A 57,671-nucleotide genomic window follows, 5' to 3' on the forward strand; every position below is an offset into this window, starting at 1 on the left:
GCGGGACGCGTCGCGTCACCGAACGGGTCGTTGCCACGCCAGCCCACGGTCCACAGACCGAAGGTGAACCTGTCCGCGGGGGTGGGAGTGAAGCGTTCCGTCATGGTGTCTCCGCCTTCGCCTGCCTCGGGTCCGGAGCCGTCGTCAGTACCCCGGGCCTATTTGTTCACTGACATGATTAATTATGCACACGACATCGTGCGGACGTAACCCCCCGGGGACGAAAGGAGGGCCGCCTCTGTTCCGGACGCCGCCGATCACGTAATTTGTTTGTCGCACTCCCAAACCCCGCAACAGCAAGAACCGCACGAGAAGAGGTAGCCCATGCCGCCGCGTACCGTCGTCATCGGCGTGGACAGCTCCACCCAGTCCACCAAGGCTGCGATCACCGACACCGAGACCGGTGAGCTGCTCGCCGTCGGCCGCGCCCCCCATTCCGTCACGGGCGAGGGCGGGGCCCGCGAGACCGACCCGGAGGTCTGGTGGCGAGCCCTGTGCACCGCCGTCACCGCCGGGCTCAAGGAGTCCGGTCTCTCCGCGTCCTGCGTCACGGGCATCGCCGTCGCGGGACAGCAGCACGGCCTCGTGACCCTCGACCGGTCAGGCCGTCCGCTGCGCCCCGCACTCCTGTGGAACGACACGCGCTCCGCGCCGCAGGCCGCGGCCCTGGTCGCCGAGCTGGACGGACCGGAGGCCTGGACCGCGCGCACCGGCACGGTGCCCGTCGCCTCCATGACCGCGACGAAGTGGCGGTGGCTGCGGGAGAACGACCCGGTGAACGCCGAGGCGACGGCCTCCGTGCGACTGCCCCACGACTTCCTCACGGAGCGGCTCGCGGGCGTCGCGGCGACCGACCCCGGCGACGCGTCGGGGACCTGCTGGTACTCCACCGCGACGGGCGCGTACGACCCGGAGCTGCTGGACCGCCTCGGCCTGGACCTCTCCATGCTGCCGGAGGTCGCCGCCACGGGCGGCACCCGGATCGGTTCCCTGACCGAGGCCGCGGCCGAGGCGCTCGGCCTGCCGGCCGGGATCGCCGTCGCGGCCGGTACGGGGGACAACATGAGCGCCGCCGTGGGCCTCGGCCTGGGCGGCGCGGGACTGCTGGACCACCCCGTCCTCAGCCTCGGCACCTCGGGCACGGTCTTCGCCGCCTCCCGGGCCCGGCCCGCCTCCACGGCCCTCTCGGGGTTCGCCGCCGCCGACGGTACGTACCTCCCGCTGGCCTGCACCCTCAACTGCACGCTGGCCGTCGACAAGGTGGCCGACCTGCTCGGCCTGCACCGCGACGACGCGACGCCCGGCGGTGAAGCCGTCCTCCTTCCCTACCTCGACGGCGAACGCACCCCGGACCTGCCCACCTCGTCCGGCCTTCTCACCGGCCTGCGGCACGACACCACACCGCAGCAGCTGCTGGGCGCCGCGTACGAGGGGGCGGCCTTCACCGTGCTGCGGGCGCTCGACGAGCTGCTGCGGGCGTGCGGCCTCGACCCGGCCGACCCCGAGGTCGCCGGCCGGCCACTGCGGCTGATCGGCGGCGGCGCCCAGGGCCGCACCTGGGTGGAGACCGTGCGTCGGCTGTCCGGACGGCCTCTGCTCGTGCCGGGCAGCGGTGAACTGGTCGCGCTCGGCGCGGCCGCGCTGGCCGCCTCCGCGGCGGGCGGTGGCGACCCTGTCGCCATCGCTGCCCACTGGAACGCGAAGTCGCAGGACTCCGACACCGAACTCCCGCCGGTGGAGCGGGACACCGAGACCTGGGAGCGCGTCGGTTCGGTGCTGGGCCGGGCGGCGGAGCCTCTGCTCGGCGGATGAGGCGAGCCCCGGAACAGCACCGTGGCGCGTGTTTTGGGGATGACTGTGGATCTTCAATAGGATCCGGCGATGATCACAAGAAAACGGCTGACGGCCGGGGTGGGCGTCCTGCTCGCCACCCTGGCCGCCGGGCTGGGCACCGCCCTCCCGGCCGCTGCCGACGAACCCCCCACCGCCGCGTCACCCAAGGTCGAACTGGTCCTTGACGTCAGTGGCTCCATGCGCACCCGCGACATCGACGGCGAGTCCCGCATATCCGCCGCCAAGCAGGCGTTCAACGACGTCCTGGACGCGGTGCCCGAGGAGGTCGAGCTCGGCATCCGTACGCTCGGCGCCGACTATCCGGGCGACGACCGGAAGGTGGGCTGCAAGGACACCAAGCAGCTCTACCCGGTCGGCCCGCTCGACCGCACCGAGGCCAAGACCGCCGTCGCCACGCTGGCGCCGACCGGCTGGACCCCGATCGGACCCGCCCTTCTCGGCGCGGCCGACGACCTCGAGGGTGGGGACGCCACCCGGCGGATCGTCCTGATCACCGACGGCGAGGACACCTGCGGCCCGCTCGACCCCTGCGAGGTCGCGCGTGACATCGCCGCCCGTGGGATCCACCTCGTCATCGACACGCTCGGCCTGGTGCCGAACGCCAAGATCCGGCAGCAACTGACGTGTATCGCCGAAGCCACCGGCGGCACCTACACGGCCGTCCAGCACACCGATGAACTCTCCGGCCGCGTCAAGCAGTTGGTGGACCGGGCCGCCGAGCCCGTCATCACCCCGGTGGCGGCCGAGGGCGCGGGCAGCTGCTCCGCGGCCCCCGAGCTGAACGCCGGTCTCTACACGGACCGGCAGGAGATCGGCAAGCACCGCTGGTACCGGGTGGATGTCCTGCCCGGCCAGGAGCTGCGCGCCTCGGTGAGTGTGTCGGCGGACCGGGCCGTGGACAACGACTACGGGGTCCTGCTGCGCGCCGTGACCACGCACGGCCGTGAGATCGTCCGGGGCGCGGAGTCAGGCACGGGGCGTACGGACGCCATATCCACCGGGCTGCGCTACCCGAAGCCCGAGCAGGAGGGCACCGACTCCGACGCGAAGCCCGCCGCCGAGGCGGTCTGCCTCCAGCTCGGCAACTCCTTCTCGGCGCCCGGCTCCGTGAAGACCACTCCCGGTATGCCCGTCGAGCTCACCATCGACCTGGTGGACGCTCCCGACGAGGCCGCCGACGCCGCCGCGTTCGGCCTGGGCCGTGGCTGGTGGCTGCTGGGCGTCATGGTGCTGACCGGACTGGTCGCGGGTCTGCTGTTCGGCTGGATCTCGCGCTGGCGCGTCGCCGTATGGAGGACCAACTGATGCGTACCAACCGCAGGAACACCCTGAGGCGCGGATGTGTGGGCGCGCTGCTGGCCGCTGTCACCCTGCTCACCTCGGCGGGCGCCGCCGTCGCCGACGATCCGTCCGCGAGCGCGAGCCCGGCGGACGACGGGACGACAGGGCCGACGGAAGCGGGCACCACCTTCCGTACCGCCACGGCGATCCAGCAGGAGCAGACGGCCACCGCGGACGCGTCCACGGGTGACTACCTGTACTGGACCTTCCCGGCCGACGCCGGTCAGCGTCCCACCGTCCGCGCGAAGGTGAGCCTGCCGGAGAGCGCCACCCGGCACGGCGCGTCGACCTGGCAGGTCGACGTGTACGACGGGCTCCGCCGTCGCCAGGCCTGCGTGTACGGCCACCAGACCAGGAAGGCGGCTCCGGACGCGGGCGCCGTCGAGCTGTCCTGCGTGCTGCGCACGGTGCGCGCCTGGTCCGAGCCGTGGGCGTACGACCCACTGCCCGGCAGCTACTACGTACGCCTGACGGTGGTCGGCCTGGCCGAGGAGGACCTGGGCCTGCCCGTCCACGTCGAGACCGAGGTCACCGCGGCCGACCAGGGCGGCGCCCATGACGTGGACGGCGCTCTGGCCGAACCGCTGGTGCCGGGCGCCTCCGTCGTCTCGGCGCAGGGCGACGCCCCGGCCGCAGGCGAGCCGGAGGACGGCTGGTCCTCCGGCTGGTGGACCGACCGCTGGGCGTGGACCGTCGGCGGAGGCGTACTCGCGGCGCTGGCGGCGGTGTTCGGCTACGGCCTCACCCGCGGCAGCGGCCGACCGTCGCGGGTGCCGCCGGGGCTCTGAGCGCGCGACACCCCCGGTCCGAGGGCCGCAGGCCACCGCCTGCGGCCCTCGGGTATGCCCGGACCCGGCTCGCTCCCGGTTCCGACCGGAGACGGGCCCGGACACCGCGGCCCCGTACCGACGCCGACGTCGCGGCCGGACCGGGAGTCACGGCCACCGTACGGGCGCGCTGGACGCGCCGATGGGTGAAGCGGACCGGGAACAGTTGACCTCAGGTTTACTTGAGGTCCTAGCGTGCTGTGCACACCGACCGACCCGGAGGCACTCGCATGGACATGGAAGTCACCGCATGGCATTCGCTGCACAGCACGATGAACGCGGAGCAGGACCGCAGACCCTTCTCCCGGGCCACGCTGCGCCGCATCGCGGCGTTCGCCCGGCCCCATCGGAGCAGAATCCTCCGCTTCCTGCTCCTCAGCGTGGTCACCGCCCTGCTGGCGGTGGCCACCCCGGTACTGGCGGGGCGGGTCGTCGACGCGATCGTGCAGGGCAGGGAGGCCGGCACGATCACCGGGCTGGCCCTGCTCATCGCTCTGATCGCCGTGTCCGAGGCGGGACTCGGGCTTCTCACCCGGTGGCTGTCCGCCACCCTCGGTGAAGGGCTGATCCTTGATCTGCGCACCGCCGTGTTCGATCACGTCCAGCGGATGCCCATCGCCTTCTTCACCCGCACCAGGACCGGCGCGCTGGTCAGCCGTCTCAACAACGATGTGATCGGCGCGCAACGCGCGTTCAGCAACACCCTGTCGGGTGTCGTCTCCAATGTCGTCACCCTGCTGCTGACCCTGGCCGTGATGCTCACCATCTCCTGGCAGATCACGCTGCTCGCCCTGGTGCTGCTGCCGGTGTTCGTCGCCCCCGCGCGCCGGATGGGCTCCCGGATGGCGGGACTCCAGCGGGAGGCCGCCGCTCACAACGCCACCATGGGCACCCAGATGACCGAGCGCTTCTCGGCGCCGGGCGCCACCCTCGTCAAGCTCTTCGGGCGCCCCGCCGACGAGTCCGCCGAATTCGCCGCCCGCGCGGGCCGGGTGCGGGACATCGGAGTCCGTACGGCGATGCTCCAGTCCACCTTCATCACGGCGCTCACGCTGGTGTCGGCGCTGGCCCTCGCCCTGGTGTACGGACTCGGTGGCTACTACGCGCTGCGCGGCAGCCTGGAGCCCGGGGCCGTCGTCGCCCTGGCCCTGCTCCTCACCCGGCTCTACGCCCCCCTGACGGCACTGGCCGGTGCCCGGGTCGAGGTGATGAGCGCCCTGGTCAGCTTCGAGCGGGTCTTCGAGATCCTCGACCTCGAGCCGCTGATCGCCGAGAAGCCCGACGCCCGCCGGGTGCCGGACGGACCGGTCTCCGTGGAGTTCGACGGCGTCTCCTTCGGCTACCCCTCCGCCGACAAGGTCTCCCTCGCCTCACTCGAAGAGGTCGCCTCACTCGACTCGGGAGGCGGCACGCAGGTGCTGCACGACGTGTCCTTCACCGCGGAGCCCGGCCGGATGGTCGCACTCGTGGGATCGTCCGGAGCCGGGAAGTCGACGATCGCCCAGCTGCTCCCCCGGCTGTACGACACCGATGCCGGCGCCGTGCGTCTGAACGGCGTCGACGTACGGGACCTGACGGCCGATTCGATCCGGGAGACGCTCGGCATGGTCACCCAGGACGGGCACCTCTTCCACGAGTCGGTGCGGGCCAATCTGCTGCTCGCCCGGCCGGAGGCCACCGAGGAGGAGGTCTGGGACGCGCTGCGCCGCTCCCGCCTGGACGGTCTGGTGGCGTCGCTGCCGGACGGACTGGACACGGTGGTCGGCGAGCGCGGCTACCGCCTCTCCGGCGGCGAACGCCAGCGGCTCACCATCGCCCGGCTGCTGCTGGCCCGTCAGCGGGTGGTGATCCTGGACGAGGCCACCGCACACCTCGACTCCACCTCGGAGGCCGCCGTCCAGGAGGCACTGGCCGAGGCTCTGGAGGGCCGTACGGCGGTGGTGATCGCCCACCGGCTGTCGACGGTGCGGGCCGCGGACCTGATCCTGGTCGTCGAGGACGGCCGGGTGGTCGAACGCGGCACGCACGACGAGCTGATGGGCCTCCGAGGACGGTACGAGGAGCTGCACCGGACCCAGTTCGGGCGGCCGGGAGCGCAGGAGACCGTCCGGCCCGCCCTCTGATCGGCGGGCACACGGGCTTCCGTGGGGTGACGTACCGGCCGGCCGTGCACGGTCCGGGGAATGCCCCGGGCCCGAGGTGAATCCTTTTCGGTCCTCCCCGCCTCCTATCCACGGACCGGCCGAACGGGCCGGCGGAACAAGGAGGAAACACCGATGATGGTCACCGGCCTCGTAGTGATCGGCGTCCTGCTCGTGGGCGCGTGCAGCTGGCATCTGATGCGGCGCTACAGGAGCCGAGGCTGACCGGCGTCTGCGCGCGGGTCGCCCTCCGGGGGATGAGGAGCAGATGAGACAACGGCTCCCGTGGCCGGACGAGCGGCTGATCAAGGCCGCTCAGGACGGCGACGCCACGTCGCTCACCACCGTCGTCATGGAATCGCAGCCCCATGTACGCAAGTTCGCCCTCTCGCTGTGCGCCTCACCGCAGGACGCGGAGGACGCGGCACAGGAGGCGCTGATCATCCTCTACCGGAAGATCGGCACCTTGCGGGCCACCGGCGCGCTTGCCTCATGGATGTTCAGGATCGTGCGCAACGAATGCCTCCGGCAGGTACGGCTGCTCGGCTCGCGCAGGGACGGGACGACGGCCGAACCGGAGGAGTCCGCGGAACAGTCCGCCGAGGACGCGGTGCTCCGCAGGCTGGAGGCGGAACGGATCGCGGCTGCGGTCGGTGCCCTTCCCCGTGATCAGCGGCAGGTCCTGATCCTGCGCGACATGCAGGGCCTGCCCGGCAGGACCGTCGCCCGTTCGCTCGGTCTCAGCGACGCCGCGATGAAGTCGCGGCTGCACAGAGCACGTGCGGCGCTCCGTCATTCACTGGCAGCCACCGGACGAGTACCCGGTCAAGCCATCGACCCACCAGTGGGAGGAGACCCACGACCGTGAAGACCGTGAAACCCGCGCAGGTCCACGAGGTTCCTGCGATCACACACTCCGGGACGTCCGGGACCGACTTCGCCGGCACGACCGTTCCACGCCACCTGGCGCGCGGCGCCATCGGCTTCGGGCTGGTCATCGGCTCGATCGCCCTGGTCCCCGTCGTCGGCCCGGCCACTCTGCTGGCGGCCCCGTTGGCCCTGATCGCGTTCCGCGGCTGCCCCATCTGCTGGATGGTCGGCCTCGCGCAGACCGTCTCCCGCGGTCGTCTGGAGCGCCGGTGTGCGGACGGCGTGTGCACCCTCGCCGGAGGGCACCCGGCGGCGTAGGCCGCATACGGGTCGACAGCCGCATCCCGGTCGGCCGCCGGCCGGCACGGACGCCGAGGCCCGGGCACGCACGAGGGGTGCCTCGCACAGGCGGTGCCCGGCGGGGGGCGGTCTGCGTTGCGTGCCGGCGCGGCCCGCTCGTAACGTGACCGGTGTCCGTCGAGCCGACCGACCCGGCCGCGGCCTGTGCGGCCGGTCTCGGCAGGCTCGCGCCGCCTTCGGGACCGGCCGGGCCTGAACTGCCCTTCCTCCGCTGAAAACTGGTACGCATGAGTCAGTCCCCATCCGCCTTCGGTGCGTGGATCCGCCCGATGGCCGCCCGCCACACCGGTGAGGAACACCGCACGGCGACCATGCTCGAGCTCTTCTTCGACCTGTGCTTCGTCGCCGCTGTCGCCCAGGCGGCGGTCGCCTTCGAGCACGAACTCGCCGAGGGCCACATCGGGCACGGGATCCTCGGCTACGCGATGGTCTTCTTCGCGATCTGGTGGGCGTGGATGAACTTCACCTGGTTCGCCTCCGCGTACGACACCGACGACGTCCCCTACCGGCTGCTCACCCTGGTCCAGATCGCCGGTGCGCTCGTCGTGGCCGCCGGGGCGGCCGACGCCCTCCAGCACGAGGACTTCACCGTCATCACCTGGGGATACGTCGTCATGCGGCTGGCCATGGTCACCCAGTGGCTCCGCGCCGCCCGCTCCGACCCCGAACGCCGACGCTCCTGTCTGCGCTACGCGGTCGGCATCCTCGTCGTGCAGATCGGCTGGGTCGTCCGGCTGGCCCTGCCCGAGGACTGGGGGCTGCCGCTGTTCGCCGTCCTGGTCCTGGCCGAGATCGCCGTCCCCGCGTGGGCCGAGAACGCGGCCATGACCACCTGGCATCCCCACCACATCGCCGAGCGGTACGGCCTGTTCACCCTGATCGTGCTCGGCGAGACCATCACCGCGGCGACCGTGGCCGTCCGTAGCGCTCTGGACGACGAGGCGGCGCTCGGCGACATCGCGACCCTGGTCGTCGGCGGCATACTGACCGTGTTCGCCCTGTGGTGGCTCTACTTCGCCCAGAACGCCCCGCAACTGCTCACCGGCCTCAGGGCGGCGCTCCTGTGGGGCTACGGCCATTACCTCGTCTTCTCCTCGGCCGCCGCGGTCGGCGCCGGACTTGCGGTCAACGTCGCCCACAGCACCGGTCACGGCCACCTCTCCGACCACGCGGCCGCGGCGACGTTCACCGTTCCTGTGGCAGTCTTCATCACCCTGGTGTGGCTCCTGCACCACCGGGCGGACGAACTCCGCGGCCGGAACGACCTCATCCATCCCGTGGCCGTCCTCGCCGTGCTGGCCGCGACGTTCGCCCCGGCCCCGGTCCTCACCACCGGCATCCTCGCCGCCGCCCTCGTCGCCGCGACGCTCGTGGTGGCGACGCGAGCGCGCGGCGGGGCGGACCTCGCGAAGGACGCTACGTGAACCGCAGTTCGGCCGGGTGCGCCACGCGCCGCAGGAGCGGCAGCGAGGTCGCCGCTGCCAGCAGGCAGGCCGTGTAGACGGCGACGGGGACGAGCAGCGGCAGCAGGGGGACGGGTCCGCCCACGACGGTGGCGTACGCCGCGTACACCACCGTTCCTCCGGCCCCCGCGAGCAGGAGAGCGGGGGCCAGGGGGAGCGCCGTCTCCAGAAGCGTGGCGCGGGCCAGGACGCCGTGGGGCACTCCTGCGGCGGCCTGTGCCGCCAGGCCCCTGCGGCGGGTGGCCAGCGACTCGGCGGTGCCCACGGCGATGCCGCACAGGCTGATCGCCACGGCGACCAGTACGGCGGCCCCGGCGAGGTCGATGCCGGTGGTGTAGAAGGCGAGGTCCACCGGTCGGTAGCCGTCCTCCCCCAGTGCCGCGAGCAGTACCCCGCGGACTGCCACGAAGCCCACGCCCACGACCGTGACCAGCAGCAGCGCGGCGTGGGTCCGTGCGGCCGCCCACGGGTCGTGCGCGAGCCTGCTCGCGGCGACGAGCACCGCCGGGCTCTTCGCACGGAGGGTGAGCCTGCGGCCCATGAACGCCGCGAACGCCCCTGCCACCCAGACCGCGCCCGCCCCGGTGAGAAGCACCAGGCCCAGGATCAGCAGCGCGAACGGTGTGATGCCTTTGCCGGCCGGCAACAGGAAGAGCAGTCCCGCCGTGGCGATCAGCACGGCCGCGAGCAAGGAGCCGAGCGCCGCCCGGCGTCCCCGGTCCGAATCCGTCCTGCGCACATGGTCGAGGGGCGAGGCGACCACGTGGCGCAGTGCGAAGACGCTCACCAGCGCGGCGATCAGCGGAACGGCGAGCACGACCGCCACGAAGCCCGCCCACGCCACCGGTGGCGGGGTGTGCCCCGCCACCGCGAGGACCACGGCGAACGCGGCGAAGCCGAGCGACGAGCCGGCCAGGCAGGCGAACGCGGACTCGACCGCGGCGATTCTCCGCACCTGTGCGGGTGAGGCCCCGGCGAGCCGCATCCCGGCCGTCCGACGGTGACGGTGTACGGCGCCGATGCGCGCACACTGGCCGAGGAAGCCGAGGACCGGGATCAGCAGGAGCACGAGCGTCAGCACCACCCCCGCACGCTCGCCCGGCTGGTTCAGCAGGCCGTGTGCGTACGGGATCGACACCTGCCCCGACACGGCGGCGACCGTCGCCGCCGCGAGGGCGAATCCCGTGGCGAGGAGGGCCCCCAGGAGGGTGAGCGCGAATCTCCACCACTCGCGGCGTTCCGATCCGCGCGCGAGGGTCCATGCGATGCGGATGTCAGCCCTCATGGCGCGCCGCCTCCTGTTTCACGGTGACGGACGAGCCAGTCGTGTGGACGACCCCGTCCCGCAGCCCCACCTCACGGTCCGCGTACGCCGCGATCTGCGCGTCGTGGGTGATCAGCAGCACCGCCGTGCCCGCGTCCCTGGCGGTGTGCACCAGAGCGGTCATCACCTGTTCCCCGGCGAGCGTGTCGAGCGCGCCGGTCGGCTCGTCGGCGAAGACCGCTTTGGGTTCGGTGACCAGGGCCCGTGCCAGTGCGACCCGTTGGCTCTGGCCGCCGCTCATCTCGCCCGGGCGCAGGTCGGCCTGCCCACGGACGCCGAAGCGCTCCAGCCACTCCCCCGCCCTCTGGTTCGCCGGGCCGCGGCGGGTCCCGGCGAGCAGCAGGGGCAGCGCCACGTTGTCGAGCGCGGTGAGCTCGGGGATCAGCTGTCCGAACTGGAACACCACTCCGAAGTCGTGGCGTCGTAATGCGCTGAGCCGTTGCTCGGACAGTTGGCCGAGCTGCTCGCCTCCGTAGGTGACGGCCCCCTCGTCGGGGCGGACGATTCCCGCGAGGCAGTGCAGCAGGGTGGATTTTCCACTGCCGCTCGTGCCGGTGACGGCGAGGATCTCGCCCTCGTGGAGGTCGAGGGAAGCTCCCCGCAGCGCCTCGGTCCTTCCGTACGACTTCCGCAGACCGTGCGCCGAGATCAGCACACCCGCTCCGGGTGAGGACTGCTCGTCCTGTGTGTTCATGCTGCGTTGACCTCCGCGGTCAGGGTGTCGATGCGGGCCGCGGTGGTGGTCATCCACCGCACGTCGGCGTCGAGGTGGACAAGGGCGTAGTCGGCCGAGAGCACCGTGCTGAGATCGGCGTCCGGCGCGGTCTTGACTGCGGTGAGCTCGCGCATCCGCTCCATGTGGGCGGCGCGCTGGGCCCTCAGATGCGCTGCGGCGTCGGGCTTCCGACCGTCCTGACCCGGCTGCGTGGGAGCCGCCGCGACGAGGATCGAGACCACGACCTTCGCGAAGATCTCGTTCGTCACGAAGGGGGCGGGCGCGGTGATCTCCACTGCCCAGCGGTCCAGTTCGCGTGCTCCCTCGCCGGTCGACCGGTAGAGGGTGCGCTCCGGGCCGCCGTCGGAGTCCGTGCCGTCGACCGCGGCCAGGCCGTCGCGCACCAGGCGTTGCAGGGTCGTGTAGACCTGCCCGTACGCGAGCGGGCGGGCCTGCGGGAAGCGGGCGTCGTACTGCCGCTTCAGGTCGTAGCCGTGACAGGGCCCGGCCGCGAGCAGCCCCAGAAGGGCATGACGGGTACTCATGCGCAGCACTATAACCTCAGTACATGTACTGAGTGAATAGTGCAGGCGGGGCGGCCCGGACACACGTCGGCCGCCGCGGCTGGTGCCACGGCGGCCGACGTCGATACGGAAGAAGCGGCTCAGGTCACCGGTCCAGCCACTTCTTCCAGGTGGCGGGGTGTCTCTCGATCCAGCGGGCGGCCGCTTCGTCGGGCGTCAGCCGTTCGGAGGCGATCAGCTCGGAGACCTCGTTCTGGTCCTTCTCCGACCACGTGAAATTCTTCAGGAAGGCGGCGGCATCCCCGCCCCGCTTCGAGAAATCCGCGTTGAGGTACTTCTGGAGCGGGGTCGTCGGGTACGCGCAGTCGATGTCCGCGGGGTCCTTGGCCGCACAGGTGTCGGAGTACTCCGGGAGCTTCACCTCGACCATCGGTACCTCGTTGAACAGCCACTGCGGCTGGTACCAGTAGCTGAGGAAGGGCTTCTTCTCCTTGGCGAACTGCTGCATCTGAGTGATCTGCGCGGCCTCGGAACCGGCGAAGACGACCTTGTAGTCCAGACCGAGATTCTTCACCAGCGCCTTGTCGTTGGTGACGTAGGACGGCGAACCGTCCATCAGCTGGCCCTTGTCACCGCTCTCCGGGGTGCGCAGTTCGTCGGCGTACCTGTCGAGGTTCTTCCAGTCGGTGACGTCCGGGTGCTCGTCCGCCCAGTACTTGGGGACGTACCAGCCGATGTGGCCCGTGACCCCGAGGTCGCCGCCGGGGACGATGGTCTTCTTGTCCTCGACGTACAGCTTCTCCTGGTCGGGGTGGCCCCAGTCCTCCAGGATGGCGTCCACCCGGCCCTGGCTGAGGGCGTCCCAGGCGGGCACCTCGTCCGTCTGGACGAGGTCGACGCGGTAGCCCAGCTCGTCCTCGAGGATCTTCTGCGCGACCGCGACGTTGGCCTGTGCGCCGACCCAGGACTGGACGGAGAGGGTGACGGTCTTGATGTCCGCGGGGGCCGCGAACGGGGAGGCCTGCTTGGTCATGTCCGCCGCGCCGCAGCCGGTGACGGCCAGCAGCGCGCCGGCCGAGGCGACGATCGCGGACGTACGGAGACGGGCGCGGGCACGGGTGCGAGCCATGTCAGCTCTCCTTCCGCTGGCGGCGGGCGGTGGGCTGGGTGACCCGGTCCAGCATCAGCCCCAGGCAGACGATGGCGGCGCCCGCGACGAGGCCGGTGGCCAGGTCGCCCTGGGCGAGGCCGAACACGACCTCGTAGCCGAGCGCGCCGGAGCCGACGAGGCCGCCGATGATGACGACCGCGAGGACCAGGACGACACCCTGGTTGACGGCCAGCAGCAGTGCGGGCCTCGCCAACGGGATCTGGACCTGGCGCAGTTGCTGACCGCTGGTCGCGCCGAGCGAGCGGGCGCACTCCATCGCGGCGGGGTCGACGCCGCGCAGGCCCTGCGTGGTGATGCGGACGACGGCGGGCAGCGCGTAGACGACCGCTGCCGCGGCGGCGGGGGCGCGCCCCACGCCGAAGAGGGCGACGACCGGGATGAGGTAGACGAACTGCGGCATCGTCTGGAAGACGTCCAGGACCGGTCGCAGGAGCCGTTCGAAGCGCCCGCTGCGGGAGGCGCCCACGGCGACGGCGAATCCCAGGACCAGCGTGACGGCGACGGCGGCGAGGACCTGGCTGAGGGTGTCCATCGACAGGTCCCATACGCCGAGGACCCCGATGGCGGCCATGGCCAGCACGGCGGTGAGCGCGGTGCGCCAGGTGCCGATGGTCCAGGCGAGGGCCGCGACGATCAGCAGGACGGACCACCAGGGCAGGCCCTGCAGCCCGCTGCGGAGCGGGTTGAGGATCCAGTTGGTGAAGTGGGCGGCCCAGTCGGCGGTTCCGCCGATGACGGGGATGCCGGTGTAGAGGTGGTCGACCATCCAGTCCTTGGCCGTGTTGACCGGCTCCGCGATGGCGACGACGCCGCCCTCGGGCCAGACGCGGCCGCCGGTGTGGCGGCCCACGGCGGCGACGACCGCGGCGATGAGTGCGGCGATCCCCCAACCGCGGGCGCCGCGCAGGGCGGTGGGGCCGGTGGGTTCGGTGCCGATCTTCCGCCCGGCCGCCTCGGTCGTGCGGTCCAGCACGACGGCCAGCAGCACGATGGGGATGCCCGCGGCGAGCGCGGCGCCGACGTCGACGGAGGAGAGCGCCTGGTAGACGCGGTCGCCGAGACCGCCGGCGCCGATGACGGAGGCGATGACGGCCATGGACAGCGCCATCATGATGGTCTGGTTGAGACCGAGGAGCAGTTCCTTGCGGGCCAGCGGCAGCCGGGCGCTGAGCAGGCGCTGGCGGCCGGTCGCGCCGAGCGAGGCGACGGCTTCCATGACGCCGGCGTCGGCGCCGCGCAGTCCGAGTGCGGTGAGCCGGGCCATCGGCGGGGCCGCGTAGACGACGGTCGCGAGGACCGCGCCGGGGACGCCGATGCCGAAGACCAGCACGACGGGCAGCAGATAGGCGAAGGCGGGCAGCACCTGCATGGTGTCCAGGACGGGGCGCAGGACACGGAACGTACGGTCGGAGAGGCCCGCGGCGAGTCCGAGGAGCAGGCCCAGGACCACGGAGGCGAGGACCGCGACGGTCATCAGGGCGAGGGTCTGCATCGTCGGCACCCACATGCCGAGCAGCCCGCAGACGAGGAAGGACGCCCCGGCGGTCAGCGCGAGGCGCCATCCGGCCGTCCGCCAGGCGACGAGCGCGGCGACGGCGGTGACACCGGCCCAGCCGAGTGCGAGGAGCGCGAGGTAGACACCGCGCACCGACAGGACGACGGCGTTGCTGATGTGTCCGAAGAAGTAGAGGAACAGCGGGTGGCTGTCACGGTTGCCGATGATCCAGTCGTTGACCTCACCGAGCGGTCCGCCCAGGTCCACGGTCAGTGCGCCGGGCCAGGCCCCGCCGCCCCAGCGGGCGTGCGCGAAGGGTACGGCGGCGAAGGCGATCACCAGAAGCAGCAGAATCTTGCCGAGTGCGGGCCGGTCACGCAGGGCGGCGAGCGGGCCGCTCCCCAGGGGTCCGGAGGCGGTACGTGTGGTGGCTTGGGCGGTGGCCATCAGACAGTCACCTCACGGGCTCCCTGACCCGCGACCACGTCGAGCAGGCACGCGTGGTCGACGACGCCGAGCAGCCTGCCGTCCTTGATCACACGGGCGACCGGGTCGCCGGAGCGGGAGACGGCCTCGATGGCTTCGGAGACGGTGGCCCCGGGGCGGAGGGCAGGGCCGTGCTCGCTCTCGCCCGCGGTCGGCGGGCGCATGGCGCCGGCGACGGTGAGGACCTGTTCGCGCGGGACGTCCCGGACGAATGCGCGTACGTAGTCGTCGGCGGGCGAGCCGACGATCTCCTCGGGGGTGCCGAGCTGGACGATGCTGCCGTCGCGCATCAGCGCGATGCGGGTGCCCAGGCGGAGCGCCTCGCTGAGGTCGTGGGTGATGAAGACCATGGTGCGGCCCTCCTCACGGTGCAGCCGGACGACCTCGTCCTGCATCTCACGCCGGATCAGCGGGTCGAGCGCGCTGAACGGTTCGTCGAAGAGGAGGACGGACGGGTCGACGGCGAGTGCGCGGGCCAGCCCGACGCGCTGCTGCTGTCCACCGGAGAGCTGGGCGGGGCGGCGGTCCTCGAGGCCCGCGAGGCCGACCTTCTCGACCAGTTCGGCGGCTTTTGCGCGCCGTTCGGTCTTGCCGAGGCCCTGGATCTCCAGGCCGTAGGCGACGTTGTCGAGGACCGTGCGGTGCGGCAGCAGCCCGAAGTGCTGGAAGACCATCGCGGCGCGGTGCCGGCGCAGTTCGCGCAGCCGGGTGGTGTCCATGCCCAGGACGTCCTCGCCGTCGATGGCGAGGGTGCCGCTGGTGGGCTCGATGAGCCGGGTCAGACAGCGTACGAGGGTGGACTTGCCGGAGCCCGACAGGCCCATGACGACGAAGACCTCACCCTTCTCGACGTCGAAGGAGACGTCACGCACGGCGGCGGTGCAGCCGGTGCGCCGGCGCAGTTCGGCGGGCGGCAGCGCGGCGTGCTCGCTGCCGGGGATGCGGTCGGCCTTGGGCCCGAACACCTTCCAGAGGTTCCGGACGCCGAACACGGGGGTACTGGCTTCGCTCATCGGACATCGTCTCCGGTGGTCGGGGTCGCTCGGAGCAGTTCGGCGCACTTCTCGCCCACCATCAGCACGCCGATCATCGGGTTCACGGCGGGCATGGTCGGGAAGACGGACGCGTCCGCGATCCGGATGCCCTCCAGGCCCTGGACGCGCAGCTGCGGGTCGACGACGGCGGCGGGGTCGCCCACGGATCCGATGCGACAGGTGCCGGCCGGGTGGTAGACGGTGTGCGCGACCTTGCGGGCGTACTCGCTGATGTCCTCGTCGGACGTGACCTCGGGCCCGGGGCAGACCTCGCGCTTGAGCCAGTGGGCCAGGGGTTCGCTCTTCGCTATCTCGCGGGCGAGCTTGATGCCGTCGACCAGGGTGCGTCCGTCGTAGTCGTCCTCGTCGGTGAAGTAGCGGAAGTCCAGGGCCGGTTTGACCTCGGGGTCGGCGCTCGTGAGGTAGAGGCGGCCGCGGCTGCGCGGCTTGGGGATGTTCGGGGTCATCGACACGCCGTGCTCGGGCCTCTCGTAGCCGAGGCGCTCCGGGTTGTCGGTGAAGGGGATCTGGTAGAAGTGGAACATCAGGTCGGGGCCCCGGGATCCGGGGTCGCGCCGTACGAACAGGCCCGCGTCGGAGTCCATCGCGGAGTTCTCCGGGATGGGCCCGTCCGTCTCCCAGACGATGACCGACTCGGGGTGGTCGAGCAGGTTCTCGCCGACGCCCGGTGCGTCGTGGAGGACGGGGATGCCGAGCGCGGTGAGGTCCTTCGCCGGGCCGATTCCGGAGTGCATCAGCAGCCGGGGCGTGTCCACCGCGCCCGCGCAGACGATGACTTCGCGGGTGGCGCGCAGCAGCATCTCCTCGCCGTCCTTGGTGCGTACGTGCACCCCGGTGGCCCGGTTGCCGTCGAACTCCAGGCGGTAGGCCCATGTCTCCAGCAGGATCGTGAGGTTGGGGCGGTCACCGGCCTCGATGTGCGGGTGGAGGTAGGCGACGGACGCGGAGGAGCGCTTGTTGTTCTCCGGGTGGTAGGCCAGGTCGAAGAAGCCGGCGCCCTCGTGGAAGGGCTTCTTGTTGAAGCTGTCCACGCGCGGGACTCCGGCCGCCGCCTGTGCGGCGTCGACGAAGTCGCGGGCGATGGCGTTCCGGTCCTTCTCGTCGACGGGCACGATGTTGTTGCGCAGCCGGGCGAAGTAGGGGTCCATCGCGGCGGCGTCCCAGCCGTCGGCTCCGGCCTCGGCCCATTCGTCCCAGTCGCCGGGCAGCGGCTTGAAGCTGATCAGCGTGTTGTGCGAGGAGCAGCCGCCGAGGACGCGGGCGCGGCTGTGCCGGATGTGGGAGTTGCCGCGCGGCTGTTCGGTGGTGGGGTAGTCGTAGTCGAGGTCGCCACCGAGGAGGCCGAGCCAGCGGCGGAGGGTGAGGACGTCCTCGCGGTCGATGTCGGTCGGACCGCCCTCGACGACGGTCACGGTGACGTCGGGATCCTCGGTGAGGCGGGAGGCGATGACCGAGCCGGCGGTGCCGCCTCCGACGATCACGTAGTCCACGGGTTCGGGGCGTGCGGTGCTGGGGGACGGGGGCATCGGTTGCTCCTTCTGCAAGGTGCTGGCGTGTGCGTGGTGCGGCGAACAGCCGGGCGGGGAGAGACAGATCGCTCTGTTCAGCCGGCGAACCAGCGCTGCGGGCGCGGGTTGAGGTTCTGGTAGATGTGCTTGGACTCGCGGTACTCGGCGAGCCCGGTGGGGCCGAGCTCGCGGCCCGTACCGGACTTGCCGAAGCCGCCCCACTCGGCCTGCGGGAGGTAGGGGTGGTAGTCGTTGATCCAGACGGTGCCGTGCCGCAGCCGGCCCGCGACGCGCCGGGCGCGGCCCGCGTCGGTGGTCCAGACGGCACCGGCGAGACCGTAGTCCGTGTCGTTGGCCAGCCTGACGGCCTCTTCCTCGGTACGGAAGGTCTCGACGGTGAGGATCGGGCCGAAGGTCTCCTCGCGGACCACCTTCATCTCCCGGTGGCAGCCGTCCAGGACGGTCGGCCGGTAGAAGTAGCCGCTCGCGGGCCGTACGTCGGAGGGTTCGGGGCGGGCTCCGCCGGAGCGGACGACCGCGCCCTCCTCGCGGGCGGACGCGACGTACGCCTCGACCTTGGCGAGCTGCTGCGCGGAGACGAGCGGGCCGCACTCGACTCCGTCGACGGTGCCCCGGCCGAGCCGGATCGCGTCGGCGCGTCGGGCGAGCTCGGTGACGAAGCGCTCGGAGACGGACTCCTCGATGATGAGACGGGCCCCGGCGGAGCAGACCTGGCCGCTGTGGAAGAACGCGGCGTTCAGCGCCTGGTCGACGGCGGTGTCGAAGCCGGCGTCGGTGGCGCAGGCGTCGGCGAACACGACGTTGGGGTTCTTGCCGCCGAGTTCCAGGGCGACCTTCTTGACCGTGGGTGCGGCTGCCTGGGCGACCTTCGTGCCGCTGGCGAGCCCGCCGGTGAAGGAGACCATGTCGACGTCCGGGTGTTCGGAGAGCCGGGCGCCGACGGGGTCGCCCGCGCCGGTGACGAGGTTGGCGGCGCCGTCGGGCAGGCCGGCCTCGGCGAGCAGCCGGATCAGGTGGACGGTGGAGAGCGGGGTGACCTCGCTGGGCTTGAGCACGAAGGTGTTGCCGGCGGCGAGGGCCGGGGCGATCTTCCAGCTGGCCTGGAGCAGCGGGTAGTTCCACGGGGCGATCAGGGCGCAGACACCGACCGGCTCGTGCACGACGACGCTGTGCACGTCGGGGTCGCCGGCGTCGACGACGCGGCCGCCGCTCTCGTTCATGACGAGATCGGCGAAGTAGCGGAAGGCGTTGGTGACGTCGTCGACGTCGACGCGGCCCTCCTCCAGGGTCTTGCCGGTGTCGCGGCTCTCCGTGATCGCGATCTCCTCGCGGTCCCGCTGGAGGAACCCGGCGACCCGGCGCAGCAGCTCGGCGCGCTCGGCGACCGGCCGGTGGGGCCAGGGGCCGTCGTCGAAGGCGCGGCGTGCGGCGGCCACGGCCGCGTCGGTGTCCTCGGTGCCGGCCTCGGAGACGAGAGCGAGGACGGTGGCGTCGGCGGGGTCGAGGATCTCGCGTGTCGCACCTGATCCAGCCGCGCTCCAGGTGCCGTCGATGTGGAGGGTTTCCAGGGCGGCGGGGGGATGAGCCGACGAGCGGGGAGCCGACATGTAGTGATCTGCCTTCCGTGCCTGATTGCTCCGCACCGGTCCGGCCGAGCACATGAGCCGGCGCACAGGGTTCGGCACCGGCGATCTGGGTGCCTCCCCGGTTCGGCGAGATGTATGCCGAGATATTCACTCTGGGTGACGTGACTCACGTGAGGCGTCCGGCGGCACTGATGGCGAAGACACGGAGGGTGGCCGTTCCGGCCGGTCTGGGGCCGGGAGGGACCCCGACGGCTACGCGTTGTACGCGTCGGCACGGAGTTCGCCGCGCAGAGCCGACCACGCACGACGACGGATGTCCCGCCACCGAGGTACACCGGTGGCGGGACATCCGTCTTGTGCGCGCGTACGGGCGCTGACAGTCGTGCGCGCCTGGAAACGACCGCCCACGCCGCAGCAGCTGCACACGGACCACCACGTCCGATCCGGTACGTCCCGCCACGGCCTGTCCGCCCCCGCGGCACGGCTACACCGGGTCCGACCGCGTCCCCGTCCCGTCGGCGGCCGCGGCCGCCTCCGTCAGGTCCGCGGTGGCCGGGGTCAGCAGGCGTGCGAGGAAGGACCTGGTACGGGCATGACGGGGCGCGCCGATCACCCGCTCCGGGGTCCCCTCCTCCACGATGACTCCGCCGTCCATGAAGACGACGCGGTCCGCGACCTCCCTGGCGAAGCTCATCTCATGGGTGACGACGAGCATCGTCATCCCCTCGTCGGCCAGTGAGCGCATCACGGCCAGGACGTCTCCCACCAGTTCCGGGTCGAGCGCGGAGGTGGGCTCGTCGAAGAGCATCAGTTCCGGATCCATGGCCAGCGCTCGCGCGATGGCCACCCGCTGCTGCTGGCCGCCGGACAACTGCGCCGGGTAGGCGGATTCCTTGTCGGTCAGACCCACCCGGGCCAGCCGTTCGCGAGCGATCCGCCCCGCCTCCGCCTTGTCGCGGCCGAGCACTCGCCGCTGGGGGAGCGTCAGGTTCTCCAGAACCGTGAGGTGCGGGAACAGGTTGAACGACTGGAAGACCATGCCGATCCGCCGGCGCACCTTGTCGATGTCCACGTCCGGGTCGGTGACCTCGGCGCCGGCCACCGTGACCGTCCCCGATGTGGGCTCCTCCAACAGGTTCACGCAACGCAGCAGCGTGGACTTGCCCGAACCGGACGGGCCGATGACACACACCACCTCGCCCCGTGCGACCGAGAAGTCGATGCCCGCGAGCACCTCCAGCGCGCCGAACGACTTGCGCAGGCCCCGCACGTCGATCGCGGACCCGCTCACCGCCGCCGCGCCGTCCGCCGTCGATACCGCCTTCACCGCGGTCACCTCGCCTTCGCCGTACGCGCTTCGAGCCGCCGGACCAGGTGGCCGAGCGGCAGAGTGATGATCAGATAACACAGGCCGGCGATGAGGATCGGAGTCAGGCTGCGATTCTGGTTCAGGGCGTCCCGGCCGAACTTGGCCAGCTCGTACTGGGAGAGCGACAGGCCCAGCAGGTACACCAGGGACGAGTCCTTGGTCAGCAGGATCAGTTCGTTGGTGAGCGGCGGCAGAACGATGCGCAGGGCCTGCGGGATGATGATGGACACCATGGCCCGGTTCTGCGACATCCCCAGTGAACGTGCGGCCTCCATCTGCCCCTTCGGGACCGCCTGTATCCCCGCCCGTATCGTCTCCGCCATATAGGCTGCGCCGACGAGGCCGAGCGCCAGCATCACGGTCACATACTGGTTGAGCGCGACCTGGAAGGCGAGCGGTACGCCGAAGCCGAGGGCGATGAAGACCAGCAGTGCGGGGACTCCGCGGAAGAACTCGATGTACGCAATGGCCAGCCAGCGGTACGGCGGGACGCGCGACAGCCTCATCAGCGCGAGCAGCAGCCCCGCGACCAGCCCGAATCCGAAGCCGAGGAGGGTGTAGACCACGGTGTTGAGCAGGGCGGTGGTGATGATGTCGGGGAACTGCGCCTTGGCGACACCGACATCGAAGAACGCCCGTCGGATCTCACCCCAGTCGGCGGCCAGGGCGACTACGAGCAGTACAGCAGCGAGGACAGCGTACTGACCGCCTCGGATGGCGCGGGTCCGTTGTCTGCGGGATATGGACATCGGTAGCGGTTTCCTCACTTCTTGGGAGCGGCGGGGAACCACTTCTTGTAGATCCGGTCATAACTGCCATCGGCTTTGGCGTCGGTGATCACCGTGTCGATCTCCTTGCGCAGGGCATCGTTTCCGGTGCGCACCCCGATGCCGTACTCCTCCCCCGTGTCGAACTCGGCGGTGACCTGGGTGTCCGGGTTCTTGCGCACGTATTCGAAGAGCACGCCGTTGTCGTTCACCGCGGCATCGACCTGTCCGGTCTTCACGGCCGTCAGCAGCAGAGCCAGGTCCTCGAACTGCACGGTCGTCACGCCTTGGGCGTTCTTCTGCGCGTACGTCTCTCCCGTGGTGCCCTGCTGGACCCCGAGCTTCTTTCCCTTGAGGCTTGCCAGCGACGTGAAGGAGGAACCCTTCTTGGCGATCAGGGCCTGCGTGGCGTCGAAGTAGCCGATGGAGAAGTCCAGGTTCTTCGCGCGCACCGGCGTGATCGTCATACCCGCAGCGGCCAGATCGCACTTGCGGGTGTTGAGGTCCTCGCCGCTCTGGATGCCCTCGAAGGGCGTGTCCACGATCTCCTGGGTGACCTCGAGCTTCTTGGCGACCAGATCCACGAGGTCCACGTCGAAGCCGACGACGGCATCGTCCTTACGGACCTGGAAGGGTTCATACGGCAGGTGCGTGCAGGTGGTGAGCTTGCCGGACCGCACCAACTCCAGTTCGCCGCCGGACGCGGACGGTTTGGTGCTGGTGCAGCCCGTGAGCACGGCGACTGCGGTGAGGGTGGCGGTGGCTACGACAGACAGTACGGAACGAGCGGACACGACGTCTCCAGGGTTCGGCTGGCCAACAGCCGCACTTCGGCGGTGAGTTGGTTTGATCTTGCCATCGGATGGGCCGGATGTCGCCTGTCGGGCCCCGTCCTGGGCCGGGCCGCGCCGGTGCTGCCCGAGCCGGCCTGCGGGTGGGCGGCGAGGACACGCTCGGGCGTGCGGTCGGACAGCCCGCGGCCCAGGCGCAGCGGGCAGGGGCGGCACAGCGTCCGGCGGTGCCGTGGATGCGCGGTCCGCGGGCCGGCGCGGCCTACGCGATGTCCCGGGCGGCGTCGGCGTCGGCGGTTCAGGTCTGACGCAGTGCTCGCGGCCGCAGGGGCCCGGTGCGTGCACCGGGCCCCTGCGGTTCCTCCTCGTCGCGGTCGGACGGTCAGGCGACGGAGACCGTTCCCGTCCCCTCCCCCGCGACCCCGGACTCCTCGACGACCACACGGTAGGGGCGCTCCGGCTTCTGCGCCGTGACCCGCGTGCCCGCGTCGTCCCGCTCGACGTGGAAGGACGCCGCCGGGCTGCCGGTCAGGTCCGGCACCGTGATCGTGCGCTCGTCCGGGCCGGAGCCGAAGACGCGCAGGGTGAGGCCGTCCAGCCAGTCGCCGTCCGGGCGCTGGTCGTCGGCGCCCCACGGCAGTACGGCGCCGTCCCGGACCAGCAGGGGCAGGCTGTCGAAGCCGTGCGTCTCGCGCCGCCAGGCGGGCCCGGTGACGCGCTCGCCGGTGAGCAGCGAGGTCCAGCCGCCTTCGGGGACGTAGTACTCGACCTCGCCGTCCTCCGTGAAGACCGGGGCGACCAGCAGGTCCGGGCCGAGCATGTACTGCCGGTCCAGGGTGCGCGAGGCGGGGTCTTCGGGGAACTCCGCCAGCATGGGCCGCATCATCGGGATGCCCGTGCGGTGCGCCTCGGCGGCCACTCCGTAGAGGTAGGGCATGAGGCGGTGCTTGAGGAGGGTGAACTTCCGTGCCACCTCGACGGCTTCCTCGCCGAACTCCCACGGCACGCGGTAGGAGACGTTGCCGTGGAGCCGGCTGTGCGAGGAGAGCAGGCCGAAGGCGAGCCAGCGCTTGAAGACCGCCGGGTCGGGGGTGCCCTCGAAGCCGCCGATGTCGTGGCTCCAGAAGCCGAAGCCGGACAGGGACAGCGAGAGACCGCCGCGCAGGGACTCGGCCATGGCGGTGAAGGAGGCGAAGCAGTCGCCGCCCCAGTGCACCGGGAACTGCTGCCCGCCCGCCGTGGCGGACCGGGCGAAGAGCACCGCCTCCCCGGCCCCGCGCTCGTCCTCCAGGAGTGCGAAGACGGCCTCGTTGTAGAGGTGTGTGTAGTAGTTGTGCATGCGCTCCGGGTCGGAGCCGTCGTGCCAGACGACGTCCGTGGGGATGCGCTCGCCGAAGTCCGTCTTGAAGCAGTCGACGCCCTGGTCGAGCAGGAGACGCAGCTTGTCGTTGTACCAGGCGCGGGCGGCCGGGTTGGTGAAGTCGACCAGCGCCATGCCCGGCTGCCACAGGTCCCACTGCCAGATGTCACCGTTGGGCCGCCGCACCAGGTAGCCGTGTTCGGCGCCCTCCGCGAACAGGGTGGACTTCTGGGCGATGTACGGGTTGATCCACATGCTGATACGCAGTCCGCGCTCCTTGAGGCGGGCCAGCATCCCCTCCGGGTCGGGGAAGACCTCGGGGTCCCAGAGGAAGTCCGACCACTGGTATTCGCGCATCCAGAAGCAGTCGAAGTGGAAGACGCTCAGCGGGATACCGCGATCGGCCATCCCGTCGACGAAGGAGGTGACGGTCTCCTCGTCGTAGGACGTGCAGAAGGACGTGGTCAGCCAGAGACCGAACGACCAGGCCGGCGGCAGCGCGGGCCGGCCGGTCAGCGCGGTGTAGCGGGACAGGACGTCCTTCGGCGTCGGGCCGGCGACGACGTAGTACTCCAGCGACTGGTCCTCGACGCTGAACTGCACCTGCCCCACGGATTCCGAACCGACCTCGAAGGAGACCTTTCCGGGGTGGTTGACGAAGACGCCGTAGCCACGGGAGGAGAGGTAGAACGGGATGTTCTTGTAGGCCAGTTCGCTGCTGGTCCCGCCGTCCGCCTGCCAGATGTCGACGCTCTGGCCGTTCTTCACGTACGGCGTGAAGCGCTCGCCGAGCCCGTAGACGTTCTCGCCGACGTCCAGGGCGAGCTGGGCGATCATGTGGTGGACGCCGTCAGGTGTGGTCGCGAAGGCGGTCCCCTTGGAATCCACTCCGGTGAGACGCCGTCCGTCGCCGTCGAGGAAGGTGATCCCCCAGGGCCCGTCGCCGTCCATGCGCAACGTCAGCGGACCGCTGGTGAGTTCGGTGACGGCGCCGTCCCGGCGGGTGCGGGCGGCGGGCGCCGTGGTGTCGTCCGCCAGCAGCGTGAAGTCCGGCCCACGCCGGGCCTTGCCCGCGTGGTGGGTGGTGCGTACCCCGATGACCCCTTCGGCCGGGGAGAAGCATTCGACGGTGATCAACGGAGTGTTGAGCGTGTCACCGCGTGCCGCGACACGCTTGACCGCGGCGTACGCGGTGAACCGGTCGGCGTCGACCCGCAGATCACGGATCTCGGTCGCGTACGAGGCGCGGACACCCTCACGCATCAGCCAGAAGCCGTCGGTGAACCTCATGCGGTCTCCTCAGCGTGGATGACGTCGATGCGGGCGAGACGCACGGTCCCTGTGAGGTCGATGCACAACTCGCCGACCACCCCGCGGATCTCGTGTTCGACCTCGATGGTCCGGTAGTCGTACGGGCCGCCGGTGTCCGGGAACTGGACCGTCATGCCGAGTCCGCCACCGCCCACGGAGATGCGCCCCTCCCCCGAGACCAGGAACGTCAGTCCGGCCACCCCCTCACCGAAGTCGCACGCCCGGTAGACGAGTCGTCCCGCCTCGTCGGCGGAGGTGGAGGCGGGGGCGACGGCGTCACCCTCCGTCTTCGCGCGGTCGACGATCACCGTGCCCCGCTGCCAGTCGTAGTCGGCCGCCTCGAGGCCGCGCGTCGCCACCGGGCGGGGCCCCTGCGCTTCCCCGTCGACGGCCACCGTGGCGGTGAGCCGGATGTCGGCGCTCGACGCGCCCGCGAGGATCTCGTACGTACCGGGCTCGACGGTCCACCGGCCGTGGGCCACGCTCCAGTGCCCCAACTCCTCGACGGCCACGTCGAATTCGATGTGCTGCGCCGCACCCGGCGCGAGGTGAACCCGGCGGTGGGCTGCCAGCTTGAGCCGTGGCAGCTCCGAGGGTGCGGACAGGCCGGGCAGCAGGCGACCGAGGCGTGCGCCCCCGGAGGTGCCCGGCTCCATGGGCGAGTCCGGCTGTACGGGCGCGGCCTCGCGCACGTAGAGCTGTGCCACCTCGTCGGCGGCGACGGAGCCGTCGTTGGTGACGGTCAGTGACACACGCATCCGCTCGCCGTCCAGCTCCGCCCGGAGCTCGGAGTAGGTGAAGTCGGCGTACCCGAGACCGTGTCCGAAGGGGAAGAGCGGGGTGCCGTCGAAGTAGAGGTAGGTCTGCCGGGAGCCGATGATGTCGTAGTCGAACAGACCGGGCAGATCGTCGTCGCTCGCGTGCCAGGTCTGCGGGAGCCGGCCGGCCGGGGACACGTCACCGGCGAGGACGCGGGCGAGCGCGGTGCCGGCCGCCTGGCCGCCGTGGGCCGTCCAGAGCAGGGCCGGCAGCCCGTCCGCCGCGTCATTGACCGCGTACGGGTAGGCGGAGGACAGGACGAGGACCGTACGCGGGTTGGCGGCGTGCGCGGCGCGCCACAGGCGGTCCTGCTGGGCGGGGAGGGCGAGGGTCGTGCGGTCCTCGGTCTCCCGGCCGTTGATGTGCGGGTCGTTGCCGGCGACGACGATGACGGAGTCGGCTGCCGCGGCGACCCGGGCCACTGCGTCGGCGCCGTGCTCGACGGTCTCCTGCTCGAAGACCGTGGCGGCGTCGCGGGCAATGTTCTGACCGGACTCGGCAACCTTCGCGCCGTCGGCGGCGACCGACACGTATCCACCGGTCCCGATGTGCAGAAGGCGGTGCCCGCCGTCGTGCCCCTCCACCGCCTCCATGCGGAACGTCTCCTGGACGACCCAGCCGCCCGGCTCGTCCGCCGACGCCCTGACGTATCCGTCGTCGGCGACGGAGAGGTACAGCCCGTCGTCCGTGCGCAGGGTGAGGACACCGTCGCCCCAGTCGACGAGGGCGAGTTCGGTGGCCTCGTCGCCGCAGGTCAGCGGCGGCAGATCGGTGCGGCCGGCGAGGAGTGCCGGGTCGAGGGCACCTTCCGCGCCCCGCGCCTCCCCCTCCGTCGCCCCGTCGGCGACGGGCACCCGGAGCCAGCCGTCGGAGCACTTCAGCCGGATGCGGTCCACGCCCTCCGCGAAGAGGACGTTCTCGGCGCCGTACCGCTCGCGGATGCCGTCGAGCGGCGTGGAGCGGTGCATGAGCGTGCCGCTGTACCAGTCCAGCTTGCAGGTGTCGGCGAGGAGCCCGACCACTGCGACGGTCCGGCCGTGCTCCGGTTTCAGGGGCAGCAGATCGTCGTTCTTGAGCAGGACGACGGCCTGTTCCGCGGCTTCGAGGGCGAGCGCCCGGTGCTCGTCGGTGTCCAGGTCGTCCACGCGCGCGTACGGATCGAGCTCGGGGTCGAACTCGCCGAGCGCGAAGCGCATCGCGAGCAGCCGGCGGACCGCCGTGTCGATGTCGCTCTCGTCGATGAGCCCCTTGGCGAGCGCGTCGCGGATGCGGCCGGTCATGACCGAAGAGTCCGTGCCGTGGTCGGTGAAGCTGTCGACGCCCGCCTTCAGGGAGGCGGCGGTGGCCTCCTCGTGGGTGTCGAAGTAGTGCTCGGAGTCGACCAGGTTGGAGGGCGCTCCCGCGTCCGAGCAGACGACGAGCGGCTGGTCGGTCCAGCGCCGCAGATGCTGCCCCAGGAGCGGGGACACATGGTTCGGCCGTCCGTTGACCAGGTTGTAGGCCGGCATGACCCCGGCCACCGCCCCGGCCCGTACGGCGTCACGGAAGGCACGCAGGTCGTACTCGTGCAGGACACGCGGGCGCACCGAGGACGAGGCGGTGTCGCGGTCGGTCTCGTTGTTGTGCGCGAGCCAGTGCTTGAGCACGGGGGCGGTGCGCCAGTAGTGGGGGTCGTCGCCGCGCAGTCCCCGGGTGTAGGCGACGGCGATGGCGGAGGTGAGGGTGGGGTCCTCGGAGTACCCCTCCTCGCCGCGGCCCCACAGCGGGTGGCGCAGCAGGTTCACCGTCGGCGCCCATACGTTGAGCCCGACGCGGTCGTCCTGGGCGCGCTTGGCGCGTACCTCGTTGCCGACGGCCTCACCGATCCGGCGGACCAGGTCGTCGTTCCAGGTGGCGCCGAGGCCGACGGCCTGCGGGAAGACAGTGGCGGGCCCCATCCAGGCGACCCCGTGCAGGGCCTCCTGGCCGGTTCGGAACGGGCCGAGGCCCAGCCGCTCCACCGCCGGGGCGAACTGGTGCAGCATCGCGATCCGCTCGTCGAGCGTGAGCCGTCCGAGCAGGTCGTCGGTGCGCCGGGAGAAGGACAGCTGCGGGTCGCGGAAGGGAAACGGATGGTCCGTCACGTGCGGGTCCCCTTGGAGAGGTGGGAGGTTTTCAGGGCGTCGGGCATCGAAAGGACCGTCGACGCGGGGAGAAGATCTTTCGAAGCGCTTCGATGCTCTGCGGCCAACCCCGTAGGTGTCAAGGGTGCGACAGGCCCAAAAAGTCTCTTCCGGGCACATCCCTGTCACAGGACCCCGGGAAACGGTTCGGACACACGTCGGAGGAATATCGAAACGAACTCTTGTGCGGCCGGAACCCTTCACTTAATCTCGCTGCAACATCGAAGCGCTTCGACGAGGCAGCCCGTTGACCGCTTCAGCTCAGCCGGTGCTGTGCCGACCGGCTCGGCCGGTAACGCCCCCTACCTCAGACACAGGGCCGAGCGGCAGTCGCCGCCGCGGGCCGTCCTGTTGCACCACGAAGGGTTGACGCAATGACGCCGAACTCCCCCTCCGCCCCCAGCCGGAGACGTTTCCTCGCCTCCTCCGTGGTTGTCGCGGCAGCCGTGGGCGGCGGGATGCCGCTCCTCGCCGCCTGTGGCGGCGGTTCCGGTGGCTCGAAGAACGAGGGCACGACCACGGGATCGAAGCTGAAGGACATCCTTCCCGCCTATGTGCCCTCGAAGGCCGTCACCCCTGACATCCCCAGCAAGAACGGCTCCGCCGACGGTTTCACCACGGCGCTCCCCGCCGACAAGCTGGCGGTGTCGGTGCCGAAGAAGCTGGGCAAGGGCAGCGAGATCAGCATCATGGCCCCGCTGTGGGGCACGTCGCCCGGTGAGGGCAACGCGTACTGGACCGCCATGGACACGGCCGCCGGCGTCAAGGTCAAGTGGCAGAACCAGGACGGCAACGTCTACGGACAGAAGCTCGGCGCGGTGCTCGCGTCCAGCTCCATCCCGGACGCCGTCGTCGTCCCGGGCTGGGAGCTCGGCGGCAAGATCCCGAGCGCCATCGCCAACAAGTTCGCCGACCTCGGCCCCTACCTGTCGGGCGACAAGGTCAAGGCGTACCCGAACCTGGCGGCCATCCCCACCGGCGCCTGGCAGCGCGGCATCTTCGCGGGCCAGCTGCGCGGGATCCCGATGCCGGCCGAGGCCACGCCCAACATCACCCCCTTCTACCGCGCCGACATCTTCGAGGAGAAGGGGTACGAGGTCCCGACCACCACGAAGGAGTTCTACGACCTCTGCAAGGAGATCAACGCGCCCAAGAGCAAGGTGTGGGCGTGCGGCGACATGACGTGGTCGGCGTACGTCTTCTTCGGGGTGCTGCCGGAGAAGCCCTACTACTGGCAGCTGGTCGACGGCAAGCTGGTGAACCGCTACGAGACCCAGGAGTACCTGGAGGCGCTGGAGTGGTCGCGCTCGCTGTACTCGGCAGGCTTCGTGCACCCGGACGCCAAGGCGGAGACGGGTGACATGCGCACCACCTTCTCCTCCGGGAACGTCCTCATGTACAACGCGGACATCTCGGACTGGTACGCCGCGACCGCCGTCCAGCGGCTCGACAAGCCGGACTTCCGGATGGACGCGATGGACTTCTTCGCCCACGACGGCGGTGCCCCCGTCATCTACGAGGCCTCCCCCTCCAACATCTGGTGCTTCGCCAGCAAGAAGGCCGACAAGAAGGTCATCGAGGACCTCCTCGCGCTGGCGAACTTCACCGCCGCTCCGTACGGGAGCAAGGAGCAGCGTCTGCGGGCCTACGGCCTGGAGGGCACCCACCACACCCTCGAAGACGGCGTCCTCGTCAAGAACGAGCAGGGCAACAACGAGGTCTTCGCCACCTACGAGTACATCGCCACCTCCAAGCCGTACCGCGCGTACCCGGACTACCCGGACGTCGCCAAGGGTGTCATCGAGTGGCAGCAGCGCCAGGGCGCGCACCTGAAGAAGCCGCTGTTCCACGGCATGCAGATCCAGGAGCCCACCCGCTACACCGAGCTCAACGCGCAGTTCGAGGCCCTGGAGAAGGACATCGTGCGCGGCCGCAAGAAGGTCAGCGACATGCAGCAGCAGGTCTCGGACTGGAAGACCAAGGGCGGCGACCAGCTTCGCGACTGGTACAAGAAGCTGCTCGACGAGACCGGTGAGTCGGCCTCCTGACATGTCTCTGAGCACAGATGACCGGCGCGCGCAGGAGTCCCCTGCGTCGTCGCCGGTCGACAAGGACGGGCCGGCCCGCGGGCCGGCCCCGGTCAGCGCGAAGGTGCCCCTGCGGCACCGGCTGCGCCGTGACCGGACGCTGCTGCTGATGACCCTGCCGGCGATGCTGCTGCTGCTGGTCTTCGCCTACGTCCCTCTGGTGGGCAACGTCGTCGCCTTCCAGGACTACGACCCCTACATCGCGGACAACGCCTTCCAGGCGATCCTGCAGAGCCCGTGGGTCGGCTTCGAGTGGTTCCAGCAGATGGTCAACGACCGGCTGTTCTGGTCGGCGCTCGGCAACACTCTGACGATCTTCCTGTTGCAGCTGACACTGTTCTTCCCGGTGCCGATCCTGCTCGCGCTGTTCATCAACAGCTTCGTGCGGCCCCGGGTCCGGGCGGTGGCGCAGGCGATCCTCTACCTGCCGCACTTCTTCTCCTGGGTCCTGGTCATCACGGTCTTCCAGCAGATGTTCGGCGGCGCGGGGCTCATCGCGCAGACGCTGCGGGAGAACGGCTATGAGGGCTTCGACCTCATGACGAACCCCGGTCTGTTCAAGTTCCTGATCACCTTCGAGATGATCTGGAAGGACGCCGGCTGGGGTGTCATCGTCTTCCTCGCCGCGCTGGCCTCGGTCAGCCCGGAGCTCTACGAGGCGAGCGCGATGGACGGTGCGAACCGCTGGCGCCGGATGTGGCACGTCACACTGCCCGCCCTGCGCCCGGTCGTCGCGCTGCTGCTGGTCCTCCAGGTGGGCAACGCCCTCACCGTGGGCTTCGAGCAGATCCTGCTCCAGCGCACGGCCGTCGGACCGGGCGCCTCCGAGGTCCTCGATACCTACGTGTGGAACGTGGGCATCACCAACGGCGGGTTCAGTTACGCGGCGGCCGTCGGGATCGTCAAGGGAATCTTCGGTCTGCTGCTGGTCCTCGGGGCCAACAAGGTCGCCCATCTCATGGGTGAGCAGGGGGTGTACAAGAAGTGAGCGGCCTGCTCTACCGAATGACCGGCGTGGCCGGGGTCAAGCCCGGCACGCGAGGCCGGCTGCGGCCGGTGTGGGAGGAGGAGCCGACGAAGGCGGGGCTCGCCTCCAAGGGTGTGGTCCTTGTCCTGGCCTGTCTCGCCGTTCTCTTCCCGCTCTGGGTCGTGATCGTCACCAGCCTGTCCTCGGTGCGGACGATCACCGACGCGGGCGGGCTGGTGGTGATCCCACGCGGCATCACCTTCGTCGCCTACCAGGAGCTGCTCGGCGGCGGCCAGGTCACCAGGGCCGCGGTGATCAGCATCTGCGTGACCGTGGTCGGCACGCTGTTCAGCATGGCCGTGTCGATCATGTGCGCCTACGGCCTGTCCCGTCCGGGATCCGTGCTCCACCGTCCGCTGCTGCTGTTCATGCTCGCCACGATGTTCTTCGGGGCGGGCCTGATTCCCACCTACCTGGTGGTCCAGGGACTCGGCCTCACCGACAGCTATCTGGCCCTGATCCTCCCGAGCGCGCTGAACGTCTTCAACATCCTGGTCCTGCGTGCCTTCTTCATGAGTACGGCCCAGGAGCTCGTCGAGAGCGCCCGCATCGACGGGGCAGGTGACTTCCGCATCCTGTGGCAGATCATCATGCCGCTGTCCCGCGCGGTCATCGCGGTGATCACGCTCTTCTACGCGGTCGGCTACTGGAGCGCCTGGTTCAACGCGTCGATCTACATCAGCGACCCGGAGATGATGCCGCTGCAGAACGTGATGAACCAGCTGGTCCTCAAGCAGGAGCGGCCCACCGGTCTGACGCAGGTCATCAACACCGGCCACCTGTCACTGCTCGCCATCCAGATGGCGGTCATGGTGCTGGCGCTGATCCCGGTCGCGTTCCTGTCGCCGTTCGTCCAGAAGCACTTCAAGGAAGGCATGCTCACCGGCGCCGTCAAGGGCTGAGCTCCGTCCCCGTACCGCAGTCTCCCGTCACTCCCCCACCGGAGGGTCTTCGTCATGCGCGCTTCGTCCGTCCCGCAGCCAGAACCCGCCCCGTTTCCCCGGCGCCGCACCGTCCTGGCCGGTGCGGCGGTGGTCGCAGCCTCGGCCTCCGTGCTGCCGGCGGCGGGGGCTGCCGTAGCCGCCCGGCGGCCCGCGAAGTCCCAGCCGCACCGCTGGCGCACCGCGGCGATCGGCGGGACGGGCTTCGTGACGGGCATCCTGTTCCACCCGGCCGTACGGGGTCTCGCCTACGCCCGCACCGACATCGGCGGTGCCTACCGCTGGGACGACCGTAAGTCCCGGTGGACGGCGCTCATCGACCACATCGGCTGGGACGACTGGAACCTGATGGGCGTCGAGGCGATGGCCGTCGACCCGGCACATCCTGGCCGGCTGTACCTGGCCCTCGGGACGTACACACAGGCGTACGCCTCCCCGGGCGCGGTCCTCCGGTCCGAGGACCGGGGCGCGACCTGGGAGCGTACGGATCTCACCGTGCGCCTCGGGGCCAACGAGGACGGCCGGGGCTGCGGCGAGCGGCTCCTCGTCGATCCGCGCGACAGCGAGACCCTCTGGCTCGGGACGCGCCACGACGGGCTGCTGCGCTCCACGGACCGTGGCGCCACCTGGGCCGCCGACACCTCCTTCCCTGCCACGGCGTCGGCCGGTGGCCAGGGCGTCACGCTGCTGGTGGCGGCCGGCCGGACGGTGTACGCGGGCTGGGGCGACGGCGGCACGGCCCTCTACCGCAGACGCGCCACCGGCGGTTGGGAGCCCGTCCCCGGGCAGCCGTCCGCCGGAACGTCGACGAAGGTGCCGGTCCGCGCGGCGTACGACGCGGGCAGCCGTGCGCTGTACGTGAGTTACGCGGACGGGCCGGGCCCGAACAACCAGGCCGACGGCTCGGTGCACCGTCTCGACACGGTGACGGGGACCTGGGCCGACGTGACCCCGGTGGCCCCGGGCGACGGCGACGCGTTCGGGTACGGCGGGGTGGCCGTGGACGCGGCCCGCCCGGACACCGTCGTGGTCTCCACGAACAACCGCTGGGGTCCGGTGGACACCCTGTTCCGCTCCACGGACGGCGGAGCGACATGGACCTCGCTCAAGGACACCGCGGTGCTGGACGTCTCGGAGACCCCGTATCTGAAGTGGGGCGGGGAACCCAAGTTCGGCTGGTGGATCCAGGCCGTGGCCGTCGACCCGTACGACTCGCGGCACATCGTCTACGGCACCGGCGCCACAATCTTCGGGACGCGCGACCTGGTGCACTGGGCACCCGAGATCCGAGGGCTGGAGGAGACGTCGGTACGCCAGCTGATCGCGCCGCCCTCGGGGGCCCGGCTGCTGAGCGGTCTGGGGGACATCGGAGTCATGCGTCATGACTCCCTGACCGTGTCCCCGTCGCGCGGCATGGCGTCGAACCCGGTCTTCGGCACGGCGACCGGACTGGCCCTGGCCACGTCGAAGCCGTCGTACGTCGTGCGGACGGGCTGGCCCTCGGGCTCCGACTCCGCCGGCGCGTACTCCGAGGACGGCGGGGCGAGCTGGCAGCCCTTCGCCTCGCAGCCGGCGATCGCCCCCTCGGCCCCCGGCCCGGTGGCGGTCTCCGCCGACGGTGCGACGCTGCTGTGGTCGTTCGTCCACTGGGACGGGACCAAGCACGCCGCGCACCGCTCCACGGACGGTGGGGCGACGTGGGCCGAGGTGGCCACGTTCCCGAAGGGCGGCACACCGGTGGCCGACCCGCTCGATCCGGCGCGCTTCTACGTGTACGACACGGACACGGGCGCGGTCTTCCTCTCCACGGACGAGGGCGCGACCTTCACCGAGGGCGCGAAGGGGCTCCCCTCGGGTGATGTGCAGTTCCGTATCGCGGCCGCCCCAGGGCGCTCCGGCGACCTGTGGCTGTCCGCCAAGGAGAACGGGCTGCTGCGCTCGACGGACGGCGGGCGCACGTTCACGCCGGTGGCCGGCTGCCAGGGCTCGTACGCCCTCGGCTTCGGCAAGGCCGCACCGAGGAAGGGCCGGGCGGGATACCCGGCGGTCTTCCAGACGGGGCGGGTCTCCGCGACGTACGACGGCGTGGCGGTGCTGCGCTCGGACGACGCGGGCGCGACCTGGGTCCGTATCAACGACGACTCCCACCGGTGGGGGTGGACCGGCGAGGTCATCACCGGCGATCCCCGCGTCCACGGCCGTGTCTATCTCGGCACCAACGGCCGCGGCATCCAGTACGCAGACCCCCAGTAGAGACCCTGTAGAGGAACGAGACGTCCATGCCGTCCCTGCACGACGCCACCCGTGGCCGCGTCCTCTTCGGAGGCGACTACAACCCCGAGCAGTGGCCCGAGGAGGTGTGGGCCGATGACGTACGGCTGATGAAGGAGGCCGGGGTCACCACCGTCACCGTCGGCGTCTTCTCCTGGTCGAAGATCGAACCACGACCGGGCGCACGGGAGTTCGGATGGCTGGACCGTCTGATGGACCTCCTGCACGCCCACGGCATCGGTGTCGTCCTCGCCACGCCGACGTCCTCACCGCCGCCGTGGATGGGCGCCCTCCACCCGGAGACCCTGCCGCGCACCGAGGACGGCACGCTGGTCAACTACGGTTCGCGGCAGCACTTCTGCCCGAGTTCACCGGTGTACCGACGCCATGCCGCGGCGCTCACCGAGGACCTCGCCGCACGGTACGCGAACCATCCGGCACTCACCGTGTGGCACATCAACAACGAGTACTGCACGCACTGCTGGTGCGACGAGACCGGCGCCCACTTCCGCCGCTGGCTGGCCTCCCGCTACACCACCCTGGACGCGCTCAACGAGGCCTGGGGCACGGCGTTCTGGAGCCAGCGCTACGACGTGTGGACGGAGATCCTGCCGCCGCGCCGGGCCCAGTACATGCGCAATCCGGCGCAGGAGCTGGACTTCAAGCGGTTCACCTCCGACGCACTGATGGAGTGCTACGTCGCCGAGCGGGACATCGTCGCCCGGCACACCCCGCACATCCCGGTGACGACCAACTTCATGCCGTTGTGGTCGGGGCAGGACGCCTGGGCGTGGGCGGAGCAGGAGGACATCGTCTCCGTGGACGTCTACCCGGACCCGAAGGACCCCCGGGGCGGGCAGTACAACGCGATGCTCGCCGACATGACCCGCTCGCAGGCCCGCGGACCCTGGATGGTGATGGAGCAGGCGGCCGGGGCGGTCAACTGGCGTGAGGTCAACCATCCCAGGCCCACCGGGCTCAACCGGCTCTGGTCACTGCAGTCGGTCGCCAGGGGTGCGGACGCCCTCTGCTACTTCCAGTGGCGGCAGTCCCGGCAGGGGGCGGAGAAGTTCCACTCCGCCATGCTGAGCCACGCCGGTGAGCACGGTCGCACCTTCCAGGAGGTCAAGCGGATCGGCGCCGAACTGGCACTGATCGGCGCGGAGGTGAGCGGAACAGAGGTGTCCGCCGAGGTCGCCGTGCTGCACGACTGGGATGCCTGGTGGTCGAGCACCCAGCAGGGCCGGCCGTCCTCCCTCGTGTCGTACCCGGAGCTGGTCCAGGCATGGCACCGAGGGTTGTGGGAAGGCGGGATCAGCACCGGGTTCGCCCGCCCGGAGGACGACCTGAGCGCGTACCGCATGGTGCTCGTGCCTCAGCTCCAGCTCCTCGGTGACGCGGCGATCGACAACCTCATCGGGTACGTGCGGGGTGGCGGAACCCTCGTGTGCGGGTTCTTCACCGGCGTCGCGGACGTGGACGACCGGATCAGGCCGGGTGGCATGGACGGCCGGCTGCGTGAGCTGTTCGGGATCCGTACGGTGCACGAGTGGTGGCCCCTGGACGCGGACGCGACGGTGGAGTGCGACGGTTTCCGCGGCACCCTGTGGTCGGAGGAGCTGGAGTCCGACGACGACGCGGAGACGGTGGCCACGTACCGCGGCGGGGAGCTGGACGGATTTCCGGCGGTGCTCCGCAAGGGCACCGCGTGGTACGTCTCCACGCTTCCCGAGCCCGAGGCGCTGTGCGCTCTGCTCGGCCGGGTGGCGACCGGGGCCGGCGTACGGCCCGTGCTGGAGGGGTTGCCCGCCGGGGTCGAGGCGGTGCGGCGCGGTGCGCTGCTCTTCCTGCTGAACCACGGCCGGTCCCCCGCCCGGGTGGAGCTGCCGGGCCGGTACCTCGACCTGCTCACGGGCGCCGAGGCCGACGGCCACGCCGATCTGGACCGCTACGGCGTGGCCGTGCTCAGAAGCGTGTCCGCATGATCGACGGCACGTGGGAGCCCGGCCCCGCGACCCGTTGGGAGGACGCGTTCCTCAGTGGCAACGGCCGTCACGGGGCGATGGTGTTCGGCGATCCGGCGGACGACCGGGTGATCGTCAACCACCACACCCTGGTTCGGCCCAACGGCAGCGAGGGCCTCCGGCCGCCGGAGCTCGCCGACCGTCTCGGCCGCCTCCAGGACGCCCTCCTGTCCGGCGACACGACGGCGGCCGAGGACTTCGGAGCAGGGCGCCCGCTGGTGTGGGTGCAGCCCTTCCACCCGGCGTTCCGGACGCTTGTCCGCCGCACCCGTGGGCTCCACGAGGCTGTGGCCGGGTACCGGCGCGAGGTCGACTTCACGACGGGCGAGGTGACCGCGTCGTACGAGGCATGGGGCAGCAGCGTCTTCGTGTCGCGTGCCGACGACGTGGTCGTGCAGCAGGTCACCGACCTCGGGCTGACGGCCGACGTCGTCCTGGACCCCGGCCTTCCCGGTGCCCCCGCACAGCTGGCGGTGGGCCGCTCCACCGTGCTGACCCCGGAGGGCGCGCACCTGGCCCTGCGGGTGGGCTACCCGGGCGGGGCGAACGGATACACCGGCGTCACCGTGGCGCGGGTGGACGGCGGCAGGGTGTCCGTGGCCGGCGAGGGCATCCGCATCGAGGGGGCCCGGAGCCTCACTCTCATCACCCGGGTCGTCCGCGGCCCGCGCCACCCGGACCTCACGAAGCTGTGGGCCACTCTGCCGCGCGAGGACTACGACACACTGCTGGCCCGTCATGTGCCGCCGCACCGGTCCGCTTACGGGCGCGCCTCGTTCGTGCTCCGGGACGCGGCGCCCGAGCGGCAGCTGTCCGGGAGCGAACTGCTGCGCTCCGCGCGGTCCCCCGCGTTGCTGGAGCGGCTGTTCGCGGCGGGGCGCTACCACCTGCTCTCCTCCTCGGGGCTGCTGCCGCCCCGGCTGACCGGTCTGTGGACCGGCGACTGGGACACCGCCTGGTCCGGTGCCTTCACCACGAACGCCAATCTCAACCTGCAGATCGCGTCCGCCGCGGCGGCCGGCCTCCCGGAGGTCACGGCGGCCCATGCGGGTCTGGTGTACAGCCAGTTGGCCGACTGGCGGGACAATGCCCGGGCGCTCTTCGGGGCCCGGGGCATCGTCGCGCCGTCCCACACGGACGGTGAGTCCGGGCACACCCGGCACTTCCAGCGCGCCTATCCGCTGCATCTGTGGACGGCCGGGGCGGACTGGCTGCTGCAGCCGCTGCTGGAGCACGCCGAGGTCACGACGGGCTCCCCGGACGCCGCCCTGACCGGGGCTCTGGTCGAAGTGGCTCTCTTCTACGAGGACTTCCTCAGCCGTGAGGACCCCGACGGCAGTCTCGCGGTCGTCCCCTCGTACTCGCCGGAGAACCGGCCGGCCAACGCGAGCTGGGGCACCGTGAACGCCACGATGGACATCGCCGCGGCCCGCCACGCCCTGACGACAGCCGCCGAGCACGCCCCCGGGCACCCGTCGGCCGGCCTCTGGCGGTCACTCGCGGCCCGGCTCCCGGCGTATCTGGTGAACGAGGACGGGGCGCTCGCCGAGTGGGCGTGGCCGGGCCTGCTGGAGACGTACGACCACCGCCACCTGAGCCACCTGTATCCGGTGTGGCCGCTGGACGAGATCAACCCGTACGACACCCCGGAGCAGGCCGAGGCCGCGCACCGCGCGCTGGAGCTGCGCGGCTCGGAGAACGACTCCGCCCACGGCCATCTGCACCACGCCCTGATCGCCGCCCGGCTGCGGGACCCGTCCCGGGTGGCGGCGGCGCTGGACGCGGTGCTGGGCGGCGACTTCTTCCACGACTCGCTGATGAGCGCGCATTACCCGTCCCGGAACGTCTACAACGCGGACGCGGCCCACACCCTGCCCGCCGCCGTGATCGAGTCGCTCGTCCAGTCGGCGCCCGGCCGCCTGGTCCTGCTGCCGGCCGTCCCGGCGGCGTATCCGGCGGGTGAACTCCGGGGCGTACGCACCCGGTTCGGCGCACAGCTGGACCTGCGGTGGTCGGAGGACGGCGCCACCGCCGTGCTGCGTCCCACCCGCGACGCGCGCGTCGATCTTCGTACGGGTGACGGGTTCGCCCTCACCGAGACCTCCGCCGGAAACCCCCCGGCTCCGCTGGAGCTGACGGCCGGCGTGGACCGCGTCCTCACCCTGGGGCCGCGGTAGCAGTCCTCCATCCCCACATGGAAGGAACACCCCATGGCACGATCCACCCTGACCCGGCTGCTGCTGGCCCCCACGGCAGCCGTGGCCGCGCTGATCGGCTTCGCGGCGGCTCCCGCCCACGCCGCGATCTGGACCTCGTCCGAGCAGTGGGGCAACTACACCACCTCCGACAACTACATCCTCTACAACAACATCTGGGGCTCCGGAGCCGGCACCCAGACCATCTGGGCCAACTCGTCGAGCAACTGGGGCGTGACGGCGAACCACCCGAACACCGGCGGCATCAAGTCGTACCCGAACGCCAAGAAGATCGTCAACAAGCCGATCTCGTCGATCTCGTCCCTCACCAGCGGCTACAACGTGACGGTCCCGTCGTCCGGCGCGTACAACACGTCGTACGACATCTGGGACACGGACTACGACTACGAGGTGATGCTCTGGGTGAACCACAACGGTGCCGTCGGCCCCCTCGGCACCTCCCAGGGACGGGTCACCCTCGGCGGGCACACCTGGGATGTCTACAAGGGCAGTAACGGCGCCAACGAGGTCTTCTCCTTCCTGCGGACCTCCGACTCGTCCGCCGGCACGGTGAACATCCTGCCGATCCTGAAGTGGATCAAGGACACCAAGGGCTGGTGGGGGAACGAGACGATCGGTGACGTCCAGTTCGGCTACGAGATCACCTCGTCGTCCGGCGGGCTGAACTTCACGACCAACGGATTCAACGTCTCGTCGAGCTGATCCTGACCGGAGCACGGGCCGGGGGACGCCCCCCGGTCCGTGCGCCGTGCCCGGTCTCAGTCCTCGGCGGGGCTGCCGGCCAGCCAGCGCGCGGTCCGCGTCCAGTCTTCGGGCGAGCACGCCTCCAGGAGCGCCGCGAAGCGTTCGGGGCGGGCGAGCAACCGACGGTCACGCGGATGGAGCGCCGTGTGTGCCAGCAGCCACCCGGCCAGCGCGTGCGGGTCGAAGGGCCCCGGGCCCCGCAGCTGCGCGGTGTACGCCGCGCGGGCGGCCTCCGGGACCCCCGCGACCAGCAGATCGTCGGCCGTCGGCGTCCGGCCGGCCTGGAACTCCTGTAAGCGGTAGAGCCTGGCGCGGTCGTCCTGCCAGTGCCCGCGTGCCCGGTCCGGCGCCACCAGCGGCTCGCCGCCCGGTACGGGGGCGGCGCCGGAGCGCAGCGCCTCGAGGAGCGTGCTACGCTCGTCCTCACCGCAGCGCAGGTTGCGCAGCCGCCACTCCACCCTGTGGCTGACCGCCGACGCCCGGGCGCGTGCCACGGTCGCCTGTTCGAGCGGTTCCCTCAGCCAGCCGTCGACGGTCTCGGACAGCCGGGTGACCAGCCGCGTCCCGGGTTCGGTGAGCCGGGCACGGGTCGCCAGGGTGCGCAGGACCATGCGGGTCTGGAGCCGGCGCAGCGCGAAGTGGTACGCCGCCCTCCCGCCACGGTCGGCGGCCGGGTCCCCGATCTGTGCCCGCCAGAATCCGGTGACGCCGACGAAGGCGTACGCACCGTGGAGCAGGCCCGGCAGATGGCGGGGATCGGCGCGCCAGGGAGCGTAGTGGTGCTCGGACCGGTCGTCGTCGAGGAGGGGGAAGAGGTGGAGCAGGGCGCCGAGTTTGCTGTGCTGGAATTCGTGGACGAGGGTCTCCGCGAGGGCGAGGCCGTCCGGCGGCCGGGCGATCACCATGGAGGCGAAGGCGTCACCCGTGGAGGCGCTGAGCCCCTCGGCCGGCACGGGGAGCCCTGCGCCGCCGTCCCGGGCGTGCCAGGGGACGATGCGGCTGATCTCCTCGGGACGCAGACCGCCGGGGGCCGTGTCGTCGCCGCGGCGCAGGATGGCGACGGCGTCCCGGAACAGCGCACGCCAGGAGCGGAGTTCACCGGGGGTGAGACGGCCGGGGGCTATCGGCTCGTCCAGGTCGCGGTAGGGATCGAGGTCGTCCAGCTGGACGGTGCGGGTCCCCGGGCCGGTGTCCAGCCGGTGCACCGGAAGCCAGTGCGCCGATTCCGGCTCGGTGAGCGGGCGTACGACGACATCCGGCCCGTACGCGGTGCGGGCGGTGACCTTTGCGCCGGAGACGGTGACGCGGACCGCGTGGAAGCCGCCCTCGTCCGGGCCTGGCACCCGGACCGTCCCCAGCGCGGGCAGGCTGACGGTCTCCCCCCGTGCCGGCAGCAGGAGTTCGGCGTCCGTACCCGCGTGGACGGCTGCCGCCGCGGCCACGGCGGCGATCTGTCCGGCGTCGGCCCACAGCGGCGGCCCGGAGGCCGTTCCGTGCAGCCGGCGAAGCGAGTGGGCGAGCCAGCTGCCGACCTGGGGGGTCAGCAGCAGTTCGTCGACCGGCTCCGGGGCCCGGGTGGCGGCCGCCTCGAGCGTGGGCCACACCGTCCGGGTGCGCAGAGGGCCGAGGGCACCGGGGTCCGCGTCGAAGAGGTCGAGGAGCTCGCGCAGCAGCAGGAGGCGGCGCGTACGTTCGCCCCGGACCAGGAACGCGACGGCCTCGGACGAGCCGCCGCCTGCGGCGATCTCGTCGAAGAGCGGGCCGGGCATGCGGATCGGCGCGTACACATCGCTCCCTGTCATGGACGATTTCATCGCGTGGCCGGTGGGGCCTCACTACTCGGCCCGCCCGGGTTCACCGCTTCCCATCGCGTTGGTGCGCGCGCGCCGGATCTCGGCGAGCAGCCGTGCCGCCCCGCTCGGGGCGGGCAGACGCCGCAGGTCGGCAACGCCTACGGTGGTCAGGTCCATCAGGTCGGACTCGATGTGATCGGGTGTGTTGTCGACCGGCACCGGCTGGTACAAGGCGCGCTCCCCCTTCGCGAGCGGTGGCACAGGATGCCACCGTTTACTCCATCATGACGACTGAGACCCCTTCCCGAAACCCGTGTGATCACGCCAGCCGATCACGTTCCGGGCCCGGACTCCGTCATGAAGTCCTGTACCGACGCCCTGAGTTCGGCGCAGCGGTCGGCGTCGTCGTCGAGCAGGGTCACTGCGGCGTACAACTTCCACAATCCGTCCGGCCGCCCCCTGAGAGTGCGTACGATCCCGATCACATCCGTACGCGGCATGGGGTGCCTCGGCATGCGGGCGACGGCGGCGGGAGGCAGCTCGTTGACCAGGGTCTGCCGTTCGTCACGGTCGTTCATCAGCGGATACGCCATCAGGGACTCGATGAGCCGGCCCAGGGGCGGCAGGGCCTGGGCCGGTGGGTCCGACTGCGCGATGTCCGTGTGTCCTGGCCTCTCCAGACGGAAGTCGGCGATCTGACGGGCGTGTCCGGCTGCCCGGAGCGCGTCCATCCGCGCCTTCACCGCCTCGAGGAGGGGCGGGGGGTCCGGCAGCACGTCGTCGGGAAGGGCGCTCAGGACGATGTCCGAGAACACGCCGAGCCGACGCTCCGGATCGTTGCCGGCCCGCTGCCCACGGCTTGCGGCGAACATCAGGATCTGTTCGTGTGCGGCGATCCGCGCCCCGGCGGGTAGACGCTCCGTGGGCGGTGGCTGCGGGAATCGGTGCGTCTCGTCGAAGGTGCGGCACGCGTCCACCATCCACATCTGGACGCCGAGGCCGGGGGCCACGTCGCTTCTGAGCCGGGCGAGTGCGGATTCGACATGGATGTTGCGCCGGTCCGTCAGGGTGGCGTCGGCGGTGTAGAGCCGGGTGTCGTCGTCCGTGTCCAGCACACCGTGGCCGCCCCACCACACCCACAGCGCTTCGTCCCTGCGGCCGGGGATGTCGGTGACGAAGGCACGCCTCAGCGCTTCGTGGTCGGCCGGACGGAAGGGGACGTCGGGAACGCTCCCGGGCAGCGGTGCGAGATGCAGCTGGACGTGGCTGTCGGGCACTCCGCGAGCCAGCAGCCAGTCGCGGAAGCGCAGGGCGTCCCGCGCGGGGCCGGGCAGGTCCCAGGCCGGACCGGCCGCGTACTGCTCGATGCCGACGACGAGGGCGAAGACACGATCCGGTGGGACGGCGCGGCGGGTCATGGCAGCCGCTCCCCGATGGCGCGGTAGACAGCCGGATCGCCCCAGTAAGCGCTGTGCGCCACGGGGAAGGGCTGCCGGCTGTCGGTGGTGACGTCGTGGGCCCGCCCGGGAAAGAGCGGTTCGGCGGCGTACCCGAGCAGGTCGCGGCGGTCGTAGAGGTTCAGCCACGGCGGAACGTGCCCGGGCAGCGGATCCGGGTGGGCGAGCGAGGGCAGCGCGCCCGTCTCGTAGAGGAAGGGGCCCTGCGAGCCGACGGTCGTCAGGAGTTCCACCCCGGGCAGGGGGCCGGATATGAGTGTGTCCAGCGAGATGATGCCACCGAGGCTGTGCCCGAGCAGGACGACGGGCGGCTCCAGGGTGGCGACGAGGTCCCGCAGGCCCTGGCGCATGTCCTCGCCCCGGGCGAGGTATTTCAGGATGTCACCGGCGGCCGGGTGCGCGGCGTCGGTGAGCGCACGGCGGCGCCGCACGGCGTAGCGGGAGCCGAGCCGTAGGAGCGGCCTCCCCGCCATCCGGAGCAGGGGCCCGCGTCCGGTGCCCACCGGGGCGGCGCCCAGACGTCCGGCCAGAGCGGCGACGGCCGCGTCCCTGACGTCGCCGCTGATCTGCACGGGGCTGTCGGCCTCGATGTCAGCTGCGACGACGGTGGCGGTCAGGGCCCTGGCCAGCACCGAGGCAAGGGTCTCCTGGTCCAGTGCCTCGGCGGCGGGGCCCAGCAGGGGGCTGCGCGCGAGTGCGGCCGCCGCCTCGTGAAGCCCCGGGGCGAGCGGGTCCGCCCCCGGTTCGCCCCGGGCGGCGATCTCCAGAAGCACTGCCCGCGGGCGTTCGTCCGGGAAGGCGGCTCCTGGCGGAGTCGCGTGTCCGGCCACTCCGGCGGCCGCCGTCGCCAGCTCGGCCGACGGATCGGCGTACAGCCTGGCCCACTCCTGCGTCTCGTCGCTCTCGTCAGGATCTGCCGCGCTCCTGCCGGTGCCGGCGCCGGGCGCGGCCGGGATACTGGCGCCGTCCGCGGCGAGCCGCGCCCCGTGAGGCCCGCCCCAGTCGTACGCGACGAGGTGCGCACCCGGGGCTGTCGCCGCCAGCCCGGAGGTGATGTGCGCGAGCAGCCCGCCGAGGTGTGGTTCACGCACACCTGTGCCGTGAGTGAAGACCACCGTGGTCATGTGTCCGCTCCCCGTTGCCTTTCGCCACGGCCCGTCCGCCACCATGGGCGGCGGACGGGCCGGCGGTTCATCCGGTCGTCGTCACATCGGCAGCGGCGTCATGTCGCATTCGATGCGTTGGTGGAGCCTGGCCGACGTGTGCCAGGGGTGATTCGCCCCGAGCAGACGCGAAAGCCCCTGTACAGCGATGCGGTTGAGCCGGTCGGCCTCCTCCGATGCGCCGAGCCCCCGCCGGTCGAGCGCCAGGTTGGCCGTGCAGGCGAGTGTCAGCGGGTGGTCGGCCCCGGCCGTGCCGGTGAGCTTCGGGAGGAGGTCGGAGTCGACAGCCATGGCCTGCGCGAAGTCCAGCCGCGCGTAATGGTCGTTGGCCCGGCACATCGCTGCGGTCAGCGTACTGATGTGCTGCGTCCCGAGAGCGTTCTCCAGGCCTTCGAGGGCCTGGGTGTCCAGCGTCTCCGCCCGGTCCGTGTCGCCCTGGGCCCGCAGTGTGGCGGCAAGATTCACCTTGGCGAACTGGGTGAAGGGGTGCTCGTCGCCGAGCACCGTGCGGTAGGCGGACAGCGTCTGCTCTCCCAGTTCCCGGGAGCCGACGAGGTCGCCGTTGAGACGGCGTTCGACCATGGCGTGATTCGCCGCACAGAGCGCGTCGGTGTTGTGCAGCCCGTAGCGGCTGGTGAAGCGCTCGAGAGTCTGCTCGGCGAGCAGGGAGGCTCCCTCGACCACGCCCGCCCTGCGCCGGCACACCGCGAGGTTCAGCGCCGCGCGGATGGTCGCCGCGTTCGTCTCCCCGAAGTGGGCCACGTAGGGCAGGTAGTTGGACTCCTGGAGTGCGCGGGCACCCAGGTAGTCGCCTGCCTCACGCAGGTCGATGGCCAGCCCGTTCAGCGTGTTGAGGGTGAGCCCGTTCACCGGCCCGTACAGCAGTTCCCTCTGGCGTGCGGTCTCCTCGTCGATCTCCCGCGCGAGTACGAAATTGCCGTTCAGCCGTAGTGTCACGCCGTAGTCATGGGCGGCGCTCAGCGTCGTGGGGTCCTCGGGCCCGAACAGGTCACTTGCCCGGGTGAACGCCTCCTCGGCCAGTTCACGCGCCTTCCGGAACTCGCCCCTGTGCCGTAGCGCCCCCGCCATCTGCCACATGGAGTCGACGAGTTCCTCGTCCGGGATGTCGGCTCCGCGCGAGATCGCCAGCGCGCGCTCGTTGTGCACGACGCCCTCGGCGGGGCGCCCCAGGAGCCGCAGGTAGAAGCCGAGGAGCTTGGTGATCCTGATGACGTGCAGGTCCTCGTCACCGGACTGGGCACGCCATGCGGACCAGGCCAGCCGGGCCTGCGCGGCGCCCGACTCGTGGGCGCCCCAGTAGTAGAGGAAGAAGACCATGTCGTAGACGAGGTCGCGGACCCACCCGTCTGAGCTCTGCACCGCACCGGACGCGATCACGTGCGGGAGGATGGCCTGGTAGGCGGGCCACTGGTCCGGCGACGCGGGTGCTCCCGGCTTCGCCGTCGTCAGGAGCAGGTGGGACGCCCGCGTCATCCTGGCGCGTTCCTCGGGATCCATCCTGGCCACGATCACGTTCTGCATGAGTCGGTGCATCTGCAGGGTGGCGGTCTTGTGGTCCAGCCTCACCAGCGACAGCTTGCTGAGGTCCCGGGTGGCGCGGGCGAGGAGCAGCGGGTCACGCAGGACCGGGTCCAGCTCGGGTGTGACCTCGATGTTGCGGCCGCCCCTGAAGAGGTTGAGCGGGATGGGCTCCGGCGCCATGCAGGCGCAGATCTCCAGGAGTTGGCGCGCCGCCGGGTTGTCCTGCGAGAGGCGCCCGAGGGAGATGTCCCAGACCGCCGCGACCGGCAGCGGATAGTCGGGCGACGGGTCGAGTTCGAGGATCTCGGGCCGGCGCTCGTCCAACAGGGTGAGGTATTCGTCCACGGGCATCCCGGTCGCGGCGTGCCAGGCACCCGCCTGCTCGACCGCGAGGGGCAGGTCGCCCAGGGCCGCGGCGAGCCGGTCCGCGTCTCTTGAACCGAGGCCGCGGGCGCGGCGCTGCAGGAGTGCGATGCTCTCCGCACGGTCGAAGACATCGACGCTCAGGGGGGTGGCGACGCGTTCCCACTCGCGGTTGCGCGAGGTGACGATGATCTTCCCCGGTCCGCCGTTGGGGAAGTAGGAGCGTACGGCCTCGATGTCCTCGGCGTTGTCGAAGACCAGCAGCCAGTTGTCGAACGGCTTGCCCGTGCGCAGCGCCTCGCGCACGGCGGGCACCGCTGCGTTGGCCTGCGGACCCACCTCGAGCCCGAGGCTGCGGGCCAGGTCGGCGAGAGCGCCGAGGATCAGGTTCTCCTGCTCCGCGGGGATCCACCAGATCACGTTGAACTCGCCGCTGTGGCGGTACACGTATTCCACGGCGATCTGCGACTTCCCGACACCGCCCATACCGTGCAGCGCGTGCGGCAGGACGGCTGTGGTCTCGTCCTCCCGCAACTGCCGCTCCACAGCGGCCAGAAGACTCTCCCGCCCGGTGAAGTTCGGGTTCTTCGGCGGCACGTTGCCCATGATCTTCGGCTGGCCCGTACGGACGAACCGGAGCTCGGGTGTCAGGGCAGGCGCGCGCTCGTCGACCCGATCCTGCTCGGTGTCTACGGGTGGTGTCGTCGGCGACACAGATCCTCCTGGTGGAACCGTCGAATGCGACGGGGAAGCGGGGCCGTTCTCATTCACATCAGATGCCTCTTTATCATCTATTGTCGCCCCCGTCGGCGCTCCCGCGCCGTGCAGCACACCCTTGAGTCGCGCCGCGCGCCGCCGGTACGGCATGCCTCCGAGCGCGCGGAGCACGGCCAGTTCGATGCGCAGCCACGCCGGTCCGGCCCCGCCGTCCGGAAGTGCCGCCTGCGCCGGGTCGCGCAGCGCGGCACGCAGCCGTACGCCCTGCGCCCGGCTGGCCCGCGCCTCGGCCAGCAGCCCGACGGCGCGCGCGAGTTGAGTGCGGTTACCGGTGGCCAGCAGCGCCTCGCGGATGCCGTCGGCGAAGTCGGGCCCGCCCTCGCCGTCCCGCTCCCAGTCGATGAGGCCGCCCATCATCACCTCGGCCAGATGCTCGGGCCGCGACTCGGGAAAGGCCCTGTCGCGCAACTCCTCGATGACATCGAAACGCATCGGCGCCACGGCCAGCAGGACGGCGAGCTGCCGCGCGAGCGGGCTGGCCAGCGAGAAGAATCTGCGTACGGCGTCCGCCGCGGCGCGGGGCCCGTCGAGCCTGGGAGCCCGCAGCCCGGGAGCGGACACGCCCTTGGCCATCGCCCCGGCCAGAATCACGGGCAGCGTCCGTCGTACGCCGCGTTCGCCGGTGACGAGATCCGCCCATGCTCGGAACGAGCCGGGGCGGAGACTGAGGACGGGCACGGCCACGGACCCGTCGCCCGTGTCGGGCAGGATGTGCGCGTGCTCGGGCACTCCGTGCGGCGGGTGGCAGAGGAAGTGGCGGTTGAGCGCCCCGAACCCGGCGGCGTCGAGCCGCGCCCGGAAGGGGTAGACCGACGAACGGTGGCGCAGGTACGGCGGCAGCAGATGGACGAGCGCCGTCGGCCCGCCCGCGGAGAGCCGTCCCAGCAGTTCGTCGGCGCCGCCTTCGGCCCATCCGGGCGCCAGTCCGTCGGTCACGACGAGGAACAGCCGCGTCCCCCTGCCGTCGAGGAGTTCGGCGGGGTCGGCCCGCCGGTTGCCGGGCCAGCGCAGCTCGGGCGGTGCCGCACCGGGCAGCGAGACATCGACCGTACGGACGTCCCGGAAGGCTCCGCTGCGCACCGCCTCGTCGGTCAGCTGACGTAAGGAGTCGTCCCAGACGGGCATGGTGGGCGCCCGGTCCACGAGCAGCATCAGGTCGAAGGCGCGTTCCTGGACCGGGTCGAGGTAGGGGATCCACAGTCCGTCGATCACACCGTTCTCAGCGGTGCGGGCCTCGTCGAGCCGGCTTTCATGGCGTGACGGCACACGTCGGCCCAGGCCGCGCAGGGCCTTGGCCAGAGGCAACGGCATGACGCGCCGCGCAGGACGAGGTCCGTCCGGCAGGACGGTTCCGGGCCGGCCGTGCCGTGTCGGGAGGACGTCGAGCAGTTCCACGTCCCGTGGATCGACATCCGGGTGGCTCGCAGCGGGAACCGTGTCCTCGGCGCCCTGCTCGAACGGAGGAGCGCCGGCCTCGGGGAGGGCGTTCTCCAGGTGGTCGGGTGAGGGAGCGGGGTCCAGGCCCGTAGCGCCGTCCGCCCCGCGGCCCGCCCGGTGCCAGGCCGCCGCGAGCCAGACGGCGTCGGCGAGGTCCTGCCAGCTCGCCTCGCCGTCGCTCTCGTGGCTGCCGCCGCTCGGCATCAGCGCCGCGTCGGGGGCACGTTCCCGTGGCGAGCCGTTCATCAGCGGCCTTTCGAGAGGTCGCGCAGAAGCATCTCGATGAGCTTACGCCCGTCGCTGTCGGCCCGGAATCCGTGCGCCGTGGTGAGTTGCACGGCGTTCAGCAGCTGGTCGACGGACTGGGTGCCTCCGCCGTCCAGGCGCCGGACGAAGTCGTCCACGAGGTCCTCGATGCCTTCGGGGTGCCGGCCCAGGTGGCTGACGACGATGGAGACGAGGTGTTCGCGGCCGGGCGGGCGCATCTCCAGCGGCAGGCAGCGGCGCCGGAAGGCGGCCGGGAACTCACGCTCGCCGTTGCTCGTGATCACGACGACGGGGAACTCCGCGCACTCGACCCGGCCTGCCTCGATGACGGCGCGGCCCTGCGGGTCGTCGGTGAAGACCGATACCTCCGCCAGGCCGGCCCGCACCAGTTCCGGGATCTCGTAACTGCCGTTCTCCAGGACGTGGAGCAGGTCGTTGGGGAGGTCGATGTCGCTCTTGTCCAACTCGTCGACGAGCAGCACCCTGGGGCGCCCGTAGGCGAGCAGAGCCGTGCCCAGCGGGCCGAGGGTCACGAAGTCCCCCAGATCGGGGGCGCTTGCGGAGCCGCTCTCCGCCTCCGGCGTGCCCCCGGCACGCCAGGCGGCGATGGCCTGGGCCCGTCCGATGGCGTCGTACTCGTACAGCCCGCCGCGCAGGGTGGTGCGGCTGACGATGCTCCACGGCAGCACCCTGCCGAGTCCGAGTTCCTGGGCGATCAGATACGCCAGGGTGGACTTGCCGACTCCGGGCGGTCCGGTGATCAGCAGGGGGCGGCGCAGCAGGAGTGCGGCGTTGACCGCGTTGATCTCGTCCTCGCGTAACTGCGGGCCCTCCTGCACGGTGCCGAGCCGGCGCAGCGCCGACTGCGCGTCGTCGGGCGGGTCCTGCTGCAGCGGACTCCCGGCGAACACCCGCCAGGGCGGGGGCTGCGGCAGTCCCGGCGGGTCGCCGACGGGGGGCTGCCCCGTTGCGTGGAACACCCTCCAGGAGGGAGGCGTGACGGACTGCGCTGCCGAGACCTGCTCGGTCATGCTGTCAACTCCTCGCAGTCGACCAGGCGGTTGGGATCGTCCCACATCAGGGCGAGGTGCTTTCCGAGGGACCAGTTGTCGCGGTTCATCCCCTCGGCCTTCCTGCGCAGCGCGCTGACCTTCGACGGGATCTGTGAGGGCGGGTGAGCCAGCAAGAGGGTCAGCACCTCGCCCGACAGGTCCGGGCTGTCCGTCCTTCGGTCCCAGGCTGCAAGGCCCACCCCCTGAGCGATCGCGGTGACGAGTGCTTCCAGACCGAGACCGGGCAGTGCGGGGACGTCGAGTATGACCGCGGTCAGGTCCGGGTTCGCTATCAGCTTGGCACGCCAGAGGCCGAGCCCTTCACCGTCCTCACCGTGCCAGCGGTACGACTCGGCCACCCCGGCGTTCCTGAGTTGCGTCCAGCGTTCCCGCCACAGAGGGAGATATCCGCCCTTCCGTGCCGCTCTCATGCGTTCGAGCGATCTCAGATGGACGTGGTACTCAAGACTGATCGGCAGCGGTTCACCACTCCACGTACCCATTTCCAGGCGGGCCATGTCGTGGTTGAGTAGCGTGAACGGCAGCACGAACTCGACCTGTACCGGTGGCTCGTTCGCCGTCACCGGCAGTTGCGCCCAGTGTTCGCGCCCGCGTTCGACGGCGCGCTCGACCTCGCTCGCCAGCTGGTCGAGGGTCGTGGGGCGCACGTCCCCGGCCACCGGCTCCCAATAACCTGGCGCGGCGTTGACCCAGTGACGTACGTAGACATCGGCCGAACTGTCGTCCGCCGGCTCCACCATCACGACGAGGCAACGTGCCACGTCCGGATCGGCGGCCGGCAGCGCCTCGATCGCACGTCTGCGTTCCACCAGGGCCCGCGCCGTCTCCTCGTCCGCCTCCCTGGCCCACGCGTCCGACCATGCCCTGAGCGCCTCGCGGAGCGCCGGCTGTTCCAGGAACGCCGTGATCTCGACCAGTACGAGCGCGGGGGGCAGACCGTCGGCCTGGGTGTTGGCCTGGCACAGGTGGTCGAAGCGCTGGGCGGGGCTCTGGCCGTACGGCACGTCGACACCCAGCTCATGGCTCAGGAGGGCGTGCAGACGGCCGTCGTCGACTCGTCGCACATCGGCGAGCAGCCGGTGGATGTCGCGCACCGCGGTGTCGGTGAACTCGGGGGACGTGTCGGCCATCGACGCACCGGTCCTGGCATCCTCCACGAGCAGCTTCAGCCGGGCCGTGCAGTCGGGGCCCGCGATGACGCCGGCAGCGAAGATCAGCGCCGCGAGGCCCGTGTCGTGCCTGAGGACGTCCCTCACGAAGGACAGCATGTCCGCCCGTGGGTTGGTGCGCCGATAGGTGATCTGCGTACCCAGCCGGTCCGCGGCGAACGACACGAACAGGGCACATTGGTCGCGGTCGGTCACGAAGTCCTGTACGCACAGGAATTCGACCAGCACCCCGATGAGCCGCACTCTGGCCTCGTCCGGCTCATCCGCTCCAGGCAGCCCGTGCACCACCACCGACCACCCCCGTCGAGTCGGTAACGCCTTTATGGCAGACCGTGAAGTTACCACGCCGGATCTACAGCAACCAGGCTCATTCCAGGGCCCGTTGCCCACCTGTGCCACGTACGTACCGGCCTCACGACACACGTCGGCGCACACACCACCCGTAAGGGTGAGCGGCCCTCGCGGCACTCAGGCCGGCGCCGGCCCGGTACTCGCACGCTCCGTCAGGACCGGCTTCAGCAGTTCCACCTCGTCCGTACCCCGGCCGGCGAGCTTGGCGACCACCTGCTCCACCGCACGGCGCCCCATCTCCTGGGCCGGGATGGCGACCGAGGTGAGCCGCACCGAGGCCTGCGTGGCGACCTGTTCGGGGCAGACGGCCACGACGGAGACGTCCTCGGGCACGGCGCGCCCCTGCTGCTGGAGCAGGTTGAGCAGGGGCTCGACGGCGGCTTCGTTCTGGACGATGAACCCGGTCGTTCCCGGCCGCTCGTCGAAGATCCGGCCCAGGGTGCCGGCCATCGCGGCGTAGCCACCCTCGCAGGGGCGGTGCAGGATGCGCACCCCGGCCGCCCGCGCGCCGGCCCGTATGCCGTCCACGGTCCGTTCGGCGAAGCCCGTGTGCCGTTCGTAGACGGCTGCCGCTTCGCCGATCACCGCCACCTCGCGATGACCGAGGCCGGCGAGGTGCTCCACGCAGAGCGCCCCGGTGGCCTCGAAGTCGAGATCCACACAGGTGAGCCCCGAGGTGTCGGCGGGCAGGCCGATGAGGACGGCGGTCCGCCCGGAGTCGCGGAGCAACGGCAGCCGCTCGTCGTGCAGTTCGACGTCCATCAGGATCATCGCGTCCGCCAGTGAGCTCCCCGCGATCCGGCGGACGGCGGCCGGTCCCTCCTCGCCTGTGAGCAGCAGCACGTCGTATCCGTGCGTCCGGGCGCTCGTGGCGACGGCGATGGCGATCTCCATCATCACCGGCACGTACATGTCCGTGCGCAGCGGCACCATCAGCGCGATGATGTTGGACCTGCTGCTGGCGAGGGCGCGCGCACCGGCGTTGGGGTGGTAGCCCAGCTGCTGGATGCTCTGCTCCACCCGCTCCCGGGTGGAGGCCGAGATCGACCGCTTGCCACTGAGGACGTAGCTCACCGTGCTCGCGGAGACTCCGGCGTGCTGGGCGACCTCGGCAAGCGTGACCATTCGGTTTCTCCCCTACAGTGGGCGACCGCAAGGGAGAGCGGGTGAAGCGCTTCGACAGCGCCTTGCTGTGCTCCCCATCGCACTCTGACATGCACAGACACCATGGAGCCTAGACTCGCTCACAGGTAGTGTCCAGAGTGCGAGTCGAAGCGCTTCGACCGCAGGGCACCACTCCTCGCATACCGTGACTCAGGAAGCCGAGGGTGTCCAGCCTGCCAGCCAGTCGGCTGTCTCCTGCTGCGCGGCCTGGGAGTCGCTGAGCTGCGGCCGGTCGCTGCTGGCGGAGCCGGCGCCGGGCCCGGTGTTCCTGTACTCCGCGAAACGGTCGTCCTTCCAGGAGAAGCCGCTCATGTCCGTCCACGGGGCGGACTTGACCGCTGCACTGAGGACCGTGCCGCGGAAGGTGGCCATCGGGTCGAGCGAGGCGTCACCGCCCGCGTGCCACGGTCGGCCGAGGTGGAAGGACGAGGCGGAGACATCTCCGTTGACGGTCGAGTCGGTGATCAGGAACCCCTTGCGGTCGGCGGCCGTGCTGGGGGCGGCGATGTAGCCGGCGGAGCTGCCGTCCCACCGCTTCTTCAGCGTGATGACCGACTTGTCGATCACGGCGGTGGCGCGTCCGAAGATGAAGTCGACGTTGCCGACGACGTAGGAGTTGGTCATGTGGACGCGGCCGAGTGTCGCCTTGGAGGCGGTGTCCAGCAGCAGGGTGTCCTGGTCTCCGGTGACGATCACGGAGTCGAGGAGGACCTTGTCCGCGGCGGTGCGCAGGGCGACGGCCTGGAGTCCGCTCATGTTCTGGTTGGCGGCCTCGTCGAAGTCGTTGGAGATCGTGAGGTTGCGGGCCTGGAAGCCGTTGGCCTCGGCCGCGACGGTGGCGCTGCCGCTGGTCCCGTAGGTCCCGGAGCCGTCGGGCTTCCGGGTGCCGGAGGCGTTGTTGTAGACGATGACGGTGTCCTTGCGGCTGGAACCGCTGCCCTGGAGGGTGACGTTCTGCTTGGTGGAGGGGATCTTGACCAGTTCACGGTAGGTCCCCGGCTTGATGGAGACGACCACCCGCGCCGTGTTGCCCGCGGGGATCGCGTTCACCGCCGCCTGCACGCTGGTGTACTGCCCGCTGCCGTCCTTGGCGACGGTGAGGGTCGTCGCCACCACCGCGCCGGACGCCGCTCCGGAGGTCTGGAGGGCCGTGACGGCCAGGACTCCGGCCGCACCTGCCGTCAGCGCCCTGCGGGGTCCGGGCCGGAGGGCTCTACGTCGTCGGTTCGCTGCCATGGCGTGATCCGTTCGGTCGGGAGGGAAGAGGTGGGGTTCCGGGAGGTAGTCGCCGCAGCCGCTCCGAAGGTTGCCGGGGTGGCTGCGTCACCTCCGCCGGAACCGGGTGTCCCGCGCCCGGACAGCCGTCCTGGGGCCCGCCGAGCGGAGCACCACGTCGAGGGCGCGGGCCGGGTCGGCGGCGTACACGTTGCTGAACCAGGCCATGTTGGCCTCGACCACCGCCCACCGCCCGTCTCCCCCGTCGCCAGGTCCGCGCATCAGCCCGACGTCGAGCACCACCCCGCTGGGCAGGGTGTCCGCGTGTGCCCCGGCCAGCCGTCCGGCGAAGGCGCGTACCGCGGGCTCGTCGGGGTGGCCTGTCAGCGGTGCCACGTCGAGCCCGCCGAAGGTGGCGTACTGCGAACCGGTCCGTATCTCCCCGTCCAGCAGGTGGAGCCGGAACTCCTTGACCCAGGTGACCACTTCGCTGACCTGGACGAGAGGGTCGCTCCGGGAGCCCGGGGGCGGCAGGGCGTCGCCGTCCGCGTACACGGCGGCCGGGAAGCTCTTGTCGGTGGGCGGCTTCACGAATAAGGGCCCAGGCGTGCGGCGGGCCTCGCTGAGCGGTACGCAGCGGACGTGGCGGCCGGTGTACGCGTACGGCAGCGCGTCGAGCCAGTCGTCGGCCGGCTCCAGGAGCGCGGTCCCGAGGAGTGCGGTCCCGAGGCCGCCGCCGGCGGAGTCGGCGAAGAGCGGCCCGCCGTAGTAGTGCGCCCGGGTGCCTGTCGGCGGCCGGGCTGGAAGTCCGTCGCGTGGCAGGACGGTCACGTCCATGCCACGCGCACGCGCCGCACCGGCCAGCAGGGCGGCCGTGGTGGAGCGGTGCGGCGCGAGGGCGAGGAGATCAGCCATGCCGCCGCAGCTTACGGGCGCAGGGCTCCGGGAGCTGCGGCGGCCTGCGTCAGGCCGGGTCGAGTTTCCACTGCTGGCAGGTGTTGTTCAGCCAGGTCCACTGCCGTACGTCGGCGCCGTCGGCCGTCGAGCAGTCCGCCACGTCGGCGACCTTCCCGGTGGCCTGGTTGACGATGCGCACCCAGCCGCCGGCCGCGGTGGCGACGAAGCGGAAGCGCTGGCAGGTGTTGTTCAGCCACGACCACTGTCGCAGGTCGGCGCCGTCGGCCGTCGAGCAGTCCGCCGTGTCGAGCACCTTGCCCGTCGCGACGTTCACCAGCCTGCTCGTGTCGTCCCCCCGGTCGTCGACACGCCACCGCTGCTTGGCGCTGCCGTCGCACGTCCACTGCCGGACGTCGGCCCCGTCGGCGGTCGACGCGCCGCTCACCTCGAGGCACTTGCCGGTGGCCCGGCTGACCACGGTGTACGCCGTCGGGGTCGCCGCCGTCTCACCGGAGGGCCCCGGCAGCGACGTGCCGAGGGCGACGGGTGTGCCAAGGTTCGGCGTTCCGTCGGAGTTCCAGCTGAACTTCTGTGCCCGCGCCGTCCGCCCGTTGTCGCAGCCGTCGGACGCCGAGTCGTTGGCGTGGTAGACGATCCAGCTCTCCGTACCGTCGGGTGAGGTGAAGAAGCCGTTGTGCCCCGGCCCGTAGACCCCGGCGGCGTCGTGCCGCTGGAAGACCGGGGTGGGCTTCTTCGTCCAGGAGGACGCGGAGAGCGGGTCGGAGCCGGTCAGCGTGAGCTGCCCCAGCTTGTAGTCGGGGGTCCAGCAGCCGCTGGCGGAGTAGACGATGAACGTCTTCCCGCCCCGCTGGAGCACCTCGGCCCCTTCGTTGACCGTGCCGCCCGACTTCTCCCAGTCGTAGGTGGGCCTCGAGATCGTCGAGAGGGAGCCGCTGAGTGTGTACGGGTTCGACATCGGCGCGATCACGAGGTTCTGCGTCCCGCCGCCGCTCGCACTGCCCAGCAGATACATCGACCCGTTGAGGGTGAGCACGCTCGGGTCCAGCATCCAGCCGCTGCCCAGCTGGTTCTTGTACGTGTACGGCCCCATCGGGTCCGTACCCGCGCTCTGCAGGACGTGCACGCGCTGCGTCGGGTTGTAGTCGGTGATGTTCTGGCCGGCCACGTAGTACAGGTACCAGCGGCCGCCCGCGTAGTGGAGCTCGGGTGCCCAGATGTTGCAGCAGCGCGAGGCGGCGTCGCCCTGCCACACCTGCACGCTCGGCGCGGTGGCGAGCCCGGCCAGCGTCGGCGACTTCCGCATGGTGATGACGTCGGTCCAACTCGTCGACACCAGGTGGTAGTTGCCGTCGTGGTACGAGATCCAGGGGTCGGCGCCCTTCTGCGCCTTGACCGGATTGGTGTACGGGCGGCCCTCGGCCGCCGACGCCGAGGTCGGCTGCCCCAGGGCGAGCGCCAGCAGGAGGGCGCTCAGCAGGGTCAGTAGGCGACGGGCCATCCGCTGCTCCAGTTCAGGAGGTTGACGCCGAGCTTGGGGGTGCCGTTGGCCTGGCCGTCGTAGTAGTGGTAGACGAGCAGGTCACCGTCGGAGTCCGCGAGGATCGACTGGCCGCCGGGGCCGATGTAACGGCCGTGCGACTCCATGACGGGCGTACCACCGTTGCTGAGCATGCTGACGCCGTTGCGGTCCTTGTAGGGCCCGGTGACGCTGGTCGCCCTGCCCACCTTGATCTTGTACGTCGAGCTGGTGCCGGCGCAGCAGGTGTCGTACGACGCGAACAGGTAGTAGTAGCCGTTGCGCTTGACGATGGAGGGCGCCTCGACGGCCTTGGTCCCGGTGGGCCGGGAGGCGAGCGAGCGGCGCGCGGTGTCCCCGGCGTACTGCTTGCCCGTGGACGGGTCGATCCGGATCATCTTGATCCCGGTCCACCAGGAGCCGAAGGACAGCCACCACCTGCCGTCGTCGTCCACGAACAGGTTGGGGTCGATGGCGTTGTAGTCGCTCGACGAGTTCGACGTGTAGACGATCCCGTAGTCGCTCCAGCTGCCGGCCTGTCCGGTGGTGGAGGCCGCCAGGCCGATGGCGGACGTGTTGGAGCCGAAGGACGAGACCGCGTAGTACATCAGGTACTTGCCGCCGTGGTACGAGATGTCGGGGGCCCAGGGGTCGGACGCCGAGGAGTAGTTCTTCCACCAACTGGGCTTGTTGGTGAAGGCGTTCCCGGAGCGGCCGAAGGCGGTGCGGTCGGTGGAGGTGCGGAGCTGGAGGCCCTCACCGGTCGAGTAGAGCAGGTACTGGCCGGAGGAGCTGCGGATCATGCTGGGGTCGTGGACGACGACGTCGCCGTTGACGACGCCGGGGTTGGGATAGGCGGACGCACTGCCGGGCACGAGGGCCAGCAGGAACGCGACGGGGAGTACGGCGAGGCTTCTCCTCAGAGTGCGGCTCACGAGGAAACTCCTTGTGGGTCGGGGGCGGGGTGCATCCCGCAGTCGCCACCGGCACCGCATCGGTTGCCGCGCGCCGCCTACTTTCTCCGAAGTGCCGGACGCCGTCCGACCTGCCGAACAGACATACGCGCAGGGGGAGTTGGCGCGCGACACGGATCCGCTGGTGCGGGCATGTGCCGTGGACCGGAAGTCCTTCCCACCGCCCGCGCTCGATGCGCGCGAGCGGGACGGATGCGTGCCCGCAGCTCTTCCGTCCCACCGTCGGGGTGGCGGCCGGCCGCCGGACGGGGGCAGCCCGAGCGGGGTGGACAGTGTCCCGCGCCCATGTTCTCATGCTGCACGTCGGTGGAATTTCCAACGTAGTACAAGCGGCGCGCCCTGAAGTGCCGTGCGTACCACGCCAGGCCCGCACCTCCCCCGCACACCCCCGACGTCTTGCCACGCACCTCGCCCGACAACGTTGTCGCCTACGAGAAAGGCCCTCCGCCTCATGGTGCGCACCCTCCGCAAGCTCTCTGTCGCCCTGACCGCCGCCGCCCTGCTGGCCGGCTTCTCCCCCTCCCTCGCAGGAGCCGAGCAACCGGCCGCCCCACGGGCAGCCGCCGCCGCACCTGCCCCGAGCACGGCCGAGGCGGGGAACCCACTCGTCGAAGGGTGGTACGCCGACCCGGATGTCGCGGTCTACGGGGACCGTTACTGGATCTTCCCCACCACGTCCCGCAGATACAGCGAACAGACCTTCATGGACGCGTTCTCCTCGACGGACATGGTCAACTGGACCAAGCACTCCAAGGTGCTGGACATCGCCGATGTCTCCTGGGCCCAGTACGCGCTCTGGGCACCCGCGCCGGTCTTCCGCGACGGCAAGTACTACCTCTACTTCGCCGCCAACGACATCCAGAACAACTCCGAGCACGGTGGGATCGGTGTCGCCGTCGCCGATCGCCCGGAGGGCCCGTACAAGGACGCCATCGGCGGTCCGCTGATCTCCCAGTTCCACAACGGCGCCCAGCCGATCGACCAGGACGTCTTCATCGACGACGACGGTCAGGCGTACATGTACTACGGCGGATGGGGCCACGCCAACGTCGTCAAGCTGAACCCGGACATGACCAGCCTCGGCACCTTCTCCGACGGATCGACCTACAAGGAGATCACCCCGGAGAACTACGTCGAGGGCTCCTTCATGTTCAAGCGCGACGGCACGTACTACATGATGTGGTCCGAAGGCGGCTGGACGGGCCCGGACTACTCGGTGTCGTACGCGATGTCCAACTCCCCGACCGGACCGTTCAAGAAGATCGACAGGGTGCTGGCCCAGGACCCGGCCGTCGCCCGCGGCTCCGGCCACAACTCGGTCCTCAACGTGCCCGGCACCGACATCTGGTACATCGTCTACCACCGGCGGCCGCTGAGCGAGACCGACGGCAACCACCGGGCCCTGGCCTACGACCGGATCCACTTCAACGAGGACGGCACGATCCGGCCGGTCACGATGAAGGTCAACGACAACTTCGACGACGGCAACGCCGTCGGGTGGCGTACGTACGGCGCCGCCGACTGGGCACCGAAGAACGGCGCCTACTCCGCCACCTCGGCCGCCGCGGGCTTGGCCCTCCAGGACACCGACTTCTCGGACCTGGTCTACGAGGCCGACGTGACCGTGCGCAACGGCCGCAGCGAAGCGGGGCTCGCCTTCCGCGTCACCCGGCCGGGGACCGGCACCGAGGGCTTCCACGGCTACTACGCCGCCATCAGCCGGAGCGGGCTGGTCCTCGGCAAGGCGACGGGGGACGAACGGACGCCGCTGGCGAAAGCGCGGCTGGCCGGAGCGGTCGGCAAGACCCACCGGGTGAGGATCGAGGCGATCGGCTCGTCCATCGAGGTCTACGTCGACGACA

39 protein-coding genes and 1 pseudogene (1 of these 40 running past the window's edge) are annotated in these 57,671 nt (G+C 71.0%); 15 read left to right on the forward strand and 25 right to left on the reverse strand.

Annotated features, from left to right (window positions below; translation table 11 throughout):
* The first annotated feature begins 324 nt into the window (after nt 1-324).
* The 7 genes from xylB to ACFYSH_RS25400 all read left to right on the forward strand — a co-directional run bounded on the left by xylB (nt 325) and on the right by ACFYSH_RS25400 (nt 8,817).
* A complete protein-coding gene (gene xylB, locus ACFYSH_RS25370; protein ID WP_388755483.1) occupies nt 325-1,812 on the forward strand; it encodes a xylulokinase in 1,488 nt (495 codons plus the stop codon).
* Nucleotides 1,813-1,881: 69 nt separating this feature from the next.
* Nucleotides 1,882-3,159, forward strand: a complete 1,278-nt coding sequence (locus ACFYSH_RS25375; RefSeq protein ID WP_359465626.1) for a VWA domain-containing protein — start codon at nt 1,882-1,884, stop codon at nt 3,157-3,159.
* Nucleotides 3,159-3,983 (forward strand): hypothetical protein, encoded by an 825-nt coding sequence (locus ACFYSH_RS25380; RefSeq protein ID WP_359465627.1) that lies wholly within the window; start codon nt 3,159-3,161, stop codon nt 3,981-3,983. The genes ACFYSH_RS25375 and ACFYSH_RS25380 overlap by 1 nt, the downstream gene beginning before the upstream one ends.
* 269 nt (nt 3,984-4,252) lie before the next feature.
* Nucleotides 4,253-6,145 carry an ABC transporter ATP-binding protein gene (locus ACFYSH_RS25385; RefSeq protein ID WP_359465629.1) on the forward strand — a complete coding sequence of 631 codons (1,893 nt, stop codon included), beginning with the start codon at nt 4,253-4,255 and terminating at the stop codon, nt 6,143-6,145.
* Between the two features lie 286 nt (nt 6,146-6,431).
* The gene (locus tag ACFYSH_RS25390; protein ID WP_359465631.1) at nt 6,432-7,031 is read left to right on the forward strand and encodes an RNA polymerase sigma factor; all 600 of its coding nucleotides are present in this window, start codon (nt 6,432-6,434) and stop codon (nt 7,029-7,031) included.
* A gap of 38 nt (nt 7,032-7,069) precedes the next feature.
* The gene (locus ACFYSH_RS25395; RefSeq protein ID WP_388755801.1) at nt 7,070-7,351 is read left to right on the forward strand and encodes a hypothetical protein; all 282 of its coding nucleotides are present in this window, start codon (nt 7,070-7,072) and stop codon (nt 7,349-7,351) included.
* A 269-nt stretch (nt 7,352-7,620) separates the two neighbouring features.
* Nucleotides 7,621-8,817 (forward strand): low temperature requirement protein A, encoded by a 1,197-nt coding sequence (locus ACFYSH_RS25400; protein ID WP_388755487.1) that lies wholly within the window; start codon nt 7,621-7,623, stop codon nt 8,815-8,817.
* Here ACFYSH_RS25400 and ACFYSH_RS25405 read toward each other — a convergent pair.
* From ACFYSH_RS25405 to ACFYSH_RS25465, 13 genes are all read right to left on the reverse strand, one after another.
* Nucleotides 8,810-10,141, reverse strand: a complete 1,332-nt coding sequence (locus ACFYSH_RS25405) for an ABC transporter permease (protein WP_388755490.1) — start codon at nt 10,139-10,141, stop codon at nt 8,810-8,812. The genes ACFYSH_RS25400 and ACFYSH_RS25405 overlap by 8 nt on opposite strands.
* Entirely contained in the window at nt 10,131-10,874 is a 744-nt protein-coding gene (locus ACFYSH_RS25410) for an ABC transporter ATP-binding protein (RefSeq protein WP_388755492.1), read from the reverse strand. The genes ACFYSH_RS25405 and ACFYSH_RS25410 overlap by 11 nt, the downstream gene beginning before the upstream one ends.
* The gene (locus ACFYSH_RS25415) at nt 10,871-11,440 is read right to left on the reverse strand and encodes a PadR family transcriptional regulator (RefSeq protein ID WP_388755495.1); all 570 of its coding nucleotides are present in this window, start codon (nt 11,438-11,440) and stop codon (nt 10,871-10,873) included. Before ACFYSH_RS25415 ends, ACFYSH_RS25410 begins: the two co-directional genes overlap by 4 nt.
* A 124-nt stretch (nt 11,441-11,564) precedes the next feature.
* A complete protein-coding gene (locus ACFYSH_RS25420) occupies nt 11,565-12,548 on the reverse strand; it encodes an ABC transporter substrate-binding protein (RefSeq protein WP_388755497.1) in 984 nt (327 codons plus the stop codon).
* A 1-nt stretch (nt 12,549) separates the two neighbouring features.
* A complete protein-coding gene (locus ACFYSH_RS25425) occupies nt 12,550-14,532 on the reverse strand; it encodes an ABC transporter permease (RefSeq protein ID WP_388755499.1) in 1,983 nt (660 codons plus the stop codon).
* Nucleotides 14,532-15,584 carry a glycine betaine/L-proline ABC transporter ATP-binding protein gene (locus ACFYSH_RS25430; protein WP_388755502.1) on the reverse strand — a complete coding sequence of 351 codons (1,053 nt, stop codon included), beginning with the start codon at nt 15,582-15,584 and terminating at the stop codon, nt 14,532-14,534. The genes ACFYSH_RS25425 and ACFYSH_RS25430 overlap by 1 nt, the downstream gene beginning before the upstream one ends.
* Nucleotides 15,581-17,152: a GMC family oxidoreductase gene (locus ACFYSH_RS25435; RefSeq protein WP_388755505.1), complete on the reverse strand. Its 1,572-nt coding sequence runs from the start codon at nt 17,150-17,152 to the stop codon at nt 15,581-15,583. Before ACFYSH_RS25435 ends, ACFYSH_RS25430 begins: the two co-directional genes overlap by 4 nt.
* A gap of 77 nt (nt 17,153-17,229) precedes the next feature.
* Entirely contained in the window at nt 17,230-18,762 is a 1,533-nt protein-coding gene (locus tag ACFYSH_RS25440; protein ID WP_388755508.1) for an aldehyde dehydrogenase family protein, read from the reverse strand.
* A 463-nt stretch (nt 18,763-19,225) separates the two neighbouring features.
* Complete coding sequence (locus ACFYSH_RS25445; protein WP_359465647.1) at nt 19,226-20,068, reverse strand: amino acid ABC transporter ATP-binding protein; 843 nt, start codon at nt 20,066-20,068, stop codon at nt 19,226-19,228.
* Between the two features lie 5 nt (nt 20,069-20,073).
* Nucleotides 20,074-20,859 (reverse strand): amino acid ABC transporter permease, encoded by a 786-nt coding sequence (locus tag ACFYSH_RS25450; protein WP_359465649.1) that lies wholly within the window; start codon nt 20,857-20,859, stop codon nt 20,074-20,076.
* Nucleotides 20,860-20,873: 14 nt separating this feature from the next.
* Nucleotides 20,874-21,671 carry an ABC transporter substrate-binding protein gene (locus ACFYSH_RS25455; protein ID WP_359465650.1) on the reverse strand — a complete coding sequence of 266 codons (798 nt, stop codon included), beginning with the start codon at nt 21,669-21,671 and terminating at the stop codon, nt 20,874-20,876.
* 379 nt (nt 21,672-22,050) lie between these two features.
* The gene (gene yicI / locus ACFYSH_RS25460) at nt 22,051-24,318 is read right to left on the reverse strand and encodes an alpha-xylosidase (RefSeq protein WP_359465652.1); all 2,268 of its coding nucleotides are present in this window, start codon (nt 24,316-24,318) and stop codon (nt 22,051-22,053) included.
* Nucleotides 24,315-27,281, reverse strand: a complete 2,967-nt coding sequence (locus tag ACFYSH_RS25465; protein WP_359465654.1) for a glycoside hydrolase family 3 C-terminal domain-containing protein — start codon at nt 27,279-27,281, stop codon at nt 24,315-24,317. Before ACFYSH_RS25465 ends, yicI begins: the two co-directional genes overlap by 4 nt.
* A 413-nt stretch (nt 27,282-27,694) precedes the next feature.
* Between ACFYSH_RS25465 and ACFYSH_RS25470 the strand changes: the two genes are divergently transcribed.
* From ACFYSH_RS25470 to ACFYSH_RS25500, 7 genes are read left to right on the forward strand one after another with little or no spacing between them, the layout of a single operon-like run.
* The gene (locus ACFYSH_RS25470) at nt 27,695-29,368 is read left to right on the forward strand and encodes an extracellular solute-binding protein (RefSeq protein WP_359465656.1); all 1,674 of its coding nucleotides are present in this window, start codon (nt 27,695-27,697) and stop codon (nt 29,366-29,368) included.
* A gap of 1 nt (nt 29,369) precedes the next feature.
* On the forward strand, nt 29,370-30,395 hold the full coding sequence (locus tag ACFYSH_RS25475) for an ABC transporter permease subunit (protein ID WP_359465658.1): 1,026 nt from the start codon (nt 29,370-29,372) through the stop codon (nt 30,393-30,395).
* Nucleotides 30,396-30,412: 17 nt separating this feature from the next.
* Nucleotides 30,413-31,336: a carbohydrate ABC transporter permease gene (locus tag ACFYSH_RS25480; RefSeq protein WP_359465927.1), complete on the forward strand. Its 924-nt coding sequence runs from the start codon at nt 30,413-30,415 to the stop codon at nt 31,334-31,336.
* Nucleotides 31,337-31,390: 54 nt separating this feature from the next.
* The gene (locus tag ACFYSH_RS25485) at nt 31,391-33,628 is read left to right on the forward strand and encodes a 1,4-beta-glucanase (RefSeq protein ID WP_359465660.1); all 2,238 of its coding nucleotides are present in this window, start codon (nt 31,391-31,393) and stop codon (nt 33,626-33,628) included.
* Nucleotides 33,629-33,654: 26 nt separating this feature from the next.
* Complete coding sequence (locus ACFYSH_RS25490) at nt 33,655-35,631, forward strand: beta-galactosidase (RefSeq protein ID WP_359465662.1); 1,977 nt, start codon at nt 33,655-33,657, stop codon at nt 35,629-35,631.
* Complete coding sequence (locus tag ACFYSH_RS25495) at nt 35,628-37,847, forward strand: glycoside hydrolase N-terminal domain-containing protein (RefSeq protein WP_388755515.1); 2,220 nt, start codon at nt 35,628-35,630, stop codon at nt 37,845-37,847. Before ACFYSH_RS25490 ends, ACFYSH_RS25495 begins: the two co-directional genes overlap by 4 nt.
* Nucleotides 37,848-37,880: 33 nt before the next feature.
* Entirely contained in the window at nt 37,881-38,588 is a 708-nt protein-coding gene (locus ACFYSH_RS25500; protein ID WP_388755518.1) for a hypothetical protein, read from the forward strand.
* A 56-nt stretch (nt 38,589-38,644) separates the two neighbouring features.
* Here ACFYSH_RS25500 and ACFYSH_RS25505 read toward each other — a convergent pair whose 3' ends face one another.
* The 12 genes and pseudogenes from ACFYSH_RS25505 to ACFYSH_RS25560 all read right to left on the reverse strand — a co-directional run bounded on the left by ACFYSH_RS25505 (nt 38,645) and on the right by ACFYSH_RS25560 (nt 55,770).
* Complete coding sequence (locus ACFYSH_RS25505; protein ID WP_388755521.1) at nt 38,645-40,432, reverse strand: HEXXH motif domain-containing protein; 1,788 nt, start codon at nt 40,430-40,432, stop codon at nt 38,645-38,647.
* 33 nt (nt 40,433-40,465) lie between these two features.
* Nucleotides 40,466-40,654, reverse strand: a complete 189-nt coding sequence (locus ACFYSH_RS25510) for an aldo/keto reductase (protein ID WP_359465669.1) — start codon at nt 40,652-40,654, stop codon at nt 40,466-40,468.
* 101 nt (nt 40,655-40,755) lie between these two features.
* The gene (locus ACFYSH_RS25515; RefSeq protein ID WP_388755524.1) at nt 40,756-41,841 is read right to left on the reverse strand and encodes a caspase family protein; all 1,086 of its coding nucleotides are present in this window, start codon (nt 41,839-41,841) and stop codon (nt 40,756-40,758) included.
* Nucleotides 41,838-43,004, reverse strand: coding sequence for a hypothetical protein (locus tag ACFYSH_RS25520; protein WP_388755527.1), 1,167 nt, complete (start codon nt 43,002-43,004; stop codon nt 41,838-41,840). The genes ACFYSH_RS25515 and ACFYSH_RS25520 overlap by 4 nt, the downstream gene beginning before the upstream one ends.
* A gap of 81 nt (nt 43,005-43,085) precedes the next feature.
* Nucleotides 43,086-47,408 (reverse strand): FxSxx-COOH system tetratricopeptide repeat protein, encoded by a 4,323-nt coding sequence (fxsT, locus tag ACFYSH_RS25525; RefSeq protein WP_388755529.1) that lies wholly within the window; start codon nt 47,406-47,408, stop codon nt 43,086-43,088.
* A complete protein-coding gene (locus ACFYSH_RS25530; protein ID WP_359465675.1) occupies nt 47,408-48,460 on the reverse strand; it encodes an AAA family ATPase in 1,053 nt (350 codons plus the stop codon). The genes fxsT and ACFYSH_RS25530 overlap by 1 nt, the downstream gene beginning before the upstream one ends.
* Nucleotides 48,457-49,959, reverse strand: coding sequence for a hypothetical protein (locus ACFYSH_RS25535; protein WP_359465677.1), 1,503 nt, complete (start codon nt 49,957-49,959; stop codon nt 48,457-48,459). Before ACFYSH_RS25535 ends, ACFYSH_RS25530 begins: the two co-directional genes overlap by 4 nt.
* Nucleotides 49,960-50,139: 180 nt before the next feature.
* The gene (locus tag ACFYSH_RS25540; RefSeq protein WP_359465678.1) at nt 50,140-51,147 is read right to left on the reverse strand and encodes a LacI family DNA-binding transcriptional regulator; all 1,008 of its coding nucleotides are present in this window, start codon (nt 51,145-51,147) and stop codon (nt 50,140-50,142) included.
* A gap of 189 nt (nt 51,148-51,336) precedes the next feature.
* Nucleotides 51,337-52,305 (reverse strand): annotated as a pseudogene (locus ACFYSH_RS25545) (pectinesterase family protein); the annotation flags it as partial.
* A 204-nt stretch (nt 52,306-52,509) separates the two neighbouring features.
* A complete protein-coding gene (locus ACFYSH_RS25550) occupies nt 52,510-53,316 on the reverse strand; it encodes an ATP-grasp domain-containing protein (RefSeq protein WP_359465682.1) in 807 nt (268 codons plus the stop codon).
* 49 nt (nt 53,317-53,365) lie between these two features.
* On the reverse strand, nt 53,366-54,817 hold the full coding sequence (locus tag ACFYSH_RS25555; protein WP_388755533.1) for a family 43 glycosylhydrolase: 1,452 nt from the start codon (nt 54,815-54,817) through the stop codon (nt 53,366-53,368).
* On the reverse strand, nt 54,799-55,770 hold the full coding sequence (locus ACFYSH_RS25560; RefSeq protein ID WP_359465685.1) for an arabinan endo-1,5-alpha-L-arabinosidase: 972 nt from the start codon (nt 55,768-55,770) through the stop codon (nt 54,799-54,801). The genes ACFYSH_RS25555 and ACFYSH_RS25560 overlap by 19 nt, the downstream gene beginning before the upstream one ends.
* A 490-nt stretch (nt 55,771-56,260) precedes the next feature.
* Between ACFYSH_RS25560 and ACFYSH_RS25565 the strand changes: the two genes are divergently transcribed.
* Nucleotides 56,261-57,671 carry the 5' portion of a family 43 glycosylhydrolase gene (locus ACFYSH_RS25565; protein WP_388755537.1) on the forward strand. The gene runs 542 nt beyond the window's last position, so 1,411 of the gene's 1,953 nt are visible here — the first part of the coding sequence; the start codon lies at nt 56,261-56,263; its stop codon lies beyond the right edge, outside the window.

The organism is Streptomyces sp. NPDC005791, assembly GCF_042871485.1.
Classification (GTDB): Bacteria; Actinomycetota; Actinomycetes; order Streptomycetales; family Streptomycetaceae; genus Streptomyces.

Coding starts and splice junctions, on each gene's coding strand:
- ACFYSH_RS25375 (WP_359465626.1), top strand. CDS start 1,882: ATGATCACAAGAAAACGGCTGACGGCCGGGGTGGGCGTCCTGCTCGCC.
- ACFYSH_RS25450 (WP_359465649.1), bottom strand. CDS start 20,859: ATGTCCATATCCCGCAGACAACGGACCCGCGCCATCCGAGGCGGTCAG.
- xylB (WP_388755483.1), top strand. CDS start 325: ATGCCGCCGCGTACCGTCGTCATCGGCGTGGACAGCTCCACCCAGTCC.
- ACFYSH_RS25490 (WP_359465662.1), top strand. CDS start 33,655: ATGCCGTCCCTGCACGACGCCACCCGTGGCCGCGTCCTCTTCGGAGGC.
- ACFYSH_RS25495 (WP_388755515.1), top strand. CDS start 35,628: ATGATCGACGGCACGTGGGAGCCCGGCCCCGCGACCCGTTGGGAGGAC.
- ACFYSH_RS25485 (WP_359465660.1), top strand. CDS start 31,391: ATGCGCGCTTCGTCCGTCCCGCAGCCAGAACCCGCCCCGTTTCCCCGG.
- ACFYSH_RS25515 (WP_388755524.1), bottom strand. CDS start 41,841: ATGACCCGCCGCGCCGTCCCACCGGATCGTGTCTTCGCCCTCGTCGTC.
- ACFYSH_RS25390 (WP_359465631.1), top strand. CDS start 6,432: ATGAGACAACGGCTCCCGTGGCCGGACGAGCGGCTGATCAAGGCCGCT.
- yicI (WP_359465652.1), bottom strand. CDS start 24,318: ATGAGGTTCACCGACGGCTTCTGGCTGATGCGTGAGGGTGTCCGCGCC.
- ACFYSH_RS25520 (WP_388755527.1), bottom strand. CDS start 43,004: ATGACCACGGTGGTCTTCACTCACGGCACAGGTGTGCGTGAACCACAC.
- ACFYSH_RS25440 (WP_388755508.1), bottom strand. CDS start 18,762: ATGTCGGCTCCCCGCTCGTCGGCTCATCCCCCCGCCGCCCTGGAAACC.
- ACFYSH_RS25380 (WP_359465627.1), top strand. CDS start 3,159: ATGCGTACCAACCGCAGGAACACCCTGAGGCGCGGATGTGTGGGCGCG.
- ACFYSH_RS25540 (WP_359465678.1), bottom strand. CDS start 51,147: ATGGTCACGCTTGCCGAGGTCGCCCAGCACGCCGGAGTCTCCGCGAGC.
- ACFYSH_RS25420 (WP_388755497.1), bottom strand. CDS start 12,548: ATGGCTCGCACCCGTGCCCGCGCCCGTCTCCGTACGTCCGCGATCGTC.
- ACFYSH_RS25530 (WP_359465675.1), bottom strand. CDS start 48,460: ATGACCGAGCAGGTCTCGGCAGCGCAGTCCGTCACGCCTCCCTCCTGG.
- ACFYSH_RS25555 (WP_388755533.1), bottom strand. CDS start 54,817: ATGGCCCGTCGCCTACTGACCCTGCTGAGCGCCCTCCTGCTGGCGCTC.
- ACFYSH_RS25405 (WP_388755490.1), bottom strand. CDS start 10,141: ATGAGGGCTGACATCCGCATCGCATGGACCCTCGCGCGCGGATCGGAA.
- ACFYSH_RS25430 (WP_388755502.1), bottom strand. CDS start 15,584: ATGAGCGAAGCCAGTACCCCCGTGTTCGGCGTCCGGAACCTCTGGAAG.
- fxsT (WP_388755529.1), bottom strand. CDS start 47,408: ATGAACGGCTCGCCACGGGAACGTGCCCCCGACGCGGCGCTGATGCCG.
- ACFYSH_RS25415 (WP_388755495.1), bottom strand. CDS start 11,440: ATGAGTACCCGTCATGCCCTTCTGGGGCTGCTCGCGGCCGGGCCCTGT.
- ACFYSH_RS25425 (WP_388755499.1), bottom strand. CDS start 14,532: ATGGCCACCGCCCAAGCCACCACACGTACCGCCTCCGGACCCCTGGGG.
- ACFYSH_RS25385 (WP_359465629.1), top strand. CDS start 4,253: ATGGACATGGAAGTCACCGCATGGCATTCGCTGCACAGCACGATGAAC.
- ACFYSH_RS25505 (WP_388755521.1), bottom strand. CDS start 40,432: ATGACAGGGAGCGATGTGTACGCGCCGATCCGCATGCCCGGCCCGCTC.
- ACFYSH_RS25435 (WP_388755505.1), bottom strand. CDS start 17,152: ATGCCCCCGTCCCCCAGCACCGCACGCCCCGAACCCGTGGACTACGTG.
- ACFYSH_RS25550 (WP_359465682.1), bottom strand. CDS start 53,316: ATGGCTGATCTCCTCGCCCTCGCGCCGCACCGCTCCACCACGGCCGCC.
- ACFYSH_RS25480 (WP_359465927.1), top strand. CDS start 30,413: ATGACCGGCGTGGCCGGGGTCAAGCCCGGCACGCGAGGCCGGCTGCGG.
- ACFYSH_RS25470 (WP_359465656.1), top strand. CDS start 27,695: ATGACGCCGAACTCCCCCTCCGCCCCCAGCCGGAGACGTTTCCTCGCC.
- ACFYSH_RS25475 (WP_359465658.1), top strand. CDS start 29,370: ATGTCTCTGAGCACAGATGACCGGCGCGCGCAGGAGTCCCCTGCGTCG.
- ACFYSH_RS25400 (WP_388755487.1), top strand. CDS start 7,621: ATGAGTCAGTCCCCATCCGCCTTCGGTGCGTGGATCCGCCCGATGGCC.
- ACFYSH_RS25500 (WP_388755518.1), top strand. CDS start 37,881: ATGGCACGATCCACCCTGACCCGGCTGCTGCTGGCCCCCACGGCAGCC.
- ACFYSH_RS25410 (WP_388755492.1), bottom strand. CDS start 10,874: ATGAACACACAGGACGAGCAGTCCTCACCCGGAGCGGGTGTGCTGATC.